This window comes from Brenneria roseae subsp. roseae, assembly GCF_003115845.1.
GTDB classification, from domain to species: domain Bacteria; phylum Pseudomonadota; class Gammaproteobacteria; order Enterobacterales; family Enterobacteriaceae; genus Brenneria; species Brenneria roseae.
On sequence record NZ_KZ819036.1, the window covers coordinates 57,672 to 115,342 of the forward strand.

49 protein-coding genes (2 of these 49 cut by a window edge) are annotated in these 57,671 nt (G+C 49.8%); 23 read left to right on the plus strand and 26 right to left on the minus strand.

Annotated features, from left to right (window positions below; translation table 11 throughout):
* Nucleotides 1-263: the start of an osmolarity response regulator transcription factor OmpR gene (gene ompR, locus DDT52_RS17665; protein WP_005969424.1), read on the minus strand. 457 nt of this gene lie to the left of the window's left edge; 263 of the gene's 720 nt are visible here — the first part of the coding sequence; it begins with the start codon at nucleotides 261-263; the stop codon falls past the left edge of the window.
* 308 nt (nucleotides 264-571) lie between these two features.
* Between ompR and greB the strand changes: the two genes are divergently transcribed.
* From greB to poxB, 3 genes are all read left to right on the plus strand, one after another.
* Entirely contained in the window at nucleotides 572-1,060 is a 489-nt protein-coding gene (gene greB / locus DDT52_RS17670) for a transcription elongation factor GreB (RefSeq protein WP_136157519.1), read from the plus strand.
* A gap of 254 nt (nucleotides 1,061-1,314) precedes the next feature.
* Complete coding sequence (olsF, locus tag DDT52_RS17675) at nucleotides 1,315-3,048, plus strand: bifunctional ornithine lipid synthase OlsF (protein ID WP_136157520.1); 1,734 nt, start codon at nucleotides 1,315-1,317, stop codon at nucleotides 3,046-3,048.
* A gap of 243 nt (nucleotides 3,049-3,291) precedes the next feature.
* Nucleotides 3,292-5,013 carry a ubiquinone-dependent pyruvate dehydrogenase gene (poxB, locus tag DDT52_RS17685; RefSeq protein ID WP_136157521.1) on the plus strand — a complete coding sequence of 574 codons (1,722 nt, stop codon included), beginning with the start codon at nucleotides 3,292-3,294 and terminating at the stop codon, nucleotides 5,011-5,013.
* Between the two features lie 106 nt (nucleotides 5,014-5,119).
* Here the strand turns inward: poxB and DDT52_RS17690 are convergent, their stop codons facing one another.
* Nucleotides 5,120-6,406, minus strand: coding sequence for a citrate synthase (locus tag DDT52_RS17690; protein WP_136157522.1), 1,287 nt, complete (start codon nucleotides 6,404-6,406; stop codon nucleotides 5,120-5,122).
* 376 nt (nucleotides 6,407-6,782) lie between these two features.
* Here DDT52_RS17690 and DDT52_RS17695 point away from each other — a divergent pair, with 376 nt between their 5' ends.
* Nucleotides 6,783-9,110 (plus strand): Tex family protein, encoded by a 2,328-nt coding sequence (locus tag DDT52_RS17695; protein WP_136157523.1) that lies wholly within the window; start codon nucleotides 6,783-6,785, stop codon nucleotides 9,108-9,110.
* Between the two features lie 178 nt (nucleotides 9,111-9,288).
* On the opposite strand, the gene DDT52_RS17700 is transcribed toward DDT52_RS17695, so the two are convergent.
* From DDT52_RS17700 to DDT52_RS17750, 11 genes are all read right to left on the minus strand, one after another.
* Nucleotides 9,289-10,671 (minus strand): ABC transporter permease, encoded by a 1,383-nt coding sequence (locus DDT52_RS17700; RefSeq protein WP_136157524.1) that lies wholly within the window; start codon nucleotides 10,669-10,671, stop codon nucleotides 9,289-9,291.
* Complete coding sequence (locus DDT52_RS17705) at nucleotides 10,671-11,360, minus strand: ABC transporter ATP-binding protein (RefSeq protein ID WP_136157525.1); 690 nt, start codon at nucleotides 11,358-11,360, stop codon at nucleotides 10,671-10,673. Before DDT52_RS17705 ends, DDT52_RS17700 begins: the two co-directional genes overlap by 1 nt.
* 8 nt (nucleotides 11,361-11,368) lie before the next feature.
* A complete protein-coding gene (locus DDT52_RS17710; RefSeq protein ID WP_136157526.1) occupies nucleotides 11,369-11,848 on the minus strand; it encodes a hypothetical protein in 480 nt (159 codons plus the stop codon).
* A 9-nt stretch (nucleotides 11,849-11,857) separates the two neighbouring features.
* Nucleotides 11,858-13,603: an alkaline phosphatase gene (locus DDT52_RS17715; protein WP_136157527.1), complete on the minus strand. Its 1,746-nt coding sequence runs from the start codon at nucleotides 13,601-13,603 to the stop codon at nucleotides 11,858-11,860.
* A gap of 102 nt (nucleotides 13,604-13,705) precedes the next feature.
* A complete protein-coding gene (acrD, locus tag DDT52_RS17720) occupies nucleotides 13,706-16,819 on the minus strand; it encodes a multidrug efflux RND transporter permease AcrD (protein ID WP_136157528.1) in 3,114 nt (1,037 codons plus the stop codon).
* A gap of 505 nt (nucleotides 16,820-17,324) precedes the next feature.
* Nucleotides 17,325-19,283, minus strand: a complete 1,959-nt coding sequence (locus DDT52_RS17725; protein ID WP_136157529.1) for a BglG family transcription antiterminator — start codon at nucleotides 19,281-19,283, stop codon at nucleotides 17,325-17,327.
* 55 nt (nucleotides 19,284-19,338) lie between these two features.
* On the minus strand, nucleotides 19,339-20,022 hold the full coding sequence (locus DDT52_RS17730; RefSeq protein ID WP_136157530.1) for a hypothetical protein: 684 nt from the start codon (nucleotides 20,020-20,022) through the stop codon (nucleotides 19,339-19,341).
* Nucleotides 20,023-20,470: 448 nt separating this feature from the next.
* Entirely contained in the window at nucleotides 20,471-21,355 is an 885-nt protein-coding gene (locus DDT52_RS17735) for a class II fructose-bisphosphate aldolase (protein ID WP_136157531.1), read from the minus strand.
* Nucleotides 21,356-21,470: 115 nt separating this feature from the next.
* On the minus strand, nucleotides 21,471-22,526 hold the full coding sequence (locus DDT52_RS17740) for a PTS fructose transporter subunit IIC (protein ID WP_136157532.1): 1,056 nt from the start codon (nucleotides 22,524-22,526) through the stop codon (nucleotides 21,471-21,473).
* Nucleotides 22,526-22,834 carry a PTS fructose transporter subunit IIB gene (locus DDT52_RS17745; RefSeq protein WP_109054755.1) on the minus strand — a complete coding sequence of 103 codons (309 nt, stop codon included), beginning with the start codon at nucleotides 22,832-22,834 and terminating at the stop codon, nucleotides 22,526-22,528. The genes DDT52_RS17740 and DDT52_RS17745 overlap by 1 nt, the downstream gene beginning before the upstream one ends.
* Nucleotides 22,835-22,842: 8 nt before the next feature.
* A complete protein-coding gene (locus tag DDT52_RS17750) occupies nucleotides 22,843-23,295 on the minus strand; it encodes a PTS sugar transporter subunit IIA (protein ID WP_136157533.1) in 453 nt (150 codons plus the stop codon).
* A 419-nt stretch (nucleotides 23,296-23,714) separates the two neighbouring features.
* Here DDT52_RS17750 and DDT52_RS17755 point away from each other — a divergent pair, with 419 nt between their 5' ends.
* The 6 genes from DDT52_RS17755 (at nucleotide 23,715) to DDT52_RS17780 (ending at nucleotide 30,825) form a co-directional block, all read left to right on the plus strand.
* On the plus strand, nucleotides 23,715-24,905 hold the full coding sequence (locus tag DDT52_RS17755; protein WP_136157534.1) for an iron-containing alcohol dehydrogenase: 1,191 nt from the start codon (nucleotides 23,715-23,717) through the stop codon (nucleotides 24,903-24,905).
* A 69-nt stretch (nucleotides 24,906-24,974) separates the two neighbouring features.
* Nucleotides 24,975-25,244: an HPr family phosphocarrier protein gene (locus DDT52_RS17760; protein ID WP_136157535.1), complete on the plus strand. Its 270-nt coding sequence runs from the start codon at nucleotides 24,975-24,977 to the stop codon at nucleotides 25,242-25,244.
* A gap of 255 nt (nucleotides 25,245-25,499) precedes the next feature.
* Nucleotides 25,500-27,110 carry a class I adenylate-forming enzyme family protein gene (locus DDT52_RS17765; RefSeq protein ID WP_136157536.1) on the plus strand — a complete coding sequence of 537 codons (1,611 nt, stop codon included), beginning with the start codon at nucleotides 25,500-25,502 and terminating at the stop codon, nucleotides 27,108-27,110.
* A 68-nt stretch (nucleotides 27,111-27,178) separates the two neighbouring features.
* Nucleotides 27,179-28,753, plus strand: a complete 1,575-nt coding sequence (locus DDT52_RS17770; protein ID WP_210732741.1) for an acyl CoA:acetate/3-ketoacid CoA transferase — start codon at nucleotides 27,179-27,181, stop codon at nucleotides 28,751-28,753.
* Between the two features lie 19 nt (nucleotides 28,754-28,772).
* A complete protein-coding gene (locus DDT52_RS17775; protein WP_136157538.1) occupies nucleotides 28,773-29,621 on the plus strand; it encodes a 3-hydroxyacyl-CoA dehydrogenase family protein in 849 nt (282 codons plus the stop codon).
* Between the two features lie 16 nt (nucleotides 29,622-29,637).
* The gene (locus tag DDT52_RS17780) at nucleotides 29,638-30,825 is read left to right on the plus strand and encodes a thiolase family protein (protein WP_136157539.1); all 1,188 of its coding nucleotides are present in this window, start codon (nucleotides 29,638-29,640) and stop codon (nucleotides 30,823-30,825) included.
* A gap of 95 nt (nucleotides 30,826-30,920) precedes the next feature.
* Here the strand turns inward: DDT52_RS17780 and DDT52_RS17785 are convergent, their stop codons facing one another.
* The 5 genes from DDT52_RS17785 to bioH form a co-directional block, all read right to left on the minus strand.
* Nucleotides 30,921-32,237, minus strand: a complete 1,317-nt coding sequence (locus tag DDT52_RS17785) for an anaerobic C4-dicarboxylate transporter family protein (RefSeq protein WP_136157540.1) — start codon at nucleotides 32,235-32,237, stop codon at nucleotides 30,921-30,923.
* Between the two features lie 76 nt (nucleotides 32,238-32,313).
* The gene (locus tag DDT52_RS17790; protein WP_136157541.1) at nucleotides 32,314-33,195 is read right to left on the minus strand and encodes a fructoselysine 6-kinase; all 882 of its coding nucleotides are present in this window, start codon (nucleotides 33,193-33,195) and stop codon (nucleotides 32,314-32,316) included.
* Nucleotides 33,196-33,430: 235 nt separating this feature from the next.
* Nucleotides 33,431-34,408 (minus strand): SIS domain-containing protein, encoded by a 978-nt coding sequence (locus tag DDT52_RS17795; RefSeq protein WP_247595584.1) that lies wholly within the window; start codon nucleotides 34,406-34,408, stop codon nucleotides 33,431-33,433.
* Between the two features lie 426 nt (nucleotides 34,409-34,834).
* On the minus strand, nucleotides 34,835-35,554 hold the full coding sequence (locus DDT52_RS17800; RefSeq protein WP_136157543.1) for a GntR family transcriptional regulator: 720 nt from the start codon (nucleotides 35,552-35,554) through the stop codon (nucleotides 34,835-34,837).
* Nucleotides 35,555-35,707: 153 nt separating this feature from the next.
* Nucleotides 35,708-36,487, minus strand: coding sequence for a pimeloyl-ACP methyl ester esterase BioH (gene bioH / locus DDT52_RS17805; protein WP_136157544.1), 780 nt, complete (start codon nucleotides 36,485-36,487; stop codon nucleotides 35,708-35,710).
* A gap of 112 nt (nucleotides 36,488-36,599) precedes the next feature.
* Here bioH and gntX point away from each other — a divergent pair, with 112 nt between their 5' ends.
* Nucleotides 36,600-37,301, plus strand: a complete 702-nt coding sequence (gntX, locus tag DDT52_RS17810) for a DNA utilization protein GntX (protein ID WP_136157545.1) — start codon at nucleotides 36,600-36,602, stop codon at nucleotides 37,299-37,301.
* A gap of 60 nt (nucleotides 37,302-37,361) precedes the next feature.
* A complete protein-coding gene (gene nfuA / locus DDT52_RS17815) occupies nucleotides 37,362-37,937 on the plus strand; it encodes a Fe-S biogenesis protein NfuA (RefSeq protein ID WP_109054765.1) in 576 nt (191 codons plus the stop codon).
* A 150-nt stretch (nucleotides 37,938-38,087) separates the two neighbouring features.
* Here the strand turns inward: nfuA and malQ are convergent, their stop codons facing one another.
* The 4 genes from malQ to glpG are packed head-to-tail and all read right to left on the minus strand — an operon-like array spanning nucleotide 38,088 to nucleotide 44,278.
* Nucleotides 38,088-40,151 (minus strand): 4-alpha-glucanotransferase, encoded by a 2,064-nt coding sequence (malQ, locus tag DDT52_RS17820; RefSeq protein ID WP_210732738.1) that lies wholly within the window; start codon nucleotides 40,149-40,151, stop codon nucleotides 38,088-38,090.
* Between the two features lie 23 nt (nucleotides 40,152-40,174).
* On the minus strand, nucleotides 40,175-42,616 hold the full coding sequence (gene malP, locus DDT52_RS17825) for a maltodextrin phosphorylase (protein ID WP_136157546.1): 2,442 nt from the start codon (nucleotides 42,614-42,616) through the stop codon (nucleotides 40,175-40,177).
* A 45-nt stretch (nucleotides 42,617-42,661) separates the two neighbouring features.
* The gene (locus DDT52_RS17830; RefSeq protein ID WP_109054873.1) at nucleotides 42,662-43,420 is read right to left on the minus strand and encodes a DeoR/GlpR family transcriptional regulator; all 759 of its coding nucleotides are present in this window, start codon (nucleotides 43,418-43,420) and stop codon (nucleotides 42,662-42,664) included.
* Nucleotides 43,421-43,444: 24 nt separating this feature from the next.
* Nucleotides 43,445-44,278: a rhomboid family intramembrane serine protease GlpG gene (gene glpG / locus DDT52_RS17835; RefSeq protein ID WP_136157547.1), complete on the minus strand. Its 834-nt coding sequence runs from the start codon at nucleotides 44,276-44,278 to the stop codon at nucleotides 43,445-43,447.
* Between the two features lie 273 nt (nucleotides 44,279-44,551).
* Here glpG and rbsK point away from each other — a divergent pair, with 273 nt between their 5' ends.
* Genes rbsK through DDT52_RS17860 form a run of 5 tightly spaced genes read left to right on the plus strand, consistent with a single transcriptional unit; the run spans nucleotide 44,552 to nucleotide 49,813 of the window.
* Complete coding sequence (rbsK, locus tag DDT52_RS17840) at nucleotides 44,552-45,763, plus strand: ribokinase (protein ID WP_136157548.1); 1,212 nt, start codon at nucleotides 44,552-44,554, stop codon at nucleotides 45,761-45,763.
* Between the two features lie 50 nt (nucleotides 45,764-45,813).
* On the plus strand, nucleotides 45,814-46,743 hold the full coding sequence (locus tag DDT52_RS17845; protein WP_136157549.1) for a dihydrodipicolinate synthase family protein: 930 nt from the start codon (nucleotides 45,814-45,816) through the stop codon (nucleotides 46,741-46,743).
* 43 nt (nucleotides 46,744-46,786) lie between these two features.
* Complete coding sequence (locus tag DDT52_RS17850; protein WP_136157550.1) at nucleotides 46,787-47,734, plus strand: tripartite tricarboxylate transporter substrate binding protein; 948 nt, start codon at nucleotides 46,787-46,789, stop codon at nucleotides 47,732-47,734.
* Nucleotides 47,735-47,770: 36 nt separating this feature from the next.
* A complete protein-coding gene (locus DDT52_RS17855; RefSeq protein ID WP_136157551.1) occupies nucleotides 47,771-48,289 on the plus strand; it encodes a tripartite tricarboxylate transporter TctB family protein in 519 nt (172 codons plus the stop codon).
* A gap of 12 nt (nucleotides 48,290-48,301) precedes the next feature.
* Nucleotides 48,302-49,813 carry a tripartite tricarboxylate transporter permease gene (locus DDT52_RS17860; RefSeq protein ID WP_109054772.1) on the plus strand — a complete coding sequence of 504 codons (1,512 nt, stop codon included), beginning with the start codon at nucleotides 48,302-48,304 and terminating at the stop codon, nucleotides 49,811-49,813.
* Between the two features lie 37 nt (nucleotides 49,814-49,850).
* Here DDT52_RS17860 and glpE read toward each other — a convergent pair whose 3' ends face one another.
* From glpE to ulaG, 3 genes are all read right to left on the minus strand, one after another.
* Nucleotides 49,851-50,177, minus strand: a complete 327-nt coding sequence (gene glpE, locus DDT52_RS17865; protein WP_136157552.1) for a thiosulfate sulfurtransferase GlpE — start codon at nucleotides 50,175-50,177, stop codon at nucleotides 49,851-49,853.
* Between the two features lie 100 nt (nucleotides 50,178-50,277).
* On the minus strand, nucleotides 50,278-51,033 hold the full coding sequence (ulaR, locus tag DDT52_RS17870) for an HTH-type transcriptional regulator UlaR (protein WP_136157553.1): 756 nt from the start codon (nucleotides 51,031-51,033) through the stop codon (nucleotides 50,278-50,280).
* A gap of 209 nt (nucleotides 51,034-51,242) precedes the next feature.
* Entirely contained in the window at nucleotides 51,243-52,307 is a 1,065-nt protein-coding gene (gene ulaG / locus DDT52_RS17875) for an L-ascorbate 6-phosphate lactonase (protein ID WP_109054775.1), read from the minus strand.
* A gap of 428 nt (nucleotides 52,308-52,735) precedes the next feature.
* On the opposite strand from ulaG, the gene DDT52_RS17880 reads away from it, so the two are divergent.
* The 6 genes from DDT52_RS17880 to DDT52_RS17905 are packed head-to-tail and all read left to right on the plus strand — an operon-like array spanning nucleotide 52,736 to nucleotide 57,160.
* A complete protein-coding gene (locus tag DDT52_RS17880) occupies nucleotides 52,736-54,133 on the plus strand; it encodes a PTS ascorbate-specific subunit IIBC (RefSeq protein ID WP_136157554.1) in 1,398 nt (465 codons plus the stop codon).
* Nucleotides 54,134-54,149: 16 nt separating this feature from the next.
* The gene (ulaB, locus tag DDT52_RS17885) at nucleotides 54,150-54,458 is read left to right on the plus strand and encodes a PTS ascorbate transporter subunit IIB (protein WP_095835380.1); all 309 of its coding nucleotides are present in this window, start codon (nucleotides 54,150-54,152) and stop codon (nucleotides 54,456-54,458) included.
* Nucleotides 54,459-54,467: 9 nt separating this feature from the next.
* Nucleotides 54,468-54,935, plus strand: coding sequence for a PTS ascorbate transporter subunit IIA (gene ulaC / locus DDT52_RS17890; protein WP_109054778.1), 468 nt, complete (start codon nucleotides 54,468-54,470; stop codon nucleotides 54,933-54,935).
* 15 nt (nucleotides 54,936-54,950) lie between these two features.
* Nucleotides 54,951-55,604 (plus strand): 3-keto-L-gulonate-6-phosphate decarboxylase UlaD, encoded by a 654-nt coding sequence (locus tag DDT52_RS17895; RefSeq protein WP_136157555.1) that lies wholly within the window; start codon nucleotides 54,951-54,953, stop codon nucleotides 55,602-55,604.
* 9 nt (nucleotides 55,605-55,613) lie between these two features.
* Nucleotides 55,614-56,474: an L-ribulose-5-phosphate 3-epimerase gene (locus DDT52_RS17900; RefSeq protein WP_136157556.1), complete on the plus strand. Its 861-nt coding sequence runs from the start codon at nucleotides 55,614-55,616 to the stop codon at nucleotides 56,472-56,474.
* Complete coding sequence (locus DDT52_RS17905) at nucleotides 56,474-57,160, plus strand: L-ribulose-5-phosphate 4-epimerase (RefSeq protein WP_136157565.1); 687 nt, start codon at nucleotides 56,474-56,476, stop codon at nucleotides 57,158-57,160. Before DDT52_RS17900 ends, DDT52_RS17905 begins: the two co-directional genes overlap by 1 nt.
* Nucleotides 57,161-57,279: 119 nt before the next feature.
* Here the strand turns inward: DDT52_RS17905 and DDT52_RS17910 are convergent, their stop codons facing one another.
* On the minus strand, nucleotides 57,280-57,671 hold the final stretch of the coding sequence (locus DDT52_RS17910; protein WP_136157557.1) for an amino acid ABC transporter substrate-binding protein. The gene runs 511 nt beyond the window's last position; only the last 392 of its 903 coding nucleotides appear in the window; its start codon lies off the right edge, out of view; it ends in the stop codon at nucleotides 57,280-57,282.

Below are 57,671 nucleotides of genomic sequence, written 5' to 3' on the forward strand. Positions count from 1 at the left end.
TCTTCCCCTTTCGCCGTCACCATAATGATGGGCATCGGGTTGCTTTGACTGCGCAAACGACGGCAAATGGATAAACCATCTTCACCCGGCAGCATCAGATCCAGCACCATCAGGTGAAATGATTCGCGAGTCAGCAAACGATCCATCTGTTCAGCATTGGCAACGCTCCGTACCTGAAAACCCTGCTCGGTCAGATAACGTTCCAATAGCGCACGCAAACGCATGTCGTCATCTACAACCAGAATTTTATAGTTCTCTTGCATTCTCTTTCTCCAAAGGCGCAATAGCCGCCGATGCCGCTATTGTTCAGAATCATACGAATTACTGACAGTCGTTTCTGGTATACATTCGAGGCAAATTGTTACAAAGCATATTAAACTACGTGTAATCAACCAGTTTCGTACGCAATTATAGCCGTTCATAAATGAATCCATCGTAATTCATTGTACTGCTGCTACCAAGATCTCAATCATGCGTCTTATTCTCGCCAATCCTGCCTGATTTACGCCTTTGAAAGAATCGTTGATATAATGCCGGACTACCCCATCCGCTGCCATGAGATTGAAAACGCGTGAAAACGAACCTGATCACCCGGGAAGGATACAACAAACTCAAAGCTGAACACGATCATCTCTGGAATGTAAAACGCCCCGAGATCACTAAGATCGTATCATGGGCGGCCAGTCTGGGAGATCGTTCTGAAAACGCCGATTACACCTATAACAAGCGCCTGTTACGTCAGATTGACCGCCGCGTTCGCTATCTGCGCAAATGTCTGAGCGAGCTGCAAATTGTCGATTATTCTCCCCAGCAGGAAGGAAAAGTTTTCTTTGGCGCCTGGGTTGAGATTGAAAATGAAGAGGGTCAGGTAAAACGCTTTCGTATTGTCGGACCGGATGAGATTTATGGTGATGTGAAAGATTACATCTCCATTGATTCCCCCATGGCGCGCGCCCTGCTAAAAAAAGAGATCGATGAGGAATTTACCGTCGCCACGCCGGACGGCGTCAAAGCGTGGTGTGTGAACGCCATTGAGTACATCAAAATAGCACAGGAATAAATCGTTTGTTCTTACTAGTCTCTTTAGTGGGTTAGCGACTCCCCTGACAAACGGGGAGCCGGGAAGGAGTATGGGTGACAAAGCGCCGAACGTTGTCACCCGTCTGACCGGCTCTTGCAGAGCAAGCCAGCAATGAATACACGGCGTAACGGCGCGATACCTGCTGATATTTTCACCCGTTTATTTCTACGCTGACATAAATGTGTCACCTCCATCCCTTACCTTTGCCAACGATGAGCTATGGAGAACAATTTATGTTTAGCTTAGATGCCATCCTGCAAGACCTTGCCCCCCATCGTCACACGCCTTCCTGGCAGAAAAACCTATTACGATCGTTATTATTCGAGAACGAAATCCAGCAATTTTCCCAGCGTTATCCCCATCTAAAGGGATTGGATCTGGTCGAGCAAATTCTGGATCACTTGCATCTCAACTGTGAAATGGTCGAAGGGGATTTGGAAAATATTCCCAGTCAGGGGCCGGTGGTGTTGGTTGCCAACCATCCGATTGGATCATTGGATGGACTGGCGCTGCTGCGCACGGTCGCCAGCGTCAGGCCCGACGTGCGTATCGTGGCCAGCCAGTTGCTCTCTTACGTTGAGCCGCTGAAAAACCTGTTCTTTTCCGTCGATAACTTTAATAACCGCACCAAGCGCCAGCAAATTACCGCGATACAGCAATATCTGAATAATGATGGCGCGATTATTGTGTTCCCGGCAGGGGAAGTGTCCCGTATCAGCCTGAAAGGCATCCGCGACGGTCACTGGCACAGCGGCTTTATCCGCATGGCGAGCAAAGCGCGCGCCCCCGTCGTCCCTATTCACATCAGCGGGCGCAACAGCAGTCTGTTTTACTTCTCTTCGCTGATCTATCGGCCGCTTTCCACCCTGCTGCTGGTCAGGGAAATGTTTCGTCAACAGGGCAACAGACTCAAGATTCGCATTGGCGCTCGCATCCCTTATGTCACCTGGAATCAGGGCGACTGGCAGGCCAACGATCTTGCCGCACGTTTTCGCCGTCACGTTTATCGGCTGGGACAGGGAAAACCCGGCTGTTTTTCTGGTGAAAAACCCATTGCATTAGGCGAAGACCGCGTGATGTTGAAACGGGCGTTGGCTGACTGCGAAATGCTGGGCACCACCCCGGATGGAAAGATCGTCTACCTGTACCAGCGCGGTAAAGAAGACTATGTTCCGATTCTGCGCGAACTGGGACGCCTGCGGGAAATTGCCTTCCGGGCCGTTGGAGAAGGCTCCGGCCAGCGCCGCGATCTGGACAGTTACGATGACGATTATCTGCACCTGATTCTGTGGGATGAACGGGATCTGGAAATTGTCGGCGCCTATCGTTTTATCCCCACGGCCCGACAGATTGCCGGGAAAGGGAAAAACGGCCTCTACAGCCACAGCCTGTTTCACTACGGTGAAGAGATGGACCCGATACTGGCGTCCGGTATTGAACTCGGGCGCAGCTTCATCCAGCCTAAATACTGGGGCAAACGCGGTCTGGACTACCTCTGGCTAGGCATCGGCGCTTATCTGGCACGCTACCCGGAGTATCGCTATTTATTCGGCCCGGTATCGCTGTCCGGCACCCTGCCGCCGACGGCCCGCGATCTGCTGATCGCCTTTTATCGCCTGCACTTTGCGCCCGACCAACCCCTGGCCCAATCGCGCCGTCCTTATCCGGCATCCCTGCCCGATGTACTGAAGCAATTTGAAGGCACGGACTATCAGCAGGACCTGACGCTGCTGAAAAGCATGCTGGGCAACATGGGCTGCGCCATTCCGACGCTGTATAAACAGTACTCGGAAATCTGCGAGCCCGGCGGTGTCCGGTTTATTGATTTCGGTATCGATCCCGATTTCAACAACTGTATCGACGGGCTGGTTCTGGTGGATTTGCAGCAGCTCAAAGAATCCCGCTATCAGCGCTACATTGCACCGTTCAGGGAAGAGACGCCGGAGCAGCCTCGTGCCGAAGGATGATCTGCGAACGGCTATCGTCTGATGGGACAATACGCCGCCGCCAGCCATGCCGTGCGGGGGTTGACGAGAGCGATGGCGCTCGAACTGGCGGGATAACCATGCGTTAATCCCCGGCCAACAACATCAGTTCACAATTTTACCGCTCCCTTACCCGTCTCGTTTAGCGTAATGCGTGTATGCTTTTTTCAGTGTAGTGATTCGCGATCGGGAAAACGGTCATTCATCAGAAAGGAGCGAAAAAGTATGAAACAATCCGTTGCCACTTTAGTAGCCAAAACGTTGGAAAGCGCCGGCGTAAAACGCATTTGGGGCGTAACCGGGGATTCGCTGAATGGGCTGAGCGATAGTCTGAATCGTATGGGCACCATCGAATGGATGCCGACGCGTCATGAAGAGGTGGCGGCATTCGCCGCCGGCGCCGAAGCGCAGATTAGCGGCGAGCTGGCGGTTTGCGCCGGTTCATGCGGTCCCGGCAACCTGCATTTGATTAACGGTCTGTTCGATTGTCACCGCAATCACGTGCCGGTTCTCGCCATTGCCGCACATATTCCTTCCAGTGAAATCGGCAGCAACTATTTCCAGGAAACCCATCCGCAGGAGCTGTTTCGCGAATGCAGCCACTACTGCGAGCTGGTTTCCAATCCTGAACAACTGCCGCAGGTGCTGGGCATCGCGATGCGCAAAGCGATTCTTAACCGCGGCGTTTCCGTGGTGGTACTGCCCGGTGATATCGCGCTAAAACCCGCGCCTGAAGAGGCGACATCGGACTGGTATCCGCCACAGCATCCCATTATTCGGCCAAACGACAGCGAAATACGCAAGCTGGCCGATCGGCTGAATGAGGCGAAAAATATCACGCTGATGTGCGGCAGCGGCTGTGCGGGCGCGCATGATGAAGTGGTGCAATTGGCCGCCGCGCTGAAGGCGCCGATGGTACACGCGCTGCGCGGCAAGGAATATATTGAATATGACAACCCGTACAGCGTCGGCATGACCGGCCTGATTGGCTTCTCATCCGGCTACCACGCGATGATGAATGCCGATACGCTGGTACTGCTGGGTACGCAGTTCCCTTATCGCGCCTTCTACCCGACCGACGCCGCCATCATTCAAATCGATATCAATCCCGGCAGCCTCGGTTCGCACTGCCATGTCGACATGGCGCTGATTGGCGATATCAAATCCACGCTGACCGCGCTGCTGCCACAGTTGGGTGTGAAAACCCATCGCGATTTTCTCGACAATGCGCTGGAGCACTACGCCGATGCGCGTAAAGGACTCGACGATCTGGCGACGGCCAATGATAAACAGGCGATCCACCCGCAGTATCTGGCACAGCAGATCAGCCACTATGCCAGTGAGGATGCCATCTTCACCTGTGACGTGGGTACGCCGACCGTATGGGCCGCACGCTATCTGAAGATGAACGGCAAACGCCGGCTTATCGGCTCGTTCAGCCACGGCTCGATGGCCAATGCGATGCCGCAGGCGCTGGGCGCGCAAGCGATCGACCGTCAACGCCAGGTCATTTCGCTGAGCGGCGACGGCGGGTTCAGTATGCTGATGGGCGATTTTCTGTCCGTCGCTCAGCTTAAGCTGCCGGTAAAAATCGTGGTGTTTAACAATAGCGTGCTGGGGTTTGTCGCCATGGAAATGAAAGCCGGCGGTTATCTGACAGATGGCACCGAATTGGAAAATCCCAACTTTGCCGCGATCGCCAACGCCTGCGGCATCAAGGGCATTCGCGTGGAGAAAGCCTCTGCGCTGAACGCCGCGCTGGAAGAGGCGTTTGCCTACGACGGCCCGGTGTTGATCGACGTTATCACCGCCACCTCCGAGCTGGCGATGCCGCCGCAAATTAAGCTGGATCAGGCAAAAGGCTTTAGTCTTTACATGCTGCGCGCCATTATCAACGGACGCGGCGATGAAGTGATTGAACTGGCGAAAACCAACTGGCTGCGCTAACACCGCAGCGGCGCTGACCGGGGCCGCCCGCCTGAGTGGCGAAGCGGCCGCCTGCTTCAGCGTATAAAGCAACGTCAGAGCATCACGTTACGCGCCGAACCCCGCGTTATTCATCCCGCCGGGAAACGTAGTCCCGGCGTGGTTCACCGGTATAAATCTGGCAGGGACGATAGATCTTCATCTCCGGCTGGGTATGCATTTCATTCCAGTGCGCAATCCACCCGATGGTCCGGCCCACGGTGGAAATCACCGTAAACATCGACGGCGGCAGCCCCATCGCTTTAAGGATCACCGCGGTATAAAAATCTGCGCTGGGATACAGTTTGTTTTCCAGGAAATAAGGATCGGTAATGGCGATATGCTCCAGCTCAATCGCCACCTGAAGCAAACTGTCTTCCATACCCAGTTCGCCCAGCACCTCGTAACAGGTTTTACGCAGGATCGCCGCACGCGGATCGAAATGCTGGTACACCGAATTGCCAAATCCCATCAGGCGTAACGAATTGTGCTCGTCTTTTGCGCGCTGCACAAATGCCGGAATACGATCCACGGTTTTAATCTCTTCCAGCATACGCATGCAGGCCTCATTGGCACCGCCGTGCATCGGCCCCCACATGGACGCCAGGCCAGCAGCGATACAGGCAAATGGATTGGCGCCGGACGATCCTGATGCTCTGACCGCCATGGTGGACGGACACTGGCCGTGATCGGCATGCAGAATCAGAATGCGGTTCATCGCGCGTTCCAGTACCGCATTCACCTCATATTTCTCTGCGGGGATGGAAAACAGCATATGCAGGAAATTACCGGTATAGGACAAGGAATTGCGGGGATAAACAGCGGGCTGTTCGATGGAATATTTGTAGCACATCGCCGCCAGCGTCGGCATTTTGGACAACAGACGAACGGCGGCCAATTCACGATGCTCCGCGTTATTAATATCCAGCACGTCATGGTAGAAAGCGGCCAGCGCCCCCACCACCGCACACATCAGCGCCATCGGGTGTGAATCACGACGAAACCCGCTGAACATGCGGGCGATCTGCTCATGAATCAGGGTATGGCGGGTAATGTTGTTGGTGAATTTCTTATATTCTTCCGGCGAAGGCACTTCACCATGCAGGAGAATGAAACAGACTTCGGTAAAGTCACATTGCTCCGCCAGTTGCTCAACAGGAAACCCCCGATGCAGCAGTACGCTGTTCACCGCATCAATATAGGTAATGGCAGATTCACACCCGGCGGTGTTGGCAAATCCGGGATCGTAGCTGCATAACCCCTGCGCGCCAAACGGACGGATATCCACAGCCTCTTTCCCCATCACGCCGGAATGCATTTCCAGCGTAAGTTTTTCTTTCCCGTCTATTGCCAACGTGGACTGTTTTGCTGTCATGAATCTTTCTCCTGCCGAATGAATAATCGTGTTCGCTATAGAGCAAATATACCCAATCAATCTCATTTTTATCGGTGAACTGCATCAGTTGCGCCACCGCAATCATACGGTGACAGCACTACTACCCAGCTTATTTAATACGCTAAAATCACCGATGGGTTGCAAGAATCTGACGTAATATTGATTCAGGTAAAGTTTGCTACCTGTCCGGTACGATAACGCAGCCCGCACTTGTCGCATACAAGCCGGCCAGATACACGGGATAGTAACACCTCCGCAGACTCAATGGGGACAGGCTGGCATTTTTCGCTTTCAATCCGTATAACTGTCCCCCTGTTGTTTAACCCATTAATTGATGACGATTGATATCAGACCTATGAATGATTCATTAAGCCAGATTATTGCCAGCGAATTGCAGGCTCGAACGGAGCAAGTGGACGCCGCCGTCCGGCTGCTGGACGAAGGAAACACCGTCCCTTTTATCGCACGTTACCGTAAAGAAGTGACCGGCGGGTTGGACGACACCCAATTACGCTTATTGGAAACGCGCCTGAGCTACCTGCGTGAACTGGACGATCGGCGCCAGACTATTCTGAAATCCATTGACGAACAGGGAAAATTGACCGACCAGCTCGCCAGCGCCATTAACAGCACGCTAAGCAAGACCGAACTGGAAGATCTCTATCTGCCATATAAGCCTAAACGCCGGACTCGTGGACAGGCAGCCATTGAAGCCGGGCTTGAGCCGTTGGCAGATAGCCTGTGGCAAGATCCCTCTCAGGAACCGGAACTCGCCGCTCAGGCTTACGTTGATGCTGAAAAAGGCGTGGCAGACACCAAAGCGGCGCTGGATGGCGCGCGTTATATTCTGATGGAACGCTTTGCGGAAGATGCCGCGCTGCTGGCGAAAGTCCGTCACTATCTGTGGAAAAACGCCCATCTGGTGTCCCGCGTGGTGGAAGGCAAAGAGGAAGAAGGCGCAAAATTCCGTGACTATTTCGACCACCACGAACCCATTGCTCAGGTGCCTTCCCACCGTGCGCTGGCCATGTTCCGCGGACGCAATGAAGGGATTTTGCAACTGTCGCTGAACGCCGATCCGCAGTTTGAAGAAGCGCCGCGTGAGAGTTATTGCGAACAGATTATTATCGATCACCTGAATCTGCGTTTGGGTAATGCGCCAGCGGATAGCTGGCGGCGGGCCGTCATCAACTGGACGTGGCGAGTCAAAGTGCTGCTGCATCTTGAAACCGAATTGATGGGCAGCGTGCGGGAAAAAGCGGAGGACGAAGCGATCAACGTGTTCGCCCGCAATATGCACGATCTGCTGATGGCGGCGCCCGCAGGCATGCGGGCGACCATGGGGCTCGATCCCGGTCTGCGCACCGGGGTGAAAGTGGCGGTGGTGGATGCCACCGGCAAGCTGGTCGCCACCGAAACGATTTATCCTCATACCGGGCAAGCCGCCAAAGCCGCCGCCGTCGTCGCCGCGCTGTGCATCAAGCATCAGGTTGAACTGGTGGCGATTGGCAACGGCACCGCTTCACGTGAAACCGAGCGTTTCTTCCTTGATACGCAAAAACAGTTCCCGGATATCCATGCGCAGAAAGTGATTGTGAGCGAGGCCGGGGCATCGGTGTATTCGGCATCCGAACTGGCCGCACTTGAGTTTCCCGATCTGGACGTCTCCCTGCGCGGCGCGGTTTCCATCGCCCGCCGCTTGCAGGATCCGCTGGCCGAACTGGTGAAAATCGACCCGAAATCCATCGGCGTCGGTCAGTATCAGCATGACGTCAGCCAGAGCCTGCTGGCGAAAAAGCTGGATGCGGTGGTGGAAGACTGCGTAAACGCCGTCGGCGTTGATCTGAATACCGCCTCCGTCGCGCTGTTAACGCGCGTTGCCGGCCTGACCCGGATGATGGCGCAGAATGTGGTCGCCTGGCGTGACGAAAATGGCCGTTTCCGCAGCCGGGAACAGTTGCTGAAAGTCAGCCGTCTGGGGCCAAAAGCGTTTGAACAGTGTGCGGGATTCCTGCGTATTAATCAGGGTGATAACCCGCTGGACGCCTCTACCGTTCACCCAGAAGCCTACCCTGTCGTAGAGCGTATTCTGGCCGCCACGGAACAGGCGTTGCAGGATCTGATGGGCAACCCCAGCGCGCTGCGCAGCCTGAAACCCGCGGATTTTACCGACGAGCGCTTTGGGGTGCCGACCGTTACCGACATCATCAAAGAGCTGGAGAAACCGGGCCGGGACCCGCGTCCTGAGTTCAAAACCGCCAACTTTGCCGATGGTGTGGAAACCATGAACGATCTGGTGCCGGGCATGATTCTGGAAGGAGCGGTCACCAACGTGACCAACTTTGGCGCATTTGTGGATATCGGCGTACATCAGGACGGTTTGGTGCATATTTCATCACTTGCCGACCATTTCGTCGACGATCCGCACAAGGTGGTGAAAGCCGGGGACATCGTGAAGGTCAAAGTGATGGAAGTGGATCTGCAACGCAAGCGTATCGCGCTGACCATGCGGCTTGATGAGCAGCCGGGAGAAACCGCAGTACGACGCGGCGGCAACAGCGGTGGACGCGACAACAACGCGCGTTCAGGCGCAGGCAAGTCACGGCCTCGCCCGGCCAACACGTCATCCGCGGGCAACAGCGCCATGAGCGACGCACTGGCGGCGGCGTTTAAGAAACGTTAACCGGAAGAAAGCACGGGGATGGGGTTGCCCCACCCCGTGGTCGCCCCGAATATCCCGATCCTTAAATGCGAGCGGTATTAACCCAGCCATCCCCCGCGCCAGAGAGGAAGCCAAACCCCGGTTGGTTTCCTCCTCTCCCTGTCAAGGCTCATATCGCTACCCAAACAGGTTCAGAGCCTCATTCCCCTCGCAGCGCCATAGCGGGCGACTGTCGATAGGCCAGCATGGCGGGAAGCGTGAGCACCGCCGCGGCAATCAGCAGCAGTATCAACACAAAGTGGATATCCTCCACTCCCAGCGTGACTGGCAGGACAAAACCACTCTTCTCACTCATGATCACGGCAATGGCCCGGGCGGCAACATAGCCGATTGCCACCCCCAGCAGCACGCCCGCGCTGACCAGTGACATCAGCCCACACCAAATCAGTGTAAAAATGCCATACCGCGGGGCGCCAAACGCCCGCAGCGCGCCGATTTGCTTCTGTCGCTGTCGGAGATGGACCACGGCTACCATCGCCACGGCGATGCCCACCAGCCCCTGCGTACCCAGAGTGATATACACCAGCAGTTCACGAATATCACCCAGAATTCCGTAGAGTTTCACCAGCACTTCGCCAGGGAAAACCGCCAGCGTCGTGTTGTTGCGATACAGTGAACGCAGTTGATAGGCGCCGGCGATACTTTTGGGTTTCACCACTATCGCAGGGATACCCGCCTGATGCGCGTGATCGTGTTCATCCGCCTCTGCGTGTTCGTCATCATGCTGCGTTTCATCATGATGTTCATCCGTCACGCCTTCGCCATGCTGAGCGGCGTCAGCCGCATGGATCTGGTCTTCATCGTGATGAACCTCGCCTTCGTTATCATGAGCATGGTCTTCATCATGATCGTGCTCTTCGTCGTGATGAGAACCGTCTTCATCATCATCATGAACATGGCCGGGCGGCTGAATACCGTGCACTCGCCATACCGCATTGACCGGCACCAGAATCGCCTTATCCCAGGCGCTGCCGTCCGCTGGCAGCACACCGACTACCGTATACGTCACCGAGTCATGCGCATGTGCGCCTTCGGTTCCGACCTGCCCGTGAATCGGGCTGAAGGTATCGCCCAGCGTCAGGCCGGTTTGCGCCCCCACCACGGCTTCAAATCCATCGTCAAATACCCGGCCAGCGACCAATTGACGCTTGCCGTCATCCGTTACCAGCGGCAGCGTCGTCCCCACGATCGGCATCCCCTGATAGAAATCGCCGAAGGCGACGGGCGCCGCCCAGGCAACCAACGGATTTTTCGTCAGGTCATCCAGTATGCTGGCGGGAATCAGCGTCAGCGCTGACGGTTGCAAAAAAACCGACGACAGCACCAGTTGCGTTTCACTGCCCGGCGCGCCCACCACCAGATCAAAACGATCGGCCGCTTTCGCGCTGCCCAAACGCAGTGCCCTCTCCTGCAAACTGACGGAAATGCTTAACGCCGTCGCTACGGCAATCAGCAATACCACAACCAGAACGCCTGGCCACAGGCGCCGCCAGTCCACCCAAATAAGACGCCATGGAATCATTATTTTTCCTCCTGTGACGTGCTGTCCGCCACCAGGCGTCCTTTTTCCAGTTGAATACGGCGGGTCATCTGCGATGCCAGACGCGTATCGTGGGTAATCGCAATCAGCGTAGCGTGATGGGTGCGGGCCAGCTCGACCAACAAGTCGGCAATCTGCTCGCCGCTGTGCGCATCCAGGCTCGCCGTGGGTTCATCCGCAACAATGATTTCCGGCGCACTGAGCAACGCCCGGGCCACCGCCACCCGCTGCTTTTCGCCTCGTGACAGCACCTCAACCGGACGGTTTCCGGTATCCAGCCCGACCTGTGACAACAAATCGGCCGCCCGTTGCCGGAGTGAGGACGGTAAGCGCCAGTGATGAAACTGGGCTGGCAACAATACGTTATCCAATGCACTTAAGCCGGGGAAAAGATGAAAATCCTGCATCACCAGCCCAACGTGCCTGGCCCGCCAGCGATCGCGTTCCGCTTCATCAAGCTGACGAATATCCTGCTGCTGCCATTGCACCCGGCCTTCTCCACTGTTGTCCATCCCGGTAATTGCATTAACCAATGTGGTTTTACCGGAGCCGGAAGGCCCCATCACCGCGACTCGCTCACCGGCAGCGACAGACAGCGCCGGAATATCCAGCACGGCATCCGGCGTATCGGGGAACCTGACGCTCAGGCCCTGGATCAATAACTCCGCCATCGACTCTCCTACAGGGTATCGAACGTTGCTTCACGCAGACGTAACAAGCTGACAAAACCGCTTTCCGGATCGGTCCATGAACCGTGTTCCAATACGCCTTCCACTTCAATCATGGTGTTGTTCTGTACGAAGGTTTGCCGCTTGGCCAAATAGACCACCACAATATCTTCGGGCCAGTCGGCGTCGGAAGAACAGAAAGGACAGAGCGCCATCGGCATTTTGGTTAAAACAAAGAATTGAGATTCCGCTTTCAGCGGCGGCGCCATAAAACCGCGCATCGTCACCCGTTTGCCGGATAACGATTTAACGTCATCGGAAAACACCAGACCCAGCACGCCATAAGAAGCGTACAGCTTATCGAAAGAAAGCTCAGGCGGCGCCGCCTTCACGGGAATGGCGCAGGTCAGCGACAGCAACATCAGCGCCGTCCGCAGCCAAAAGGATAAAAGCGGGGTTGCCCCCGCTCGGTCGTGTTTCACATTATTCATATTGAGGAATTACTTCTTATCCTGCGGTTTTATCGCCAGAGCATCCACAATGACCCGGAACAACTCAGAGTTCTCCATATAACCCCGAATCCGTTCGGCGCCCGGCCCGCTGGCCTGAATCACCATATCGTCTACCGCATGCACGCCGGTATCGGTCGCACGTGGCAGAATACCTTCGCGGAACACCGCGCCCGGTACTTTTTCATAGGCTTTGTTCGCAACATATTCATCCTTCTCGTTCTTGATTGCCGGCACAAAGGTGCCATCCAGTTTCGGACGGAAGGTTTCGTAATAGTCAGGGAAGTTGTTGAAGAAGACCGCCAGACGCTTGGAAACATTCACATCGTCCGGGTAACCATCTTTGTTGGCGTCTTTGTAGTTCGGGTAGCCAGCGTCTTCATACACGCCGACTTTCTCACGCATGTCGGTACCGGGCTTTTCATCATCGACCGTGCCGATAATGGAGATACCGTGCGTATGGTCGCCCGTCACGATGATCAGCGTGTCCGGGTTTTGCTCGGCAAACTTCCGCGCCAGCGCTACCGACTGATCCAGCATGATGGTGTTATAGAACGCGCGTTCCCAATCCAGCGGATGCGATGCTTTGTCGATCAGCGCGGATTCCACCATCAGAAAGAAACCGTCTTTGTTTTTGGACAGCACATCCAGCGCCGCCTGCGTCATCTCGGTCAGATCCGGCTGATTGGGGAAGTTTTTGGCAACATCATTTTTCAGGAACCGGCGGTCCAGCACACCATCCATGTTGCCGGTGTGAAACAGCCCCAGCAGTTTGGTGGCCTGCGCCGCATTTTGTTTCAGGGTTGCGGCATCCGTTGCCAGCGCATAACCCGCCTGCTGGAATTTTTCGACGTAGTTGTTTTCATCTTTACGTTTAGAACCCGGCGTACTCTTGGGCAGGAAATAGGCCGAACCGCCACCCAGAATCACACTGGGCTGCACGTTATAAAACATCTCGACGATCTCGGCTTTGTCTGCGCGACGTCGGGTGTGGGATACCACCGCAGCAGGGGTCGCATCTTCGATTTCGGCGTCACTGACCACACCGACAGACATGTTCGTTGAGCGGGTAAGTAACTCCCCCAGCGTTTCCTGTTTCGGGTGCTCCAGCGAGTTTTTACTGCGGCTGACGTAAACGCCCAGCGCATTCACACCGGATTTATGACCCGTCATGTAGGCGCTCATGGTGTTGGCGCTGTCGGCGGCAATCGAGTCCGTACTGGAAGTACCGGCGAACGCCATATATTGCAGATCGTCAATCGCCAAACGACCGTCGGCTTTCCCTTCCGTCACGCCTTTGGACAGGATTCTCGCCCCGGTGCGGTGGGCAACGGACAGGCCGTCACCGATGAACAGAATTACATTTTTGGCTTTACGCGCTTCCGGCGTTTGATAAACGTCCCATGTCACCTGTGTCTTCTTGCCTTTGGCTTCAGCCTCTACCACATATTCTCCGGCATCAGGCAAATGCACATCGCGCAGCCAAACCGTCGAAGCACTGGCACCGTCTTCGCGATCAACAAAGGTGGCCGGTTTTCCCAACACCTGCTGATAATCCTTACCATTAATCAGGATGCGGATATCTTCTGGTTTGAGAACTTCATCAAACTCAACTTTAAAATCGAATTTACCGCCGGCCAACATGGTTGCGCGGTCGATAGGATAAATGGCCTGTGCCTGCGCTATCCCCGGCAGGGCGGTAGCAAACAGCAAAGGCAGTAACCAGCGAGCTTTCATCGTGATGTCCTTGATTGCGAGATTAGCAGGACATAACGTAGTTACCTTTTCTTACAGTTTGATGAATTTCAGCATAATTCTTCTGGCCGGTCTCCCGTCCGACTAACGCGCCTTCTCTTTCAATGGGAAACGCCGGCGAACAACCACGAAGAACAGCGGAACAAAAAAGATCGCGAGGATCGTTGCCGACGCCATTCCGCCGATCACGCCGGTCCCTACCGCATGTTGACTGGCCGATCCGGCGCCGCCGCTGGTTGCCATCGGCAGTACGCCAAAAATAAACGCCAGCGATGTCATCAGTATCGGCCGCAACCGTTGACGGGAGGCCTCCAGCGTTGCTTCGATCAGATCCTTCCCTTGTTGATTCATCTCATTGGCGAATTCCACAATCAGAATGGCGTTCTTTGCCGAAAGCCCGACCACCGTCAATAATCCCACCTGAAAATACACGTCGTTCTCCAGCCCACGCGCCCAGGTGGCGACCAGCGCGCCCAGAACGCCAAGCGGCACGACCAGCATCACCGAAAAAGGCACGGTCCAACTCTCATACAGCGCCGCCAGACACAGGAACACCACCAGCAGCGAAATGGCATACAGCGCCGGCGCCTGCGCGCCGGTCAACCGCTCCTGAAAGGACATGCCCGTCCATTGCAGACCAATGCCCTGCGGCAGTTCAGCCACCAGCGACTCCATGATATTCATGGCGGTACCGGTGCTGACGCCCGGCGAGGCTTCTCCGACAATCTCCAGCGATGAGTAGCCGTTGTAGCGTTCGAGACGTGGGGAGCCGATCTCCCAGTCCGTGTGCGCAAACGCGGAGAAAGGCACCATCCCGCCATCGTTGTTGCGAACGTACCACCGGCTGATATCATCCGGTAACATGCGGTACTTCGCCGCGGCCTGAACATAAACCTTCTTCACCCGTCCACGGTCAAGAAAATCATTAACATAGGTAGAACCCCAGCCGGTTTTCAGCGTATTGTTGATATCGTCAATCGAGACGCCCAACGCTTGCGCCTTGCGCTGATCGATATGAATTCGCAACTGTGCGCTGTCGTCCAGACCGTTATGGCGTACGCGAGTCAGTTCGGGATTATTCCCCGCCATCGTCAACAACTGATTTCGTATCTGCATAAACTGTTCATGTCCCAGCCCGGCGTGATCCTGAAGTTGCATGGAGAACCCCGCCGCGTTGCCCAATCCGTTGATGGACGGTGGGCTACTGGCAAATACACGCGCTTCGTTGATGTCACGGAACGCCTTGGTGGCGCGTTCAATAATGGCAAAGGAACTGCTCTGCGAACCAGAACGCTCCGACCAATCCTTGAGCCGTACAAACAGTCGGGCCACATTCTGCCCGTTACCGCCCGGCCCGGAGCCGATAGTGGAAAAGACCGATATCACGTTGTCTTTTTCTTGCGTGAGGTAATACTGCTCGATCTTATTAACCACTTGCAAAGTCTGCTGCTGAGTCGCGCCGGGCGGCAGTTGTACCTGGGTGCTGAAAATACCCCGATCTTCCTGTGGCAGAAAAGAGGTCGGCAGCCTGAGAAACAGGAAAGCCATGATGCCGATAATGCCCAGATAAAGCAGCAGCCAGCGCCCGCCGTTAGTCAGCATTTTCCCCACGCCCCGTTCATAGCGCAGCGAATTATGGGTAAAGTTACGGTTAAACCAGCCAAAAAACCCCTTGCGTCCGTGCTGCTGGCCTTTGGCAAGCGGCTTGAGCAGAGTGGCACACAGCGCAGGCGTCAGGATCATCGCCACCAGGACCGACAGGATCATCGAGGTAACGATGGTGATGGAGAACTGACGGTAGATCGCCCCGGTGGTGCCGCCGAAAAACGCCATCGGGACAAACACCGCCGACAGCACCAGCGCAATCCCCACCAACGCGCCCTGTACCTGCCCCATCGATTTACGCGTCGCCTCTCTCGGCGAGAGCCCTTCCTCGCTCATCACCCGCTCGACGTTCTCTACCACCACGATGGCATCATCCACCAGCAAACCGATAGCCAGCACCATCGCAAACATGGTCAGGGTATTCAGACTGAATCCGCAGGCGTAAAGGACCGCAAACGTACCGAGCAACACCACCGGCACGGCGATAGTCGGGATTAAGGTCGCGCGAAAATTCTGCAAGAACAGATACATCACCAGAAAAACCAGCAGAATCGCTTCAAACAGCGTTTTTACCACATCGGTAATAGAGGCTTTGACAAAAGGCGAGGTTTCAAAGGCGATTTTGGCTTCCAGTCCGTGTGGAAAATACGCCGACAGTTCTTCAATACGTTCCCTGACTCGCTTATCCGTCTCCAGTTCATTGGCGCCTGAGGCAAGCTTTACCCCAAGCCCGGACGCGGCCTGACCGTTATAGCGGCTGAGAAAATCATAGCGCTCGGCCCCCAGTTCCACCTCCGCGACATCCCCCAGCGTCACGGCGGAACCATCCTTATTCACGCGCAGGGTAATATCGCGAAACTGCTGCGGCGTCTGCAATAGCGACTGGGCGTTGATGGCGGCATTGAGCGCCTGATTATCTACTGACGGCACGCCGCCTACCTGCCCCACCGAAACCTGGCTGTTCTGTGACTCGATGGTATTCACCACATCGTCAGTGGTCAGCGCGTAATCCACCAGTTTGAGCGGGTCAAGCCAGATGCGCATCGCATACTGCGACCCGTAGGCGTCCACTTCCCCCACGCCGCTGATACGGCTGATGGGTTCCTGAATATTGGTTGCAACATAATCGGAGATATCCTGCTTATCCATGCTGCCGTCGGTAGACACAAACGCGATCATCAGAATGTTGGTATCGCCGGTTTTACTGACGGTCACCCCTTGCTGCTGTACATCCTGCGGAAGTTTACGAATGGCCGACTGAAGCTGGTTTTGCACCTGCTGACGAGCTTCATCGGGATCGGTGCCGGCTTCAAACGTCAGCGTGACTCTGGCTTGCCCGGTACTGCTGCTATCGGAGGCCATGTACATCAGGTTATCCAGACCGGTCATACTCTGCTCGATAACCTGCGTGACGGTATTTTCCAGGGTCTGCGCCGACGCCCCCGGATAGTTGGTGGTGATGCGCACGTTGGGCGGCGCGAGATCGGGATACTGTTCAAGAGGGAGCGATTTAATCGCCAGCATACCGCACAGGCTGAGAAGAATAGCCAACACCCACGCAAAAATCGGGCGATCGATGAAAAAACTCGCCATTTCTTTCAGACTCCTCAGCCATATTCCGAAGGGGTAAATCCATGCACAGCCCGCGATAAGAGAATATAGGAAGGGAACCCCCTTGCCTACAGGGCGACAGATTACCTTACCTGTCGGGACCGTAGAAATCGTGGAGAAATTGAGGAGAAAATGTAAATTATCGTCTTTATGTCCTAAATAATTCGAGTGACAGGAAGGTGGCAAGTGCAGGACAAATTCGTCGGGAACGAATTTGAGCAGCCAACAGCTGGCCTTCGGTGAGAGACAGGATGTCCCTCCTCAATCCCGATGAGCTTATTCAATTAAGTGATTCTGGTGACAAATCTGCCGGAGCAGATTTGAACGCTGCTCGCAGCGGTCCCTTTGGGGCGAGGCCACGGATGGGCCGGGTAATGGGTGCAACCAACACACGTGCAACTTAACGTATGGCGGGCATATGCGTCAGGGATGCCGTTCCACTTCAGTAACCGCAACTCATCTACACGCAGTCCAAACCTGAGCGGCGTTAAATAAAGCGCTTAAATATACTTTGAACATCCTGATAATTATCAGCAGCAAGTAAACTCTCTACAATTGATAAGTCCTTTGTGATACAAGCCAACTCTTCAAAAATCGATTGAAAAGATGTTTTATTCCTAATATCAATAGATAACATTAAAATTATTTGTACCTTATCGTTTCCCCACTCAATGGGTTTTTTCAGCGTGATCAATCCAATACCTTGCTTTAAAACATTTCCTTCAAAAGCATGCGGAATCGCAAAGGTATTACCAATTGATGTCGGCGCTAATTTTTCACGTTCAAAGACTGAATTTATATATGTATCTTTAACATAACCATGATCAATCATTTGACGACCGAGTAAATTAATGACTTCATCTTTTGAGCGACAATCACTTTTTAGAATAGTGATCCCCTCAGCAAGCTGACTAAATAAAGAATGATAATATTCTTTATCTTTCATCAAAGATTTAACTTTATCCGGATGTAACTTATTTTCAATCAATATAATATCTTTACTACTCAACATTGGCGAAACATGCAAGACATCAATATTATCCAAAGTAAGTGGCACTGTTGATATAACAAAGTTTTGTTGTGAACGCTCTAATTCACTATCAATACGAGATATTGGAATTATTTTATTAACAATGATATTAGGGAAAATACTCTTCAATTTCGCCTGGAAAAATTGGGATGTTCCTGTCCCTGAACCACAGACCACTGTCACCGAGGGTCTTTCCACCGCACGCAATGCCTTCTTTCGTTCCAAACTGGCACCAAAATATAATGCTATATCACAGATTTCATCTTCGCCCAGATTTATCTTATACTCCAGATAAAGTAACTTGGCTATATACGTTGCCACTTCAAATTCATAAACCAGATCTTCTTTAATAACATTCTTTAAAGGATTCTCTAAATGAACCTGATTCTGGATACGATGAAACATCGCCTTGAGGTGGACAAATAAAGCCCGAATAAAAGTATCATCGTCACTAATATTTTCAAGATACGTTTCACCCGCTTTTATAACGATGGCTTCCCATACTTCAAAGGATAAATCAGATTTACCGGAGTCATCCATAAGATTAACTTTGGAATCACCTAATAATTTAGCCCCGGTAATATTAAGCAGGATATAAGATTTATCACCATCAAGCAGTTCTACACCAAAATACTCATTTAGTCTTTTAGATAAAAACTCACAGATCTTCCATTCATCCCGATTTTTATCTCTTTTAAGCTCCTCTTGAGAAACCGGGCAAATAGCGCCTTTACGTAGTCTTCTGACTATAATTGATAAATGAATCATCAAATCAGTATAAGATGCATCTGAAAGGATGAAGTTAAAATTCTCCTCAACCTCTTGTAAAATAGTGTTAATAACTGATAAATCAATGTTAGCAAAGAATGGTTGTAACTTACTTAAAACCTGGTTTCCCTGGTGGGATAAAATTTTTCTCATTATATTAGCACGAGTAATTCTTAATTGACTTTCATTACCAAACAATCTAATTCCATATTTTGCTTTTTTTTCTAATCGCAAAGACTGCTGTTTAAAAAATGGTGAGAGTTTATTTATATCATTAACAATCGTACTTTTACTCACAAATATAGCTTCAGATATTTTCTCCATAGAGATAAATCCTTCAGCATCTAATAACTGAATAGCAACGTAATATTTTCTAATATCCGGAGAAATAGATGCTTTGATGTCGTCATTAATCAACAGGTCATCCAGATATTTTCTTCCCTCTTCATTATATGATAACCATATTCCCTTCCCTGTCTTACTTTCAATCATGCAGTTACCGCTTTGTAATTCTAGTTTTAAGTTTTTAACATCGTCTTTAATTGTTCTTGAACTAACATGAAGAGAGTTAGCTAACTCAGTCGTAGTCATGGCATTTTGGCTACCATATAATATAGTTAGAATTTTTCTTTCACGAGGCAGTAACATTTCTCTCTCCTAATATTGTACCAAACATATAACTATCTTTTTATAAAGATACTCTTTATGTCAAATCATTTATATTAGTCAAAAACATTGCATATATATCCTCTATCTCACTACCGCTTAACTTTCCCAGCTGTTCTTGATGAATATTTTTAATGGATTCAAACAGTTTTAATCTATTAGTAATAACGACATCTTTAGTCAAGCTGCTTTTTATTTTTATGATACTCTTATCACTAAAAACAATTAATTTATGTGTATCACACGTCCTTTCCGTCAAAGCCTCCCATTTAGCTGAAAACTCATTCATCAATTTTATTGGGTTTTCAATTTTTCTCACTTGAGTTAAAATTTCGCCTGTGGCTTTATCTTTATCTGCCCGGATGAGGCTAAAATCATTCGCTGACTTACCGATAATTTCACCAATATAGTTTTTAATTTGCAGCAAGTAAACACCACTTGACAACATAATAACAATATAGGCTTGCGGATCGTTATCATCATGCGATCTAGCCATTTGGAAACATATTCTATGGTCGCCTAACTGGCTTTTAAGCCAATAGCTTTGGGACATTCTTTGTAAATTTTTACGACGATATAAAAATTCAATGAAACTGGAATAAATTTCCGTATAGAAACTATTACGCCAAAATTTAAACAGCTGACGGAATTTTACTGCTGTCAGAACAATAAAGGTGACAAAAAAACCAGTCGTTAACTCAGTCCAATTATAAAACTCCATTGAGTCCTATATGAAAACATCCCGCTTGCATGAGTTTCATTGTTCTGATTTTGACAAAACAGGCCGCATCGCTATACCGACCTTAGACTGACGACGAGAGATTTACTGACTCATGCCTGATTCTCCTGGCCAGAGTTTAGCGGGCTCGAGTCTCGGTTTTATCTGCCAATGCCATCACTCCGATTATCAACGCAAACTTTCAGCCTCCACCCTGTTTTAAGAAGTTAATATTTGTCAGAAATTATCGTTAATATGACCTGGCACTGATGTAATCTTTCTGATACTCACGGCTATGCGGTGGATCCTCCGGCCTCAGGGAACACCGTGCATTCCGCTATGAGCATGATAATAACAATACCGAAAATCCGCGAAGATCCACATCTTGTTTTTCAACTTCTGCATATCAGGTCAAATAATTGGATATGCACTTATTTCATTCTTTTAACAATTATTCATACTCTGGTCCACTGTGTTTGACAAAGGTATATCTGTTGCTCGATCCGATCAATCGCATATAATTCTTTACAAAAACTTTCATCGAATTTTGCGCCACAATACACAAATCCATATAATCAATTTCAGGATTCTCTGCCAGCGTTGTTTTCATCACAGCCGTAATGTGTTTCATCAAATCAGTACAAACATTAATTTTGTTGATACCTAACGCAATAACCTTACGGATATTCTCTTCACCAGCACCACTACCGCCGTGTAATACCAGCGGAATATTCAAGGTTTCTTTTAGAATTTTCAATTTATCAAAATCAAGAACAGGCGTAACGCCTTTAGGATAACTACCATGGGCGGTACCAATTGCCACCGCTAAACAATCACATTGAGTACGCTCAACAAACGCTTTAGCCAACTGATGATCGGTATACAAATCAGCACGCGACTCATCAGCATTGGCGGTAGTGCCAACGTGACCTAATTCAGCCTCAACAGATTTTCCGGCGGCGTGAGCAAGATCAACAATGGTTTGAGTTCTTCTTACGTTTTCTTCAAAATCGTAAGAAGAGGCGTCAATCATAACACTTGAGAATCCATATTGGATCGCAGCGGCAATATCTTCATAGTTCGCCCCGTGATCCAAATTGAATGCAATTGGTACATTAGCTTTTTCTGCTAAGTTTTTTATCATAGGAGCCATGATGTAACCATGACCGTGAGCTTTCATCTGCCGTGGTGAAATATTAATAATAATTGGAGAACACTCTTCTTCTGCACTCTCGATACACGCTTTTACTTGCTCCATATTAATACAATTCACCGCCATAACCGCATACATATTTTTGTGCGCATGAAGAAGCATGTCTTTCATTGAAACGTACATAATATCCCCTCAAAATCCAATCGTTATTGAATATAGAAAAATGTTTATTTTCTATGATTCACTTTCGGTTTTGAGAGTAACATCGTTCTGTTACCCTCAATCATTAGCAAGTTTTTTACTCTCCAACGGTTAATGGCCTTCTCACTATGGCATAAAGCACCCCGGTAATAATGCCGCCCAATGCCCATAAGCCAATAAATAATAGCGGGTTAGATAACATTGGAATAACAAATGCGCCTCCATGCACCGCGGGAGACTCAATACCAAATGTCATACATAATCCACCAGTGATGGCGCCACCAATCATACAACACAGCGTGACTCGTAATGGGTCATTAATTTGGAACGGAATAACACCTTCCTGGATATAACAGCTTGAAAGAATAAATAATGTTTTCCCTTGTTCTCTCTCCGCATCAGTAAATTTCTTTTTGCCGCCCAGGAAGGTAGCCAAGCCGATACCCAACGGCGATGTCATACCTGAGCACATTTTTGCTGAAGTTGGAATAAAAAAACCACTGGCATTCAAAGCATTAACGAACGTTGCTGCGGTTTTATTTACTGGGCCGCCATTATCACAGCACATCATCGCACCAATAACGGCACCAAGAACAAATCGAGAGCCGCCATTTAATGAAGTCAGCAATTCAGTTAACGCTTTCATAAAAATGGCAATAGGCGTGCCAAAAACATAATACATTAACAATCCAGCAATCAGCGTTACAAATACGGGAATAACCAATATTGGCATAACCCCTTGTAATACTTTAGGTACGTTGATTTTTTTAATCGCCAACGTTAAATAGCCAGCAATAATACCGCCGACTAAACCACCAACAAACCCAGTGCTTAGATTTAATGCCAATGTTCCCATTGCCAGGCCTGGAGCCAGGGCTGGTTTGTCTCCCATGGCATAAGCGGTGAAACCAGCAATCGCCGGAACAGTAAAATTCATTAATGCCGTGCCAATCAGAAAAATAACCTTTGCCAACGAGTCAACCTGGTCCATATGGGAGCCAATATCATATCCTCCCATTGCTTTTGCTATCGCCTGTAATATTGCCCCTCCGACGATAATGGGTATCATGTAGGAAATACCCGTCATTAAAGAGTCTTTGATAAAGGACAGTTGACTTTTCTTATTCGAGGTTTTGCGTTTAATTTCAGCCATTATGCTAATGCCTCCATTAACTCTTTAATAACCGCCTCAGGATGACGCACAGCTTCACTGACACCCACGTTCAATGTAGGTAAGTCTTCAAATCTATCGGCATTACGAATTCGGACATCACTGGCGATAATACAAGCGTTTGCACGATTGATATCATCTATAATGATTTCATTTTCAATACCTTGTGCACCCTGGGTTTCGACTTTTATTTCCAATCCGGCTTGTTCAGCAGCTTTTTTCAAATTAGCTGCCGCCATATAGGTATGCGCAATACCTACTGGACAACTCGTTACACAGACAATATACATATATTCCCTCATCTATAATTATTTAAACATTGTTTTACTTCATCGACTGACTTTGAATTTAATAAACTTTTTCTAAAATCATCATCAGTTAAACAAACTGCCAATTGCGATAGCATTTTTAAATGTAGGTTGTCGGAGGTATTAGGAGCGGCTAACATAATTATGTATTCTACCCGTTGATCATCAAACGCATCCCACTCTATAGAATCGCATAATTTAATTAAGGTAAAGGCTACTTCTCTCACACAATCGCTTTTACAATGAGGAATAGCTATCCCCATACCAATTCCGGTGGAATGTTCTTTTTCTCGCTCAAAAACACCGTTTACATACACATCCTTATCAGTAATCTTTCCAGCTTCAAACATTAACTGCCCTATCTTGGATATAGCATCATTCTTATCTAATACGTGAAAATCAAACTTCACCAATCGCTCGTCAATCATGGATACTAAATCCATATCTAACCTCCACCTCGAATTTTTGATAAAACTATTTTCTCTATACTTTCATCCTATCAAGGGGGGCAAACCCTAACAAATTAATAAATTGCATTAACATAGTGCAAGAGTAAGTGAAATGATTAGTGTTTTATTAATGTAACTATATGTATTTATTGCATGTATTTTTCGGAAAAAGAAATTTAAAAAAATAAATAATAAGATATTTAATCAATAACTGTGATCAACTTATCAAAAAAAAACCTTCACAACCCTACTCTTTTATTATTACGCTATTCAATGCTAAAAAATTACGTTTCAAAATACTATGCGTATACGAAATCACTATATTAGTGAAATTTATTCAATTTTTATCTTGCCGAGTTAATCTATAATTTGAAAAACGACACAAAGTAGCCGTTAATGACATGAGGTAAAAAATGATAAATTTTGAATACCATAATCCAACAAAGGTCATTTTTGGAAAGAACTCCGAATCTAATGTAGGAGCAGAAATTCATGCTCGAGGATTCAAAAAAGTACTCATTCACTTTGGTGGTATTTTTTTGTATGAAAATGGAGTTCTTGATCGGGTTCATGAAAGCCTGGCGGCATATGGTATTGAGTATATTGATTTTGATGGCGTTGTGCCTAACCCCAGGTTAGCATTAGCGCAAAAAGGTGTGGAATTATGTAAAGCTGAAGGCGTTGATTTCATTCTTGCCATTGGCGGCGGCAGTGCCATTGACTCATCCAAAGCAATTGCATATGGATTAGTTAATGATTTCAATTTAGAAGATCTATTTTTAGGCAAAGCAACAACCAGCAGCATTGCACCTATCGGTTGCATTTCAACTATTGCAGCAACGGGGTCTGAAACCAGCAACTCAACGGTGGTTACGATCACAAATTCTCTCGGTGAAAGTTTTAAACGTTCATATAACCATGACTGTGCCCGGCCTCTATTTGCAATCATAAATCCCGAATTAACGTATTCTGTTCCGACTTACCATACTGCAAGCGGTGGAGCTGATATCATGTTCCACACGATGGAACGTTACTTTACCAGGACGAAAAATGTCGAACTAACCGACAGAATTTCTGAAGGTTTACTGGTAACGGTAAAGAATGAAGTCGAAAAGGTATTAAAAAAACCGGATGATTACAATGCTAGAGCTAATTTAGCATGGGCTGGCAGCATATCTCATAACGGATTGACGGGGACTGGCAGAGAATCGGATTTTCCGGCGCATAAAATCGCACAAGAGCTGAGTGCGGTTTATGATGTTATTCACGGGGCTAGCCTTACCGCTATATGGTCAACCTGGTCCCGCTATGTTTACAAAACAGATATTCCTCGTTTCGCTCAATTCGCTACCAACGTATTTGGAATTCTTCCCAATTACCATGATTTAGAAGAAACGGCATTATTAGGTATTGAAGCATGGGATGAATGGTGTAAAAAAATCGGCATGCCTGTAACGCTTTCAGAGTTGGGCGTTTATCCTACCGATACTGAAATTAAGCATATGGCTGGAAATGCAGTGGCTACAGGAAATGGCAGCATCGGGAAATTTTTCAAAGAACTAACGAAAGAAGACATAATCAATATTTACTATAACGCAAAATAGATTTGCTTCTAAAAAAATCATTAATACCAAATGTTTTCATTTTTATTTTTTAAATAGGGTTGATTATATATGCTGAAAGAAAAAATAACGGTTAGAAATAAAAACGGGTTACATGCCAGGCCGGCAACAATACTGGCAAAACTGTCACGCAGATACCAATCAAAAATTGAGCTCGTCTATAAAGATAAGATCATTAAAGTAAAAGGTATTGTTGGCATACTATCGGCTGGTATCAGTGGTGGTTCAACGCTTGAAGTTGTTTGTGATGGGGATGACGAACAAGATGCCATGGGTGAAATAAAAGCGCTTTTTGCATCGGGATTTGGGGAAGAAGAGTAATACGCGGCTATCACGTTAGTTATAATATATATTGGCAATTTTATCAGAATGATAGTAAAAGTCGCATAGCCTATCAATGTGAGAATGTCACCCTGATTAATTTATTAATCAGGGTGACATTCTCATTTATAAAACCCAATCTAATAAGCACCAATTATATTGTGAATTTAATTATCACTAGCTTAGTGCAATTTTTTGTTTTTACATTTATAGACCCTCGACCTACCATATTAATATAATAACGGGGAGATACCTATGATTAATGGTAAAGATTTGTGGAATAATACTATTCTGCGAGACATGGGAATTAGGAAAATCCATAACCGTAATCTTTTTACTTACTTGAATATGCCAAAGAATTTCTACGAAACCCTTGTTAATACTGTATCTCGCACACCTGACAAGATTGCATTTTACGATAACTGGGGGCGTACCTATTCTTATGTCAATTTCTTAGCGTCAGTTGACAAATTTTCTCTATATTTGCAAAAAGATAAAAAAATCCATCAGGGTTCCCATGTTGGTATTTTACTATATAATAGCATTGAGTTTTGTATTGCTTTTTATGCCATAGCAAAATTAGGTGCCATCGCTGTTCCCCTTCCCACTAAATACCGAGAAACAGAGCTTACGGCATTAGTTGATAAATCAAATCTTGATATACTTATCATAAATGAAGATTTTAATCATTATTTCCAACAATTAATCAATAAAGATAAACGCGTAATATCTGAAGGTGAAAAAGACGGTGTTGGTTTTAGACATTACATAAAAGACATTGTATTGAACAATAGCGACTCAGATTCTGCTGGAGATTCAAACGATGAAATCATTATTATGTTTACCTCAGGAACAACATCGCAATCCAAGGGCGTTGTTCTTAGAAATTACAATGTTATTCATGCAATAATTACCTATCAGCGTATTTTGGACATTACGCCAGAAGATAAAACCATTATCCCTATTCCAATTTATCACATCACAGGGTTAGTCGCGCTTCTCGGCTTATTTGTTTATGTTGGAGGCGAGATCCATTTATACCGATACTATGATGCAAAAAGAATTTTAGAATGTATTGATAGAAACGAAATCACTTTCATGCATGGTTCGCCCACTGTATTTTCAAAGCTACTTGATTTTAAAGATGAAAATTATAACCTTAAAAGCCTGAGAACCCTTGGCTGTGGTAGCAGCTATACACCATCGGCACAACAACAAGCGTTTCATCAATGGCTCCCTCATACTAAATTTATTGTTATTTATGGCATGACTGAAACATCATCGCCAGCTTTTATTTTTCCTAATGACACACCCACCAGTATTTATGCTACAGCATCAGGGAAACCGATTCCAGGTATTGAAGTTAAAATCCTGGATGAAGCAGGTCTTGAATTACCACATAACCAAATAGGCGAAATCTGGCTAAGAGGCAGCGTGGTATGTGAAGAATACTATCAGTTAGATTCATCTCTAATTGATAATGAGTTCTGGTTGAATACCGGTGACATGGGGTATTCCAATGAAGATAATTATATCTATGTTGTTGATAGAAAAAAGAACATGATCAATCGCGGTGGCGAAAAAATCTGGACTAATGATGTAGAACAGGAACTACTGCTGCTTGAAGGAATAAAAGACTGTGCCGTGGTAGGTATTCCTGATGAAGTTTATGGCGAGGTTGCCGCCGCAATAATAGTACTTAAAACATCATATAAGATTAGTGTAGAAGAAATAAAGTCCCGTCTTAAAAAATCCCTGGCAACTTTCAAAATTCCAGAAAAAATCATTTTCAGCGATGAAATACCTAAAACATTAGGGTTAAAAGTTGATAAGAAAAAAATAAAAGAGATATTTTCAAAGAAATAATAATTTTTATAACTATCAATATCGTATTTGACTGAAAATATTATCACGAAGAAGGATAGATAAACATGTTGAAAGCAAATTTTATCACCGCACAGGATGCTGCGGAAATGATTCAAGATGGTGACACATTATGTACAATCGCGATGACATTAGTTGGCGCCAGTGAATCTATTCTTAAACAGATTGAGTCTCGTTTTAAAACAACAGGACATCCTCAAAATATTACTTTGCTACATTCATGTGGGCAGAGCGACCGCTCTCGTGGCATACAGCACCTGGCTTATGAAGGACTGGTAAAGCGGATTATAGGTTCACACTGGGGATTGCAACCCAAGTGGATGGATATGATCGCGAATTCACAGGTTGAGGCATATTGCCTTCCACAAGGGCAAATTGCCCAGCTTTATCGTAGCATGGCCTGCGGTCTGCCGGGGAAAATGTCCAAAGTCGGTTTAGGAACATTCATTGACCCACGCGATGAAGGCGGGAAAATGAATGAAAGGACCAGGCCATTAGAAAATATTATCGATATCATCACTTATGATGATGAAGAATATCTTTTTTATAAAGCAATCCCGCTCGATGTGGTCATTATCCGGGGAACGACCTGTGACGAAATGGGAAATTTGACTACAACTGAAGAAGCTATGAAATTGGAGATACTGCCGGCAGTCCTGGCAGCAAAGCGTTATGGCGGTAAAGTTATTGCCCAGGTAAAACAAGTGGCAGAAAACGGGACATTAAATCCCAAGGATGTAACCGTACCCGGTGTTTTTATTGATGCAATTGTCGTATGTGATACTCCTCAGGAAGACCACCGCCAAACTTCTTCCTGGTTTTTTGACCCCTCCTATTCTGGCCAATTAAAAGTCCCTGCCAGCCATACAACCCTGGCTCCATTTAATGAAAGAAAATTTATTGCCCGCCGTGCTGCAATGGAATTAAAAAAGGGTAATGTATTGAATGTCGGGACAGGCATCCCTAACGATATGGTTGGTCGAATTTGTAATGAAGAAGGAATTAATGACGATATTATGATCACGGTCGAATCTGGTATCTATGGTGGTAATCCTGCCGGAGGGATCGACTTTGGTATCGGGCAAAATTTGGTTGCCATGATTACTCATCAGGAACAGATGGATTATTACAATGGCGCCGGCGTTGATATTACCTTTATGGGATTAGGGGAATTAGATAAAGAAGGAAATGTAAATTCAACGAAGATGGGAACCCGCTGTACTGGAGCCGGTGGCTTTATTGATATTACACAGAATGCAAAAAAAATCGTCTTCTGCGGCACCTTTACCGCTAATGGCGCAAAATACCAATTTGAGGATGATAAATTAATTATTCTCGAAGAAGGTAAAGTTAAAAAAATGCTGAATCATGTTGCACAAATATCTTTTAACGGAAAAATTGCCCGACAAAAAAATCAGGAAGTCATTATCGTCACTGAACGCTGTGTCTTCAAACTGGTTGAGCACGGCGTAGAACTGATTGAGATAGCACCAGGCATTGATTTGAACACGCATATTTTATCTCAAATGGACTTTAAACCCATTATTAGCCCAACGTTGCAAACAATGAATAAGGATTTATTCAATAGAGAAAATATCTTTGGTTTAAAAAACCTTATTTCATAAATGATAGAGGAATATTTATATGACCAGGAAAATAGCGGTAATTGGCGCAGGACTAATGGGTAGCGGCATCGCCCAAACATGCGCCCAAGCCGGATTCAGCGTTGTCAATATTGATATATATTCAGGGACGTTAGTTAAAGCAAAAACATCAATAGAAAAAGTTCTCGATAGAAAAATAGCTAAAGGTAAAATTACAGAAAAAGAGAAGAATGATATTTTTTCCAGACTAATTTATAGCTATGATTTTAATGACGTAAAAGGCGCTGAAATTATTATAGAAGCAGTCCCTGAAAAAATAGAGTTAAAAAAGGAAATATTTTCAAAAATTGATAAAATAGCGGATCAAGATACTATTATTGTTTCCAATACATCAGGTCTCAGCATTTCTGAAATCGCCAGCACAACACAAAGGCCGGACAAAGTAATGGGTATCCACTTCTTTTATCCTGCACCTGTCATGACACTGGTTGAACTTATTCGCGGTATTGCCACTAGCGATGATACCTATGAAAAGCTCAAAGCATTCGCTGTTGCGATCGGAAAAGAATATGTTGATTGCCCTGAACTGCCAGGTTTTATAGTCAATCGTATTTTAGTTCCGCTAATGAATGAAGCTGCATTTTTAATTATGGAAGGTTGTAAACCGGAAGATGTCGATACCGCGATGAAACTGGGTGCAAATCATCCGATGGGGCCATTGGAACTCTGTGACTTTGTCGGAATTGATGTCATGTTGGCAACCATGACAGGTTTATATACCGGTTTCAAAGACAGTAAGTATCGCCCCTGCCCGATTCTGGAAAATATGGTGAAAGCGGGTCATCTGGGACGGAAGTCCGGCATCGGTTTTTACCATTACAACTCATGATCAGAGAGAAAAAGATATGTCTGAATTAAAAGAGGTCGTTATTGTGAGCGCAGCAAGAACTGCAATCGGTACGTTTGGCGGCAGTTTAAAAGATATACCAGCAATTGAACTGGGCGCTCTGGTTGTAAAAGAGGCGATTCAACGAGCGAATATTAAACCAGAAAATGTTGATGAAGTCATTATTGGACAAGTCGGCCAAATCGCCGAGAATGGTTTTGTCGCCAGAGCGATTAGCCTTTCCGCCGGCTTGCCCGATGAAACAACAGCCTATTCGGTTAATCGTCAATGTGGTTCAGGACTACAGGCATTAGTGGATGCTGTTATGGAAATTCAAACCGAGCAATCCGATATTGTCGTCGCGGGTGGTGCGGAAAACTTATCTCAATTACCTTACTATATTAAAGATGCCCGGTGGGGGACAAAGATAGGGCATAAGGTATTCGAAGATGGTGTCATTGATATTTTAACCTGGCCCTTAGGCCCCTATCACAATGGTACAACCGCAGAGAATGTCGCGGAAAAATATAATGTAACGAGAGAACAACAGGACCGCTATGCACTGGAAAGTCAACGACGTGCAGTAAAAGCTATTAATGATAAAAAATTTGTTGATGAAATAGTGCCTGTTGAATTAAAAGATAGAAAAGGCAATACCACTTTATTTGTTACGGATGAAGGTCCAAGACCTGACACATCTTATGAAAGATTACAAAAACTATCTCCTGCATTTAAGAAAGGGGGAACGGTAACGGCGGGAAATTCTTCAACATTAAATGATGCCGCCGCCGCACTCGTTCTTATGTCCAGAGAGAAAGCAAAGGAATTAGGCTGTAAGCCCTTATTGACAATAAAAGGCTACGTTATCGCCGGTAATCGTGGTGAAGTAATGGGATATGCACCCAAATTATCCAGTGAAAAGCTGGCCAGAAAGTTAAATCTAGATTTGAAATCCATCGATATGTTTGAAATTAACGAAGCATTCGCCTCACAAGCCTTTGCCGTCCAACGAGATTTAGGGTTGGATCCCAGCAAAGTAAATATCTACGGTGGGGGGATCTCTATCGGACATCCCATTGGCGCCACTGGCGCAGTCCTGGCCGTTAAAGTCGCCTATGAGCTACAACGCTCAGACAAAAAAGATGCCATGATTAGCATGTGTATTGGTGGTGGGCAGGGTATTTCAATGTACTTCACTAAACCTTGAATAACTTAGAGGGTGTCACTTTAATGAAAATTAAAGTGACACAGATAGTTCGCAGGATATTTAACCCGCCATTCAGCACATTGACGGATGGCGGACTACAACACCATCTTCGCAATCATCAACCCCACGACCACCGATACCACGACGCTTATCACACCAGGACGCATAAAACTATGATTCAACACATATTTCCCGATATGCGTCGTACCCGTGGTATCAAATGCCAGCGCCGCTAAACACTGACCCGCGACAGGAATAAAGAAATAGCCGTTCACCGCAGGCCAGGCACCAATCAGCGCATAAGCAGGCAGACCAAGCGCTATCCCCAGCGGTAATAAGATCATGGTTGTTGCCGCCTGACTACTGACCATAGCAGAGACAAAAAACATCATTACCGCGATCAGCCAGGTATGTTCCTGTAAGACGGATTGCACACCGGCCTTAATGAAGGGCAAGTGTCCGCTGACAAAAGTATCGCTCATCCACGCCAGACCAAAAGCACAAACAATCGCCAACGCGCCGGCCTTGAACACCGTTCCACTCAGAATTTGTTCAATTGACGGACGGCAAAATAAAACAATCAAACAGGCGAATGACAACATGGTTATCTGGATCGTATAAGACATGGATAACAGCTGTGGGCCTTTTGCTGTTTCAACCAGCGGCCGCAAGGATGGGAAAACGCCGAGCAGCACAATCACCATCGCGCCCAGCAAAAACAGCAAGACAGACAGTTTCACCCGCCAGGTTGCTGGCGCACGCGCTTTTCTTTGCTCCGCGCCCTGAATCAGTCCTTCCCTTACCCGACGCTGATATTCCGGATCGTCCGCCAGTTCTTTTCCCATGGATAAGGTCGACAGGGCACCCGCAGCTACCCCGATCAAGGTTGAAGGGACACACACCAGCATGATGGAGGAAATACTGATATCTAACGGCATCATGAAACCAATCATCGCAGCCATTGCCGCAGAAATCGGGCAAGCCGTAATCGCCTGCTGTGATGCAATAACCGAAATAGATAATGGACGCTCCGGCCGAATCCCTGAGTCACGGGCAACTTCCGAAATCACAGGCAACAGGCTGTAGACAACATGACCGGTTCCGGACATGAACGTAAAAAGATAAGAGACAAACGGCGCGAGTATCGTAATGTATTTTGGATGTCGCCTGAGTAGCCGTTCAGCAATAGAAACAAGAAAATCCAACCCGCCAGCCGCCTGTAGTGATGATGCCGCCAGCACGACAGAAAGAATAATCAGCATAACATCGACAGGCGGCGAAGATGGCGATAAATGGAATAAGAAGACCAGAACGCCTACACCAAGGCCACCAATCATTCCCAGAAAGACACCACCGATTCTGGCGCCGTACATTAGAGCTAATATAATGAAGCACAATTCTGTCCAAAACATATATCACCCCAACTTTTATTTTAATAATGTCAAAGTTAATCCCCGGTACAGTCACAGCCAGCAAATAGCTATCGGCTTATTGACTGCTATTGAAAGGCTTACCGTATCCGAACGCACCATAGTGTCGTAATGTTTGCCCCGCCAATTGATTTCCTTTTTCTATCGCCATTAATACATATTCTCTTTTATGTTTATCAGATAGATTGCTTAATGATTCGATCTGATTATTATCAGAGAATAAAAAAGAAACTAAAAACCCTGTAAGAAACGAATCACCGGCGCCAAGCGTATCGATTGGCTTTATATACTCAGGGTTATAAAAAACAACCTCACCGCCATCATAATAATAGACACCCTCATGACCGCGGGTTGCAATAACCGTGCTACAACCATACTCAAACAACATTTTTAATTTATTTTTTGTTGCTTCTTCTGATAAATGACCACAGGAAACAAAACCATAATCAATAAAGGGACAGACTTGCCTGAAGTAATCATCCGTACCCCGCATAGAGAAATCGAATGATAAGGGGACATTTTGTTTTTTAATTACTGCCAGTTGGCTTTCCAGATAGCTATTCAAGCTAACATGCACCAAATCAAAACCCGTAATATAATCCAGATCGGTAGATTCCAATACCAACGGATGCTCGCGCAGTACGCCGCCTTTGTTGCTTTGGATAAATGTCCTTTCACCCTCGATCAGATCAATGCAGGCATAGCCGTTTTCACCAGAATAGCGGCGGCACCGCTGCGTATCGACACCAAGATGGTGTAGCGTATCCTGTACATGTCTGGCGGGTTCGTCATCACCAAATACGCCCATAAATGCACTGTCTAATCCCAGTTGCTTTGCATAAATGGAAAAATTCAATGCATTACCGCCGGGATACATCAGCCCAGTATGTAAATATTTATCAACGACATTATCGCCAATGCCAATGACCCTGTGTTTCATTTATTTCCCCGCCATATTTTTATGGTAAATAACGAGATTCTATTTTATCCAGACGATAGTTACTCACCTGTTCAAGAAGAAACAGCGTCCCTGCTGACGTATACTCATCATACTTCAAGTTGCATATGCATTGGCTGCGCCATTACGCGGTCCAGGGGGCTGCTGCTTGCCGCCTTCCTGAAACTTGAATTATTTAGAGTATAGATTTGCTATAAAAAATAACGTCCAGGATTTATTAGTAATTCACTTTCCACATATAACGTCGTGTTGTCAGAGGATGTTGACGGAGAGTCGCCAGCGCACGATTATAAACCGGATAAACATTATTAAATAAAGAATGGTTAAAATAATCTACAACTGAAGCATCAAGGGTGGAAATACCTAACTCTTTCGCATCAATAACTTCAACACGTTTGCCGTATTGTTTAAGGAATGTCAGTGCGCGTTCATCAAGTGTTCTGGTTTTCCCTTCAGAAAGTTGAATAAAGAACGGCGTATTGGCATCAGTAATTTCAAATGGCCCATGAAAGAACTCTCCGCTATGAATACAGGCAGAATGAATCCATTGCATCTCCATAAAAATACAAATGCTTTGCAGATAAGCTGAGCCATAACTTGCGCCACTGCCCATGGTATAAATCACCGGATCATTTTTATATTCTTCGGCAAAAGCCAGCGCGCGTTTTTCGACATGAATGCAGGCTTGCTTAACAAGTTTGTCAATCTTGCCGGCAGCATCCAGGAATTTATCATAGTTGGCATAACCTTCCGTTTGGTTAAGAATTTCAACCCCGGTTAACAACGCCTTTATGGTTTTTTCTTCAGCAATATCTTTGTTGTCACCAAAGCTGTAGGTGACAACATGATCGCAAAACTCAACCAGCGGTGAATCCGTTAACCAGGTCAAGCCAATAACAGGAACGCCCCGGCTCTGTGCCAACGCGGCAGCTTTAATCGTTTCCGGCGTATTTCCTTTATGTGATGCGACCACCAGTACCGCATTCTCGCCAAGCGCGGCGGGTGGGTTATTGACGAATTCACTGCTGTTGTACAGTCCGACAGAAATACCCTTGCTTTCAGTTTCCAAAAAGCTTTTCACCGGATAAAACGCTGCATAGGAGCCGCCACAAGCCGCATAGTAAACATGCTTAATACCTCCAATGTCTGCCCTGTCCGCAATAATGTTGGTAACGATCTCTTTTATGCTCATGATTCCTCTCGATAGCGTTTGTGCTTGGATACTCAGTTCATACCCGAAAATAAAATGTATTAAAATGAACTATGAATTATATATAACATTACAATACATATCATTCAATGCGTCATTTATGACATGCAAAAAAACTATGGAGCAGATCACTTTTCTCTCGTTAACGACATGGTGTTAATTCGCAGTCTGACGATAGCGCGCGCAAAAACGCCGGAGGCGGTACAGACTGCTGACAACGTGGTAATTCATAACACCAAACCCAAATCCGTCATTCCTGAGCAGGCAAGAATTATCATGATATCAATGCGTTACATTAAGGAAGATCCTCGCATTCGCGAGGATGACGGTAGTGTTCGGAGGTTTGTCATCAACCTCCTGGAGGCGGTAAGTATTAGCGAAGAGGAACAGTGGGTGAGACAGCGTCATGGGTTAGACAAAGAAACGAATTTTATCTCCCACAATAAGCTGCGTGGACAAACAGGAAGTCTTGCCGTGGTTATCAATAATCCGGCTGGTAATGGAAATTAGCGGATAACCCGTAGGAACAGACAGGTAATGTGCAACATCATAGCTCGCATATATCAGCTCAATAACCTTGGCGGAACGGGTAAAATAGATGTCATAGTTGTCCTTCAGGATCTGATACAGCGACTGCTGATTAAGATCCTCTGTCAATAAGAAGGAAAATGCCTCGGGGAAACGCGCTATTTCCAGTGATACCGGAACATCATCAGCGTAGCGAATACGCTCCAGCACAATAATACGTTCGCCTTCGGACAGTTCCAGCGCCTCCTGTACGTCCTTCGCTGGCGTTTCAATAACGGATTTAATCGTTCTGGCACCCGGTTTACGTCCCTGCGAACGGCAAAGCTCGGAAAAGCTGACAATCCCGGACATGTCGCGTTGAAATTTCTCCGCAGATACAAAGGTCCCCTTGCCGGAAATACGCGTGAGTAGATTATCTCGCGTTAAGGACTCCAACGCTTTGCGGACGGTAATACGGCTCACCTGATAATTCTGGCTCAGTTCCAGCTCAGTGGGGATTTTCTGCCCCGCTTTAAACTCACCATTCAAAATTGCCGATTTAATCATTTGTTCTAACTGCTTATACAGGGGCAATGCACTGTCGGTATCCAGTTTCGCCACGATATTGACTATCCTTCTTTAACCAGGCAACTTGCTATTCCACCGCTCGCTTTGCGGCGACGTGTCCATGATATGTCTGCATGTTTAGTATAACATTATATAACAAGAGCATCCGGTAACCCACCGACCAGCTCATTTTCTTCCCAGACGAAACCGTCAGACTGCCATCGTCCGTTTTGAAAACGCCGCGACCGCTGCGACAAACGCCTCGGGGTGTGAAATAAACGGCGCATGCGCCGCTTTGGGGATCACTAACGATGAGGTATTCGGCCACCGTTCATCCAGCAAACCAGCCGCTTTGCGCGGCACCAGCCCATCCAGAGCGCCATACAGCCGCAGAAACGGCAGCGTCAGCGAGGCCAGAGGTTGACGCAAGTCGACCTGACGCAGAATATCCAACCCGCCATTCAGCACCTCGACGGACGGCATCGGTTGTTCCAGCACCACGCTTTTTAGTAATCGGGCATCCTGTCGGGCGCTGTCCGTACCCAACGTTTGCAAAGCCAGAAAACGTTCGACCGTACGTTGAAAATCATCGCTGAGCTGCTGCTGAAACCCATGCAGCACCTCCGACTTGATCCCCGGCCAGTCGCCCTGTGCGCTAAAACAAGGGGAAGACGCCACCGTCACCAGACCCGCTACCCGCTGCGGCGCGCTTAACGCCGCCTGACTGGCGACCAGCCCGCCGAGTGACCATCCAAGCCAGATGGCTCGTTTCGGCGCCTGCGCCAGCACAATGTCCGCCATCGCCTCCAGCGACAAAGGCCCAAATCCCTGACTTCTTCCATAGCCGGGCAGGTCTACCAGATGCAGACGAAAATGCGGCGCCAGTTGCGCTGAAATGCAATGCCACACCCGGGCATTCAGCCCCCAGCCGTGCAGCAACACAAGTTCCGTTTTTCCTCTACCTTCAGTCTGCCAATACAGCGATGTCATCAGTTATCTTCCTGCTTTCGGGAACCTATACCCAATAGATTTCGAAGGCGGCCAACGCACCTGCACCTCGAAAAATAACGGGTACACATCTTATCATTTCAGGGAACGCGTTATGTTAACCATCGCCGCCCACTGTTGGCTATGCCAATTACCGCTTTATCATAGCCAACATGGCATCTGTTCATTTTGCCAGCGTCACTTACCTCCTCCGCCTCTGTGCTGCCCTCGCTGCGGTTTACCGACGGGCGATCCGACGCGGCAATGTGGCCGCTGTCTGCAACATCCACCGCCATGGCAATCGATAACCTTTGTCAGTGACTATATTCCGCCATTCAATGCGCTACTGAAGCTGTTTAAATTTCACGGGAAAACGGAGCTGGCCGCCGTACTTGCCCGACAGATTTTATTAGTCTGGCTGAGTGCCTATCGGGAACATGCGTTGCGGGAGACCGGACCTCAATGCCGACCCGACATTCTGCTTACCGTTCCGTTGCACAAACAACGCCAGTGGTTACGCGGCTTCAACCAGACTGAGCTGTTAGCGCGTCCGCTGGCGCGTTGGCTTGGCTGTGAATATGCACCGCAGGCGATTCGTCGTCTGCGTCAAACTCGCATTCAACAAACACTCAGCGCCGGCGCCCGGCGTAAGAATCTACGGGGCGCGTTTGTCTGTCCGGTATCACTGGCCGGCAAACAGGTTGCGTTACTGGACGATGTCGTCACCACGGGCAGCACCGCCGCGGAAATCAGCCGTTTGCTGCTGGCTCGTGGCGCAAGTCGCGTTCAGGTATGGTGTTTGTGCCGAACCTTGTAGTTCGGGGGAGGATGGGCGTATTATAACCGACAAGCGTAGTCAACCATTGAGTTTAACATTATGATCCGTATTACTGATGCTGCTCAGGAACACTTTCTGAAACTGCTGGCAAAACAGGAAGAAGGCACGCAAATTCGTGTTTTCGTCATTAATCCCGGCACACCGAATGCGGAATGCGGCGTGTCCTATTGCCCGCCGGATGCGGTAGAAGCCAGCGATACCGAACTGAAATTTGAAAAAATTTCCGCGTATGTAGACGAACTCAGCGCGCCCTATCTGGAAGACGCTGAAATCGACTTTGTTACCGATCAGCTGGGTTCTCAGCTGACGCTGAAAGCACCGAACGCCAAGATGCGTAAAGTGGACGACGATGCTCCGCTGATAGAACGCGTGGAGTATTTACTGCAATCGCAGATTAACCCGCAGTTGGCCGGCCACGGCGGCAAAGTGACGCTGATGGAAATCACCGACGACGGTCTGGCGATCCTGCAATTCGGCGGCGGCTGTAACGGCTGTTCAATGGTCGACTACACGCTGAAAGAAGGGATCGAGAAAGAGTTGCTGCAAAAATTCCCTGAGCTGAGGGGCGTGCGCGACCTCACCGAGCACCAGCGCGGCGAGCACTCCTACTACTGATTTTCGGCCGGTATTCATGGTCCGGGAGATTCGCGCCCGGACCTCGCGTTTCGCTTCTTCGGTTATTCCTACTGCTGTTCGACCAGTAATCGCCTGCACAATCCTGTTAGCGAATAAAACCGCATGCGGGCCCTTTTACGCTCCTGTAACTTACTTAACAGGCGCTCCGCGCCGTAAATCGATATCGCGTATCAGCCGTTCCAGATAGCGATCGGTAAAGATGGATTCCAGCGTGCGGGTCAGCTTACGCCGCCAGTTGGGATACTCCTGACTGGTGCCGGGCACATTCACCGGCGTCGCCATATCCAGCCAGTCTTCCAGTTGAAACCCCACCAGTGCGCTGGCGCTGTCGGCAATGTAACGCTGAACCCCTCGGTTAAGCGGTGCGCCCATGGTTGTCAGCGCCGAATTTCGCCCTACCCGCTGCGGCAGCAGGCCGTGCTGATGCAACGCATTTAACAACCCCTGCTTGGCGTTTTCACGCAGTTGGATTTGCTGTTGCAACAACGCCGGATTCGGGTACAGCCCCAGATCCTTGCCCAGCGATAAATCCACCGCCTGCCAGTAACCGCGCAACGTGGGAAGATCGTGCGTGGTGATGGTCGCCATTGACTGGCGAAGGTAGTCGGCAGGAGGACGGAAGACGTTTTTGTCATCCTTCTCAAAAAACAGCACCTTGTAGGAGTACACTCCGCAGTCCTGCAACTTGCTGACAATTTCCTTCGGCACCGTCCCCAAATCCTCGCCGATCACCAGGCAACGATGCCGCTGGCTCTCCAGCGCCAGCACCGCCAACAGGTCATCGACCGGGTAATGGACATAGGCCCCGTTTACGGCAGATTCCGCTTTGGGTATCCACCACAGCCGCAGCAACGCCATGACATGATCGATACGCAACGCGCCGCAATTCGCCATATTGCTGCGTAACACATCAATAAAAGGCTGATAGCCACGGACCTGCATCATATTGGGATTCATCGGCGCCAGCTGCCAGTTTTGCCCCTGCGGTCCCAGCGGATCGGGCGGCGCGCCGATGGAGGCTTCCAGACAGTAAAGCTGACGCTCGTCCCAGGTTTCCGCGCCGCCCTGCGCCACGCCTACGGCCAAATCACGATACAGACCAATGGGCAGACCGAGCTGTTTACTGTGCGCGAAACATTCTGCCAGTTGCTCGTGAGCCAGCCATTGCAGCCAGCAATAAAACATAATCTCATCGGCCTGCTCACGACGAAATGACTTCACCGCTTCGCCATGCACATCATGATAACGGGCGGGCCACTGGAGCCAATCGCCATAGTTTTCGCCCTGATGTTTCAGATGAGCCTGTAATGCATCAAAGGTGGCCTGCAACTGCAAGCTTTGTCCGCCGTTAAACACGAACTGGCGGAACGCGATGGTTCGCGGATCCAGTGAACTCCGGTTATTAAAATAACGAAAGGCCAGCCGCAGCGCCGTGAGTTTCAACGACATCACCGGCTCATAGTTGACCCAGCGCTCCGCACGCAGCGCCGTTACCGCATGCTGGGTGTCGTCAAGCTGCCACCACTGCTGCGCTTCAGCGCTCTGCTGGAAATCGTCCACCCGGTTAACATCAATATAAATCACGTTCAGCCAGTGGCGGGAAGAGGGGCTATATGGGCTTGCGGCGTCGGGATTGGCCGGATACAGCGAGTGCAGCGGATTGAGGCCGACAAACACGCCTCCCCGGCGGGCAATCTGCTCAACTAACTGGCGCAAATCACCAAAATCACCAACGCCCCAGTTGTTTTGTGAACGCAGGGTGTAAAGCTGGACGGTAACGCCCCACCAGCGTTTACCCTGCATGATGGCATCCGGTTCATAGCAGCGCGGCGGAGCGACAATAATGCGGCACGACCAACGCCGATCCGCCTGAGTCAGGGTCAGATGGTGATATCCAAGCGGCAGAGATGCCGGGAGCGCCAGCGTCGTTCCCCCCGTCATCTGTCCCTGAACTTGTCCACCGTTCTCATACATCAGCGTCCAGCCAAATTCGCCGCTACCGGTCAGCTCAATGACGGCGTCTCGTCCCTGAAGAAAAACTTTTACCGGGGGCAAAGGCGCATCGTCATGTCCAGACACATCCATCATCGCCAGAAGCTTATCTTTGATCGATGCCTCGACAAGACGTTCATTGCCGTAAGCATCGGTATATGTTTCTGCAATACCCGTCTGCTGGATTGCCGGTTTATCCACCTTGAATACCCTCTTACTTTTCCTTAACGACACGCTTGCCAAATGCGCTTCTGGTAGTCGCGAATTGCCCGATCAGAGCTGAACATCCCCATTCTGGCGGTATTAAGCACGCAACGACGCGTCCATTCATCCGGCTCCCGGTATCGTGCATCCACATCCTGCTGTACCTGACAGTACGGGGCGAAATCAGCCATTAACATATAGGGATCGCCCGCTTTCAGCAGGCTATTCAATAACGGTGCAAACGCTTGCTTATCTCCCTGACTAAAGTCGCCACTGGCCAGTTCAGCCAATATCTCACGCAATAACGGCGTTTTTTCAATGTAGTCCGACGGATCGTACCCCTGAGCCTGCAAGGCTTTTACCTGCTCCACCGTATGACCGAAAATGAACATATTCTCTGCGCCAACCTGCTGAGCCATTTCAACGTTGGCGCCATCCAGCGTTCCCACCGTCAGTGCGCCATTCAGCGCCAGTTTCATGTTGCCAGTACCGGACGCTTCTTTACCTGCCGTCGAAATTTGCTCAGACACGTCAGTGGCAGGGATCATCCGTTCGGCCAGCGACACGCGGTAATCGGGAAGAAACACCACTTTAAGGCGATCGTGACAGCGGCGGTCCCGATTAATTTTCTCTGCCACCTGATTAATGGCATAGATAATATTCTTTGCCAGCACATAGCCCGGAGCGGCTTTGGCGCCAAACAGAAAGACGCGCGGAACTATATCCAGATGCGGGTTATCGCGCAATTGACGATACAACGAAAGAATATGCAGCAAGTTCAGGTGCTGACGTTTATATTCATGCAACCGCTTAATCTGCAAGTCAAATAGCGCGTTCGGATCGAGTATCACGCCATAATGCTGCTTGAGATGATCCGCCAGCCGCACTTTGTTGTCATATTTGATCTGCCGGTAACGTTCACGGAATCCGGCATCCTCGGCGTAGGGTTCCAGCCCTTGCAAGACAGGTAAATCGTTGACCCATTCCGTCTGCAACGTCTCATCAATCAGCGCCGACAGAGCAGGGTTACACTGCTTCAGCCAGCGCCGGGGGGTAATACCGTTGGTGACGTTATGGAATTTTGCCGGCCACAGGTGGTGATATTCCGGGAACAGGTCTTTTACCACCAGTTCAGAATGCAGCGCCGCCACGCCATTGACCGCAAAGCAGCTCACCACGCACAGGTTGGCCATGCGGATTTGCCGCTGATGGCGAATCGCAACTTTCGCCCAAATCCGCCTGTCGCCCGGCCACACGTCTTCAACCTGCGTTTTGAACCACGCATCAATTTGCCGGATAAGGGAAAGGTGGCGAGGCAGAAGTCGGCCGAACAGGCGCTCATCCCAACGCTCCAGCGCCTCCGGCATCAGCGTATGGTTGGTATAGGCAAATGTGCGTCCGGTTATCGACCAGGCTTCGTCCCAGCTCAGCTTGTGCTCATCCAGCAGCAGACGCATCAGCTCAGGGATCGCCAACGTCGGATGGGTGTCGTTAAGCTGAATAACTTCGTAATCGGGCAGTTCGTGCAGACTTCTTCCCGCATCCAGATGCCTGCGCAGGATATCGGCCACGGAACAGGCGCATTGAAAATATTGCTGCATCAGGCGCAGACGTTTACCTGCCGCATGGTTATCATTCGGATACAGCACTTTGGTCAGACTGGCGGCGGCGATACCGGCCTGCTCGGCTTTAAGGTAGCGACCTTCGTTGAACAACGTCAGGTCAAACGGGTGACAATGGGTCGCCTGCCAGAGACGCAACGGCTGCGCAATGCCGTTGCGATAGCCAATCACCGGCAAATCGCAGGCTTCCCCCCGAAAGATAAAATCAGGCAGCCATGATTTACTGCCGTCATCATGCTCTTGCAGCTTTCCGCCAAAGCCGACATCCACGGCCAGCCCGGCCCGTTGGAAAAACCATGGATAGCTATCGCGATGCCAGTCATCGGGCGTTTCCTGCTGGCGCCCCTGCGAGAAATGCTGACGGAACAGCCCGTACTGATAATTCAGACCATAGCCGGTGGCGGGCTGTCCGACAGTCGCCATGGAGTCCAGAAAGCAGGCAGCCAGTCGCCCCAGACCACCGTTGCCCAGACCGGGATCGCTTTCCTGCTCCAGCGCATCACTCAGGCTAATCCCCTGTTCGGCCAGTACCGCCGCGGCATCGTCGTACCAGCCCAGATTCAGCAGGTTATTGCCTGTCAGACGACCGGGGAGAAACTCCATCGACAGGTAATTAACATGGCGCAATGGTGGCGCATCGGATGATGCGGCGTGAGATGCGGGGAGAACGGGTTGGGCGGCCAGTTGCTCGGCCAGCGCCACGCTGACGGTACGCCAGCGCTGCTCCGGGGTCAGCAGCGTGAGGGAGGCGACCCCGTAATATTGCCGCTGGCGCAGTAAGGAGGCGGCGAATTGGGATGCGTTGAATGAAAAAGATTGCGCAGATGAAAACAATGACATGGTGCCTCTCCCCTTCTGATCCGTCACGGAAAAGGCACCTCTGGATCAGCACAACTCCAACTGCACCTTATGTTGTTCGATAATTTTTTGTACGCTGGGCGGTGGTAGTTGATCGGTAAAAAGATAGTCGATCAAATCCATGTTGCCCAGATTTACCATGGCATTCCTGCCAAACTTGGAATGGTCCGTCACCAGCATGACACACCGCGAGTTTTCAATAATAGCGCGCTTGGTACGCACTTCATGGTAGTCAAACTCCAGCAATGAGCCATCCATGTCAATGCCGCTGATGCCCAAGATACCGAAATCCAGACGAAACTGAGAAATAAAATCCAGCGTCGCTTCGCCCATAATACCGCCATCGCGGGTACGCACTTCCCCGCCCGCCAGAATCAGACGAAAATCCTCTTTGCCCGTCAGCAGCGTCGCCACATTCAGGTTATTAGTCACGACGCGTAAGCCCTTATGCTGCATCAGCGCATAGGCCACCGCTTCCGGCGTGGTGCCGATATCAATGAACAGCGTGGCGCCGTCCGGGATCTGGCTTGCGACCCGGCGGGCAATCCGCGCTTTTTCATCAGACCACATCATTTTACGGTCATGATAGGCGGTATTCACCGAACTTGAAGGTAACGCGGCCCCGCCGTGGTGGCGGTGAATCTTGTTCTGCTCGGCCAGATCGTTCAGGTCACGGCGAATCGTTTGCGGGCTGACCGCAAAATGATCGACCAATTCTTCCGTACTGACATAACCTTGACGACGTACCAATTCAATAATGGCGTCATGTCGTTGTGTTTGCTTCACGTTCATCCCCTAACATGTCCGGATTTACCGGGGGTTCGTTTTATTATAAGTATCCCAAAAGGCCATCAACAACCCGATTACCAACCCTGCGACATGAGCCGCGTTGGCTATCGACATACCTAAAATATCGAAATATCCGGCTATCAGCCACAGTAACGCAAACGCCATCAGGCTGCGTGGCATAGACAAATAGCCGCCGGGTTCTCTTTCTCCCCGCAGCCAGACATAGCCCATCAGGGCATACACCACGCCGGACAATCCGCCAAAGTAGATGCCGCTGAACCACGACTGCGCCCAACCGCTGACCAGCGAGGCCGCCAGGGTAATCATCAGTAACTTACGGGTGCCCAGCACTTTTTCGACCGGCCCCCCCAGATACCACCACCACATCAGATTGAACAAAATATGCAAGACGGAAAAATGCAACAAGACATGACTGAACCAACGCCACAGCTGCCACCCCTGCCCGGCGTCCGGGTAGGCGAGCAGCGTCATCACCCGTTCGTAGCCCGAAATCTGCATCAGCGCAAAAACCACAATCGACATAATCATGATCGATAGCGTCAGCGGTCCCGCCTGCTGTTTAAGGGTTTGCAGATAAGAAAAACGCCGGTATTGAATGCCGGAGCCGGTTGAGCCCGCCTGCCAGCTTGCCGCCTGATAGCGGGGATTAAGCGGGTCATGCAGGAAAACATCCAACGCCTGCTGCACCCGCGTCAGTTGAGTTTCATCTGCCAGCCACAGCTCGGCTTCTTGTCCCGTGGTACGCATTTCCAGACTGACGCTCTGCGTATGCATGTAATCCACAAAGGCCTGAGCCAGACGTGGGTTGGATAGCGCGATAACTCGAATTGCCATAGTTGATTTATCACAGTGTCGTGGACGGATTGCGCGTAAAAATATCACATATCCGCAAGATGAGTGCGCGAGAATATGTTTTCGCCACCGTGGGGCGTCATGCCGTTCATCCCAAACCCGGTTCAACATAACAACGCCAAATCATTTCACTCCCTTTTTAGTAACTAAATTACTTATTTTTGTTTACTTCCGTTTCGGCTTGTTTCCTATGACATTAGTCACTTTTTAATCAACGGGACTACTTTACTCTGCTGCCATAAACAGGGAGGAGTTATGTTTCTCGAAGAAAGGCGAAATCGGATCCTTGCCTACCTGGACAGACACGGGCGGGCAAGCGTGGAATTTCTGGCTAAGGAATTTGCCGTGTCCAGAGAAACCATCCGCGGTGATTTGAACGCGCTGGCGCGCATGAACCTGATTCAACGCTGCCACGGTGGCGCAATCGTTACACGTCGCAGCTTACAGTCCGAACTCATCACCACAAGCGGTGAGAACTTTGAGGTTCTGCTTAAGCGACTGGGAAAGCAACCCCGGCCGCCAGGCGTAACAAACAAAGGAAACAGGATGAACGGCAAAGTTTGTATTCTGGGATCGTTTAACGTCGATATTGTCGCCAAAGTGGCGCGTTTCCCGAAAGGTGGCGAATCGCTGATGGCGCAGGGCAGCACGCTGGGGCCGGGCGGGAAAGGCGCGAATCAGGCGATGGCAGCCAGCCGGGCAGGATCGCGCGTCCATTTTGTCTCCAAAGTAGGCAAGGATCAGTTCAGCCAGTTTGCCTATGACCACCTCGCGTCTTCGGAAATTCTTTCGTTTACGCTTTATCAGTCCGAAACGGAGCCGACAGGTAACGCCATCATCTATGTTTCGCAACAGAATGGCGAAAACATGATTGCCATTCATCCCGGCGCCAACCAGACAATTAATGAAGATGAAGTCGCCGCCATCACGCCGGAACTCGCCCACGCCGATGTCCTGCTGCTCCAGTTGGAAAACAATTTTTCCGCCACGTTGAACGCCATGAAACTGGCTAACACATTAGGTAAAAAAGTCATTCTCAACCCCGCGCCCTACTCCAGCGACATTCTGCCTTATCTGGAATATCTCGATGTCATCACGCCAAATGAAACTGAAGCTTCGCTGCTGTCCGGGATCGATGTCCACGATCTGGACAGCGCGAAAATGGCGGCGCAGAAAATTGCCGACCTAGGCGCCAGGTGCGTGATTATTACCATGGGAGCACGGGGAGCGTTGCTGCTTGAGGGCAAACAGTTCCAGCATATTCCGGCTTTTCCAGCTCTCAGTATTGATACTACCGGCGCGGGCGATGCGTTTAACGGCGCGTTAGCGGCCGCCATCGCCAACGGACAAAATCTGGTTCAGGCGGCGACCTACGCTTCCGCCTTCGCCTCTCTGGCCGTTGAACGTGAAGGCGCCGCAAATATGCCGGAGCACCGACAGGTCAAGGTCCGGATGTCACAACATTGACCGCTAACTCACAGAATTTACTCATAATCTCATTCCGTCAGGAGTAAACAATGAAAAATATCGACGGCATTGTCCCAGTCATGCTGACCCCGTTTACCGAAAATAACGACATTGATTATCCCGGTCTGGAAAAGCTTATCGACTGGTATCTCGCAAAAGGCGTCGATGCGCTGTTTGCCGTCTGCCAGTCAAGCGAGATGCTGTTCCTCAGCCTGCCGGAGCGCGTGGATCTGGCGCGTTTCGTGGTGGATAAAGTCGCAGGCCGCATCCCGGTGATAGCTTCCGGGCATATCAGCGACGGGCTGGACGATCAGATCCGCGAGCTCACGGCAATGGCCGAAATCGGCATCGACGCGCTGGTGCTGGTGACCAATCATCTGGACCCGGAAAACCAGGGCAGCGATACGTTTTACGCCACGCTGAACAGCCTGCTGGCCGCGTTGCCAGCGTCAATGCCTTTAGGTCTGTATGAGTGCCCGGCGCCCTATCGCCGTTTGCTGAGCGATGATGAACTGTGCTACTGCGCCAATACTGGCCGCTTTGTGGTACTGAAAGATGTGAGTTGCGATCTGCCAACGGTAACGCGCCGGGTCAAACTGGTTGCCGACACGCCGCTGAATATCATCAATGCCAACGCGGCGATTGCTTTTGATGCCATGAAAGCCGGTTCCAGAGGCTTCAGCGGCGTCTTCACCAATTTCCACCCTGAATTATATAGCTGGCTTTACCACCACCATAAAAGCCACCCCAAACTGGCTCAGGAACTGGCAACCTTTCTTTCGCTTGCAGCCGTGACAGAAACCTTGGGCTATCCCAAAAATGCAAAAATTTATCACCAACACCAGGGAACCTTCGGCAGCGCTTACTGCCGGGTCAATAAAGATGACGTGCTGGAGAAATATTGGGGATTGGCTGTGATCCTTGAGCAAATCCGCAGCGGCACAGAACATTACCAAAACAAAATAAATCTCATGAACTGATACCCCCTTTCCCTCATACCTCTACGAGAAGGAAACACCGATTATGAAACTCATTCGGTTAACGGCGTTAAGTACCCTCTTGCTCTCCTGCTCCGCCCTTGCGGCGTGGCCGGAAAAACCAATTACGATTATCGTCCCCTGGGGCGCGGGCGGGAATACCGACACGGTGGCGCGTCTGGTCGCCCAGGGTCTGCAAAAAGAATTTGGCGTGAACGTCAATGTGGTCAACCGCACCGGCGGTAGCGGCGTCGTCGGCCATGATGCGATTAACCGCGCCAAACCGGATGGCTACACGCTGGGTATTGTGACGGTGGAAATCGCCATGATGCACCACCAGAAAATGACGAATCTCAGCTATCAGGATTACACCCCCATCAGCAGACTGGCGGTGATCTACGGCGGACTACAGGTTGCCAAGGATTCGCCTTATCAGGATGCCAACCAGTTAATCGATGCCATTAAGCAGCAGCCGGGTAAATTACGCGCGTCGGGCAGCGGTCTGAAATCCGTTTGGCACCTCAATACGTTGGGGATGCTGAAAAGCGCCAGTCTGCCGGAAAATGCCGTCCGATATATTCCCTCACAGGGCGCCAGCGCCGCGCTGCAAGAGCTGGTTTCCGGAGGGGTTGATTTTGTGACCTCTTCACCCGGAGAAGCCAAGAGCATGGTAGATGCCGGTATGGTGCGCCATCTGGCCATCATGTCCAATCAGGCTTCCGAACTCTATGCCAATATCCCCATTTTCAATCAGGCAACGCCGTATAACTGGTCGCTGACAACGTGGAACGTGCTGTCTGCTCCGAAAGACCTGCCGCCGGAGATCACCGAAAAACTGACCGACGCGATGAAAAAGGTTTATGACTCGGGCGAACTACAAAAATTTGCCAACAATCAGGGTTTTGAAGTCAGCGCGTTGTACGGTGACGACCTTTATCAATTCATGAAGGAAGAAGACGCTCAGTTTGGAAGCCTACTTTCCGACGATAAATAAAACAGGCAGGCGCCATGAAAATGGCGCCTGAAAAACATGCCGAAGTTATCTTTATTACTCCCGCTGCTTTTCCTGCTGTTCGGCGCAAGCGTTGCCGCTTATGCCTTTATTCAACTCGGCGATGTGGCCGATTTTGGCGCAGGATTTATGCCGGCCATCCTCGGCTGCCTGCTCGTATTGCTATCCATTCTGGATCTGACAACCGTTCGGTTAACAAAACGCCGGGAGCATTTTTCAACGTCGCCTGCGACGGCCTGTAAGGTGACGGACAAGACGACCGCCGTAAAAAAAGAACATCGCCAGCCTTCAGACGCCAAAAGGCATGAAATCACGAGCGTATGTCTGGTGGCGCTCACCGTCGTTTTTTATATTTATTTCGTTGAATTATTAGGCTTTATTCTAACAACCAGCATCATTATGGCCAGCCTGCTCGCGCTCTTCCTGTCCAAACACAAAATTATTGCCGTCGTGGCCGCCGTGGGGCTTTCAAGCGGCATTTACTACTTGTTTTCCAAAGTATTATTAGTGCCGCTTCCCTCTGGCAGTATTTTTTAAGGACGTGTGACGATGGATATCCTGATTAACGCCAGTGAATACATTACTCTGAACGCCATCATCGCCATCTTCGCCGCTGGCCTGTTCGGTTTGTTTGTCGGCGCGATACCCGGTCTGACCGCCACCATGGCCGTCGCGCTGCTGGTTCCTTTCACCTTTTTCATGGACCCTATTCCCGCGCTGGCCATGATGATCTCGGTTGGCGCATCCACCATCTACGCCGGGGATATACCCGGTGTACTGCTGCGAATTCCGGGGACGCCCGCCTCTGCGGCGTATGTGGATGACAGCTATGCGCTGAGCCAGCAGGGAAAAACCAACCACGTACTTGGACTCGGCCTGAGCACCTCGGTGATCGGCGGCATCATTGGCGCCATTGTGCTCACGTTCGCATCGCCGTTATTAGCCTCCTTCGCCCTGAAATTCAGCTCGTTTGAATACACCTGGCTGGCGTTGCTCGGGCTCAGTTGTTCAACGTTGATTTCAGGCCAATATGTGGTCAAAAGCCTGATGGCGCTCCTGCTGGGACTGGTTTTAGCCACCATCGGCTATGATGAATTCACCGGACAACCGCGTTTCACTTTCGGCAACGTCGCGCTGTTGGAAGGGATCAGTTTTATTCCGGCCATGATAGGCATGTTCGCTATCGCCAACGCGATTGAATATTACGCCAGCCGCCACCGTGACAGCGTGCAACAAGCCAGCGCCGCGCCGCCGCCAGCGGAAAAATCATCATTCAATATTCTATCGGGAATAGGTCCTTCACTGAAAAAGAACCGGGTGGGTATTGTTCGCAGTAGCGCCATCGGCACGTTGATTGGCGTACTCCCCGGCGCGGGCGCCGATATTGCGGCATGGATCTCTTATGCGGTGGCGAAAAAGTTTTCCCGCCAGCCTGAAAAGTATGGCAAGGGCTCGGAAGAAGCCGTTATTAATGCCTCATCAAGCAATAACGCCAGCCTGGCGGGAAGCTATATCCCCACGCTGGTATTCGGCATCCCCGGTGATTCCGTGGCCGCGATTGTGATTGGCGTACTCTATATGAAAGATATGCAGCCGGGGCCTTCCCTGTTCATCTTCCACCCGGAGAAGCTCTACGCCATTTTCATGCTGTTCTTTATCGCCAACCTCGCGCTGCTGCCGCTGGCCATGATCGTGGTGAACTTCCTGAAGCGCCTGATCTCCGTGAATAAAGATATTGTGTATCCGGTGGTGATCGTATTCAGCATCGTCGGCGCGTTCGCGATGAACAACTCCATGGCATCCGTGGTGGTCATGCTGGTGATGGGGATTGTGGGTTATTTCTTACAGAAATATCACTACCCGATTGCGCCAGTCATCCTGGGCATGGTGCTCGGGCCGATGTTTGAGAAAAGTCTGCTGTCTTCCTTGCTGAAGTCAGATGGCAATCTGATTGCCTTTGTGGAGCGTCCGATCTCCGCTTTCCTTGCCGTGCTGTTTCTGATTGTTGTCATCATGCAGGCCAAAAGCATCATTCAGGTGTTCAAAAACAGCCGTGGATAGGCAGAGAAATAAAATAAAGGAAACGGGCCTGCCTGGTTCAGGCCTGACCCTGTTCAGCATCCTGCGGGTAACGGTTTTGCCAGGCGTCAAAACCGCCGTCAATGCTGAATACCGACTCAAAGCCCAGACTGATCAGGTACTGCGCCGCATTGCGGCTGCTGATCCCGTGATAACACATCACCATCACCGGCGTTGCAAAATCGGCTTCGCGAACAAAATCTGACAGCGTTTCGTTAGTCAAATGTGTGGCGCCGGGTACGTGAGCAACAGCAAAACTCTGCCGATCGCGGATATCGACGACAATGCTCCCCTGCTGCCAATGGGAATAGGCTTTTTCTATATCAATCGCTTCAAATTGTTCCATCAGGCGTTACAACCACGTTAATCACAAGGATCATTATTGTAACCTGACTGGCGGCAGAGTAAACCGGACAAGTTGCGAGGCAATACCGAAAACCCGCTCATCACACCAATATCACGTCCACACCCTGTTCACGCAGTTGCCCGATAATCTGTGCGTTAGCCTGCTGACCGGTAATCACCACGTCAATCTGCTCCACCCGGCTGAACAGCATCCCGGCGCGTTCGCCAATCTTGCTGCTGTCCACCACCACCGCCAGCTTACCGACATAACGCAGCATCTTCTGCTCCGCCATCGCGGTCAGCATGTCCGTTTTATACAGGCCTTCCGCCGTCAGCCCCTTACCGCTGGTGAACATCCAGTGTCCGGCGTACAGGCTGGCGTCGCCTTCCTGCGGCGCCAACGTGATGGATTGGCTTTTATTATATTGCCCGCCCATGATGACGACGCTGTCGTGTTCTTGCTCAATCAGGTAATTCGCCAACGGCAGGTAGTTGGTTATCACCTGCACGTCTTTGCCGCAGATCTCCTGCCCCAGTAAAAATGCGGTCGAGCCACAATTAATCACCACGCTTTCGCCAGGACGGCACAGCTGTGCCGCCGCTTTGGCGATACGCATTTTCTCGTCCAGATTCTGCGCCTGATAAATATTGAGCGGCGTCCAGGTTGGCCGGGGGACATTCACCGCTTCAGCGCCATTGCGAACTTTCCGCAACTTACCTGACTCATCAAGCTTGTTGATATCGCGTCTTGCTGTGGCTGGAGAGACGTCAAAGTGCCTGATCAGATCGGCAACCGTCAGTTGCCCTTGTCGTTGCAGAAAATCAATGATGGCATTATGGCGCTGAGATTCAGTCATGCTTGCCCCGCTAAATGGATACTGAATACCGATTATAATGAGCACCTCCGGTAATTTGAATCATAACTTATCAAAAGTACGCACGGGATATCATCAATACATAACGATGGGTGTAAAAAACAGATAAGGTCCGCGGCGCGTTCAGGCCGGAAGAACCAGGGCGAGTCGATCATGTCCTAATGGCAGAATGACGTCCCGCCCTGATGTTTTTACAGGAAGGATTTAAACGGCAAATCCGGCTCCATGGTAAAACAATCTTCAAACCCGCGCGGATAGTGGTACTCCAGCTTGTCTTTATCCTGCGGCCAGGTGAACTTGCCGCCAACCTGCCAGATAAACGGCTTAAAGCCATATTGCAGCCGATCTTTCTTCATCTCCCACAGCACGCGGATTTCCTGCGGATCGGCCTGAAAATTCGACCAGATATCATGGTGGAAAGGGATCACCACCTTGGTGTTCAACGCTTCAGCCATCCGCAATATATCGGCGCTGGTCATCTTATCGGTGATACCGCGCGGGTTCTCGCCATAGGATCCCAACGCCACATCAATCTGGTGCTCATTGCCATGCTTGGCGTAATAGTTGGAATAATGCGAATCACCGCTGTGATAGAGATTGCCGCCCGGCGTTTTGAACAAATAGTTCACCGCACGCTTATCCATGCCATCCGGCAAGACGCCCGCGGCCTTTTCCTCAACGGGCAGCGTAATCAATGCGGTACGATCAAACGCGTCCAGCGCATGAATTTCAACATCCTTGATAGTGATAACGTCGCCGGGTTTCACCACAATGCAGCGTTCACGCGGCACACCCCAGCCAATCCATATATTCACGCAGCTTTCCGGACCAATGAAGGGCACATTGCCGTCACAGTTTTTCAACACGGCCGCGGCCACATTCACATCAATATGGTCATTATGGTCATGCGTTGCCAGCACGGCGTCAATCTGACGAATGGCAAAGGGATCAAGGACAAACGGCGTGGTACGCAGGTTGGGCTGCAATTTCTTCACCCCCGCCATACGCTGCATTTGGTGGCCGGATTTCATCAGCGGATTGGCATGGCTCTGTTTACCCGTCCCGCACCAGAAATCCACGCAGATATTCGCCCCTTCCTCCGATTTTAACCAGATACCGGTACAGCCCAGCCACCACATGGCGAATGAACCCGGTGCGACCTGTTCCTGTTCTATTTCTTCATTCAGCCAGGTCCCCCACTCCGGGAAGGTACTCAGAATCCATGACTCGCGGGTAATGCTCTCGACTTTACTCATAGTGTGAACCTCGTCATCGACATGTTGGTGCGTTATCAAATTTTGAAATCAAAATAAAATCATTAAATGACAACATATGATTTTATTGTGAGAAAATATCACCGTTTTATCGCGATGACAATCGCGGCATTATCACGAAATTTCCCACAGCTCAGACAACAACCTGGCGTCCGGTCTCCTTAAAATCATTCCAATAAAAACATAACGATATGAATATAAACAATAAAAACGAAAAACCAATTGATAATACGAGAATATTGACAAGCAAAAAAAGATAATTGCGAAGCCTCTCACAAATAATCAAAAAATGTCTTTTGGTGATTATTGGTGATTGATAGAGTGAATGCGCCCTACAAAAAATGCCTGACCACGCCAGCCTTTTCAGAAGCGGCGCGTAACAGGATGACCAAAAGCCGAACGGAGTGCTTATGGAAACCCTCTATAATATCTTTACGATTTTCTTTAATCAGGTCATGACCAATGCCCCGCTGCTGCTGGGGATTGTGACGTTTCTCGGTTATTTACTGCTGCGTAAAAGCGCCACCGTCATCATTAAAGGCACCATCAAAACGATCATTGGTTTTATGTTGTTGCAGGCAGGTTCCGGAATTCTGACCAGCACCTTCAAACCTGTCGTCGCCAAAATGTCTGAAGTTTACGGCATCAGCGGCGCCATCTCAGATACCTACGCCTCCATGATGGCGACCATCGAACGGATGGGCGACGCCTATAGCTGGGTCGGCTATGCGGTACTGCTGGCGCTGGCGCTGAACATTGTTTATGTCCTGCTGCGCCGGATCACCGGCATCCGCACCATCATGCTCACCGGCCATATCATGTTCCAGCAGGCAGGCCTGCTCGCCGTGTTCTTCTATATTCTCGGCTATCCGATGTGGACCACCATCATCTGTAGCGCCGTGCTGGTTTCCCTGTACTGGGGCATCACCGCAAACATGATGTACAAGCCGACGCAGGCGGTAACGGACGGCTGCGGTTTCTCCATCGGACACCAGCAGCAGTTCGCCTCCTGGATTGCCTATAAGCTCGCGCCTTATCTGGGAAAAAAAGAAGAGAGCGTGGAAAATCTGAAGCTTCCGGGCTGGCTGAATATCTTCCATGACAACATTGTCTCCACCGCGATTGTCATGACGGTATTCTTCGGCGCGATCCTGCTTTCTTTCGGTCTGGACACCGTGCAGCAAATGGCAGGGAAAACACACTGGAGCATTTATATCCTGCAAACCGGCTTTCAGTTTGCCGTCGCCATTTTCATCATCGTACAAGGCGTGCGGATGTTCGTTGCCGAACTTTCTGAAGCCTTTAACGGCATATCCCAACGATTGATCCCCGGTGCGGTATTGGCTATCGACTGTGCGGCAATCTACAGCTTTGCCCCCAATGCCGTAGTCTGGGGGTTCATGTGGGGCACCATCGGTCAGCTGATCGCCATCGGCATCCTGATCGGTATCGGCTCGCCCATCATGATCATTCCCGGCTTCATTCCGATGTTCTTCTCTAACGCCACCATCGGCGTATTCGCCAACCATTTCGGCGGCTGGCGCGCGGCGACGAAAATTTGTCTGGTCATGGGCATGATCGAAATCTTTGGCTGCGTCTGGGCGGTAAAATTGACCGGGCTGAGCGCCTGGATGGGCATGGCGGACTGGTCGATTCTGGCGCCGCCGTTAATGCAGGGGCTGACATTTGGTCTGTGGTTCATGAGCGTCGTCATCGTCATTGCGCTGATTTACATGGTCTTTGCCAGCCGTACATTGCGCGCTGAAGAAGATGCGGAAAAGAAACTCACTGAAACTCACGTGAACTGATTCTGGAGAAACCATCATGACAGTACGAATTCTGGCGGTATGCGGCTGCGGACAAGGCAGCTCCATGATCATGAAAATGAAAGTCGGCCAATTTCTGACCGAGCAGGGAATCAATCATAGCCTGAATAGTTGTGCGGTCGGTGAATACAAGGCTGAACTGAGCGGTGCGGACATCATCATTGCCTCTACTCACGTTGCCGATGAAATCACCGTCAGCGGCAATAAATATGTCGTCGGCGTACGCAATATGCTTTCCGCGGCCGACTTCGGCCCAAAACTGCTGGACGTCATCAAAGCGCATTTTCCGGCGGACTTAAAGCAATAGGGAGCGATGATGAAACTACGTGATTCACTGGCGGAAAATCGGTCCATCCGGTTGCAGGCCGAAGCCAGTACCTGGCAAGAAGCGGTGAAAATCGGGGTTGATCTGCTGGTCGCGGCCGATGTCGTCGAGCCGCGCTACTACCAGGCCATTCTGGACGGCGTAAAGCAATTCGGCCCTTATTTCGTTATCGCGCCCGGACTCGCCATGCCTCATGGCCGCCCGGAAGAAGGGGTCAAAAAAACCGGCTTTGCCTTGGTCACCTTGAAAACGCCGCTGATCTTCAATCATGAAGACAACGACCCGGTGGACATACTGATCACCATGGCGGCCGTTGATGCTACCACCCATCAGGAAGTGGGCATCATGCAAATCGTCAATCTGTTTGAAGATGAAGCCAATTTTGACCGCCTGCGCGCCTGCCGTACCGAGCAGGATGTATTGAATCTGATTGACCAGACCGCCGCGGCGGCATGCTGATTGAGGAGTTTATCGATGTCTCATTTACCGATGTTACAAGTTGCGCTGGATAACCAGACGCTGGCCGATGCCTATCAGACCACCCGATTGATTGCCGAAGAAGTGGACATTATTGAAGTCGGCACCATCCTGTGCGTTGGCGAAGGGGTTCGCGCCGTGCGCGATCTGAAATCCCTTTATCCGCACAAGATCGTGCTGGCGGATGCAAAAATCGCCGACGCCGGAAAAATTCTGTCGCGCATGTGCTTTGAAGCCAATGCGGACTGGGTCACCGTCATTTGCTGTGCGGATATCAACACTGCCGCCGGCGCACTGGCGGTCGCGCGCGAATTCAACGGCGATGTTCAGATTGAATTGACTGGCTTCTGGACCTGGGAACAAGCACAGGCCTGGCGTGATATCGGCATCCGGCAGGTAGTGTATCACCGTAGCCGGGATGCGCAGGCCGCCGGAATCGCCTGGAGCGAGGCCGACATTATCGCCATTAAACGTCTGGCGGATATGGGTTTCAAAGTGACCGTAACGGGTGGATTGGCGTTGGCGGATTTGCCTTTATTCAAAGGCATTCCTATTCATGTGTTTATCGCCGGCCGCAGTATTCGCGATGCCGCGGATCCGGTAGCGGCGGCGCGCCAATTCAAACACAGCATCGCCCAGCTCTGGGGATAAGGTGATCTCATGCTCACGAAAACCGTTCCACTCGGTATTTATGAAAAAGCACTGCCGCCGGGTGAAAACTGGCTGGCGCGTCTGCAACTGGCGAAAGCGCTGGGCTTTGACTTTGTGGAAATGTCAGTGGACGAAAGCGATGGCCGACTGGCGCGTCTTGACTGGAGCCGTGAGCAACGCCTGGAGCTGGTGAGCGCGATTGCCATCAGCGGCGTCCGGGTTCCGTCTATGTGCCTAAGCGCCCACCGGCGCTTCCCATTAGGCTCGGAAAATGACGAAACGCGCAATCAGGGACTGGAAATCATGTTCAAGGCGATCCGTCTTGCTCAGGATGTCGGCATCCGCGTTATTCAACTCGCCGGCTACGACGTCTACTACCAGAAAGCGAACAATCTGACCCGGGAACGTTTTCGCCACGGTCTGCAACTGGCCGTGGAAATGGCCAGCCGAGCGCAGGTCACGCTGGCGATGGAAATCATGGACTACCCATTAATGAATTCCATCAGTAAAGCGCTGGGCTACGCCAACTACCTCAATAATCCGTGGTTCCAGCTTTACCCGGATATTGGCAATCTTTCCGCCTGGGATAACGACGTACAAATGGAGTTGCGCGCGGGGAAAGGCCATATCGTGGCGGTGCATGTTAAAGATACCCGCCCCGGCGTCTTTAAAAATGTGCCGTTCGGCACCGGCGTAGTTGATTTCGCACGCTGTTTTACCACGCTCAGGGAGAGCGGCTACTGCGGCCCCTATCTGATCGAAATGTGGAGTGAAACGTCACCCGATCCGGTCAAAGAAGTCACCGCCGCACGCGACTGGGTTAAACAACAGATGACCCAGGCCGGTTTGCTGGTGGAGGAAGTCGCATGATACAACAGCTAAAACAGCAGGTTTTTGATGCGAATATGGCGCTGCCGCGCCACGGCCTGGTGACCTACACCTGGGGCAACGTCAGTGCGATCGACCGGCAGCGCCAGGTTATCGTCATCAAGCCCAGCGGAGTGGCTTACGAAATCATGCAGCCAAATGACATGGTGGTGGTTGATATGCAGGGAAAGGTAGTGGAAGGGAAATACCGTCCCTCTTCCGATACCGCCACCCATCTGGAACTTTATCGCCGCTATCCGCAAATAGGCGGGATCGTCCATACGCATTCGACGCATGCTACCGCCTGGGCGCAGGCTGGGCTGGCGATCCCGGCGCTGGGGACTACCCATGCCGATTACTTTTATGGCGATATCCCCTGTACCCGACCGCTAACTGCGCAGGAAGTGGAAACGGAATATGAAAAAAATACCGGCGTCGTGATTGCCCAAACGCTCGGCGACAGCAATCCGCTGCACACCCCGGGGATCATCGTTTATCAGCATGGGCCGTTCTGCTGGGGCCAGGACGCTGACGAAGCGGTCCACAACGCGGTGGTGATGGAGGAAGTGGCGAAAATGGCGTGGATAGCCTGTTCGATTAATCCGCGCCTGCATCCGATTGACGATTATCTGATGAATAAGCACTTCAGCCGCAAACACGGCCCCAATGCCTATTACGGGCAACGATGAAATCACGCCGGCCGTTGAAGACGACGGACGGCAATCCTGGGCTATCAGGGAAAGAGATTAATGAGTTTGACGGTGAACGGTAATTTACCATTCACCCGATCCTGAACCCACGATAGCGTTTATTCGGCGGTAATGGTAAGCGCCTTCAGGCTATCACTCATCGGCCATTGTAAATTGATACCCTTGCCGGGTATCGGCTGAGTAAACCAGCGTGAATAGATACGGTTCATCTCGGCACTGCGATAAATATTACGCAGCGCCGTATTAACGGCCTCTCTGAAATCGTCATCATTGAGGCGCACCATAAAACCATAGGGCATCTGTTCACTCACTGGCTCGGAGGAGACCGTATAATCCTGCGGATTGGGGGATGCGGCAATCATGGTATAGAGCAGAATATCATCCATAGCAAAAGCAGACACTTTTTCCTGACCGACCAGATCGAACGCCTTCTGGAGCGTATCAACCGCGACAATGGACAAATTCAGCGTCTTTTCCCGGTTAACCAGGG

Bases quoted from the DNA above. Each gene is read 5' to 3' on its own strand.
- olsF (WP_136157520.1), top strand. From the start codon at position 1,315: ATGTTTAGCTTAGATGCCATCCTGCAAGACCTTGCCCCCCATCGTCAC.
- poxB (WP_136157521.1), top strand. From the start codon at position 3,292: ATGAAACAATCCGTTGCCACTTTAGTAGCCAAAACGTTGGAAAGCGCC.
- DDT52_RS17690 (WP_136157522.1), bottom strand. From the start codon at position 6,406: ATGACAGCAAAACAGTCCACGTTGGCAATAGACGGGAAAGAAAAACTT.
- DDT52_RS17695 (WP_136157523.1), top strand. From the start codon at position 6,783: ATGAATGATTCATTAAGCCAGATTATTGCCAGCGAATTGCAGGCTCGA.
- DDT52_RS17700 (WP_136157524.1), bottom strand. From the start codon at position 10,671: ATGATTCCATGGCGTCTTATTTGGGTGGACTGGCGGCGCCTGTGGCCA.
- DDT52_RS17705 (WP_136157525.1), bottom strand. From the start codon at position 11,360: ATGGCGGAGTTATTGATCCAGGGCCTGAGCGTCAGGTTCCCCGATACG.
- DDT52_RS17710 (WP_136157526.1), bottom strand. From the start codon at position 11,848: ATGAATAATGTGAAACACGACCGAGCGGGGGCAACCCCGCTTTTATCC.
- DDT52_RS17715 (WP_136157527.1), bottom strand. From the start codon at position 13,603: ATGAAAGCTCGCTGGTTACTGCCTTTGCTGTTTGCTACCGCCCTGCCG.
- acrD (WP_136157528.1), bottom strand. From the start codon at position 16,819: ATGGCGAGTTTTTTCATCGATCGCCCGATTTTTGCGTGGGTGTTGGCT.
- DDT52_RS17725 (WP_136157529.1), bottom strand. From the start codon at position 19,283: ATGTTACTGCCTCGTGAAAGAAAAATTCTAACTATATTATATGGTAGC.
- DDT52_RS17730 (WP_136157530.1), bottom strand. From the start codon at position 20,022: ATGGAGTTTTATAATTGGACTGAGTTAACGACTGGTTTTTTTGTCACC.
- DDT52_RS17735 (WP_136157531.1), bottom strand. From the start codon at position 21,355: ATGTACGTTTCAATGAAAGACATGCTTCTTCATGCGCACAAAAATATG.
- DDT52_RS17740 (WP_136157532.1), bottom strand. From the start codon at position 22,526: ATGGCTGAAATTAAACGCAAAACCTCGAATAAGAAAAGTCAACTGTCC.
- DDT52_RS17745 (WP_109054755.1), bottom strand. From the start codon at position 22,834: ATGTATATTGTCTGTGTAACGAGTTGTCCAGTAGGTATTGCGCATACC.
- DDT52_RS17750 (WP_136157533.1), bottom strand. From the start codon at position 23,295: ATGGATTTAGTATCCATGATTGACGAGCGATTGGTGAAGTTTGATTTT.
- DDT52_RS17755 (WP_136157534.1), top strand. From the start codon at position 23,715: ATGATAAATTTTGAATACCATAATCCAACAAAGGTCATTTTTGGAAAG.
- DDT52_RS17760 (WP_136157535.1), top strand. From the start codon at position 24,975: ATGCTGAAAGAAAAAATAACGGTTAGAAATAAAAACGGGTTACATGCC.
- DDT52_RS17765 (WP_136157536.1), top strand. From the start codon at position 25,500: ATGATTAATGGTAAAGATTTGTGGAATAATACTATTCTGCGAGACATG.
- DDT52_RS17775 (WP_136157538.1), top strand. From the start codon at position 28,773: ATGACCAGGAAAATAGCGGTAATTGGCGCAGGACTAATGGGTAGCGGC.
- DDT52_RS17780 (WP_136157539.1), top strand. From the start codon at position 29,638: ATGTCTGAATTAAAAGAGGTCGTTATTGTGAGCGCAGCAAGAACTGCA.
- DDT52_RS17785 (WP_136157540.1), bottom strand. From the start codon at position 32,237: ATGTTTTGGACAGAATTGTGCTTCATTATATTAGCTCTAATGTACGGC.
- DDT52_RS17790 (WP_136157541.1), bottom strand. From the start codon at position 33,195: ATGAAACACAGGGTCATTGGCATTGGCGATAATGTCGTTGATAAATAT.
- bioH (WP_136157544.1), bottom strand. From the start codon at position 36,487: ATGACATCGCTGTATTGGCAGACTGAAGGTAGAGGAAAAACGGAACTT.
- gntX (WP_136157545.1), top strand. From the start codon at position 36,600: ATGTTAACCATCGCCGCCCACTGTTGGCTATGCCAATTACCGCTTTAT.
- nfuA (WP_109054765.1), top strand. From the start codon at position 37,362: ATGATCCGTATTACTGATGCTGCTCAGGAACACTTTCTGAAACTGCTG.
- malP (WP_136157546.1), bottom strand. From the start codon at position 42,616: ATGTCATTGTTTTCATCTGCGCAATCTTTTTCATTCAACGCATCCCAA.
- glpG (WP_136157547.1), bottom strand. From the start codon at position 44,278: ATGGCAATTCGAGTTATCGCGCTATCCAACCCACGTCTGGCTCAGGCC.
- rbsK (WP_136157548.1), top strand. From the start codon at position 44,552: ATGTTTCTCGAAGAAAGGCGAAATCGGATCCTTGCCTACCTGGACAGA.
- DDT52_RS17845 (WP_136157549.1), top strand. From the start codon at position 45,814: ATGAAAAATATCGACGGCATTGTCCCAGTCATGCTGACCCCGTTTACC.
- DDT52_RS17850 (WP_136157550.1), top strand. From the start codon at position 46,787: ATGAAACTCATTCGGTTAACGGCGTTAAGTACCCTCTTGCTCTCCTGC.
- DDT52_RS17855 (WP_136157551.1), top strand. From the start codon at position 47,771: ATGCCGAAGTTATCTTTATTACTCCCGCTGCTTTTCCTGCTGTTCGGC.
- DDT52_RS17860 (WP_109054772.1), top strand. From the start codon at position 48,302: ATGGATATCCTGATTAACGCCAGTGAATACATTACTCTGAACGCCATC.
- glpE (WP_136157552.1), bottom strand. From the start codon at position 50,177: ATGGAACAATTTGAAGCGATTGATATAGAAAAAGCCTATTCCCATTGG.
- ulaR (WP_136157553.1), bottom strand. From the start codon at position 51,033: ATGACTGAATCTCAGCGCCATAATGCCATCATTGATTTTCTGCAACGA.
- ulaG (WP_109054775.1), bottom strand. From the start codon at position 52,307: ATGAGTAAAGTCGAGAGCATTACCCGCGAGTCATGGATTCTGAGTACC.
- DDT52_RS17880 (WP_136157554.1), top strand. From the start codon at position 52,736: ATGGAAACCCTCTATAATATCTTTACGATTTTCTTTAATCAGGTCATG.
- ulaB (WP_095835380.1), top strand. From the start codon at position 54,150: ATGACAGTACGAATTCTGGCGGTATGCGGCTGCGGACAAGGCAGCTCC.
- ulaC (WP_109054778.1), top strand. From the start codon at position 54,468: ATGAAACTACGTGATTCACTGGCGGAAAATCGGTCCATCCGGTTGCAG.
- DDT52_RS17895 (WP_136157555.1), top strand. From the start codon at position 54,951: ATGTCTCATTTACCGATGTTACAAGTTGCGCTGGATAACCAGACGCTG.
- DDT52_RS17900 (WP_136157556.1), top strand. From the start codon at position 55,614: ATGCTCACGAAAACCGTTCCACTCGGTATTTATGAAAAAGCACTGCCG.